The sequence below is a fragment of the Mycobacterium sp. SM3041 genome (assembly GCF_039668335.1).
Taxonomy (GTDB): domain Bacteria; phylum Actinomycetota; class Actinomycetes; order Mycobacteriales; family Mycobacteriaceae; genus Mycobacterium.
Map to the genome: position 1 here is coordinate 1 of NZ_JAYXBQ010000038.1, position 57,671 is coordinate 57,671.

The following is a 57,671-nucleotide window of genomic DNA, read 5'->3' on the forward strand; positions in this document are numbered from 1 at the left end:
CGATTTCTCGCCATCGTCTTCACGCTCGGCGCTCACGTTTGGCGCGCGACCGCCTCGGCGACGTGCCGGTGCCCGATGATCTCGAACCCAGCCACGCTCACCGCCGGCGCCAGGCTGGCCACCAGGAGGCAGAGCGCCATCGGCACCCCGACGGCCGCGAGGACCACCGTTGCGATCAGGACCACCGCGGTCAGCACCACCAGCAGCAGGTGCAGGGCATCCACCGAGCGCAGCATCAGCGCGTACAGCACGTAGACCAACGCGATGTAGACGCCGACCGGGATCACCACGCTGAGCACCGTGGCCACCGATCCCAGCGCCGAGTGGTGCTGGATGTAGTACGCGGCGGTGTGCAGGCCGGCACCGGTCGCGACGATGGCGCCGTACACCGGCATGTGCAAATACCCGAACCAGAAGCCCCGCTCGCGGTGCGCGTGCAGGGCGTCGGCCGACGGCACCATGAAGTACACCCACCACATGCCGAAGGTCAGGGCCGTGCCCGCGATCGCCAGCAGCACCGCGTCCCACGACCAGCCGTGCTCGCCGACGACAGCCGACAGCGAGGCGACCGTCCCGACGACACCCTCGCCGAGGGCGATGATCGCCAGCAGTCCGTAGCGCTCGGCGATGTGGTGCGCGTGCCACGGGGTGCCGCCGCACTTGGTCTCGGCGATCATCGGACCGCCCAGCTCGATGAGCGCCAGCAGCACCCAGCAACCCAGTGTCACCGGCACACTCGTCGGCAGGAACACGGTGCCGACCCAGCCCACCTGGACCACCGCCACGATCCAGACGTACGTCATCGCCGCCGCACGCCGCGACGGGTCCTGCTTCGCGGCCCGTAACCACTGGCCCACCAACGCAATTCGCATCACGACGTAACCGGCGACCAGCACCGCGTTGTCGACGTGGTGGCCGTGCTCGATCGAGGCGTAGAACGCGGGCAGGCCGAGTGCCAGGACCAGTACGCCGACCATCTCGATCATGGTCATCAACCGGAACACCCAGTCGTCGGTGTCGTACGCCGAGGCGAACCAGGTGAAGTTGATCCACGCCAGGCAGATCGCGAAGGTGGAGAACACGAAGCCCGTGATGCCGGCGCCGACGTGGCCCGCGGCCAGCATGTGCGACAGTTCCGACGCCGCGACCCCGAACGCGACGACGAAGGTCAGGTCGAACAGCAGCTCCAGCGGAGTGGCGACGCGGTGCCTTTCGTGCGGATCGCGGCCCCGCATCGGGGTCAGTCGATGCGCGCGCACCTTGTTGTGTGGGTCGGGCGCGTCCTGGTGCGTCCCATCCATGCCGTGTCCCTTCAACGATCCTGGCCCCGTCCGGGCCGCATCACGGTAAGCCTGCCGCAGATCCCCGCCGGCGTCCCACTACCGTGAAGACGTGTCCGCTCCCCCGATCGCCGTCGGCGTCGTCCTTGCCGCCGGCATCGGATCGCGCGTCGGGGCCGACGGCAACAAGGCCTACCTGCAACTGTCGGGCCGCAGCATGGTGGCGTGGTCGGTGGCCGCCGTGGCTGCCAGCCCCGAGGTCGCCCGCACCATCCTGGTGTTCCGGCGGGGTGAACGCGACCAGGTGGTGCGGCTCATGGCCGACGAACTCCCCGACACCCCAGTCGAATTCGTCGAGGGCGGCGACACCCGGCACGGCTCCGAACACAACGTGCTGAGCTACCTCGCGGCGGACATCGATGCCGGCGCCGTCGACGTGGTGCTGATCCACGACGCCGCCCGCCCGCTGGCCGGTGCCGCGCTGATGGACACCGCCGTCACCACGGCACGGGAGCGGGGCGGGGCCATTCCGGTGCTGCCGGCGGGTGACGTGTTGCGCCTGACCGAGGATGGCCTCGGCGCCATCGAGCAGTCGCTGGTCCGGGTGCAGACGCCGCAGGCCTTCCGCGCCGCGCCGCTGTGGCAGGCGTATCAGGACGCGGCCGCCGCCGGTTTCGAGGGCACCGACACCTCGTCGTGTGTGGAGCGCTTCACCGACCTCGAGGTCCACGCGATCGCCGGATCGGCCCAGAACTTCAAGGTGACCTTCGCGCACGATGTGCAGGTCGCCGAGCGCCTGCTCAGCCGGCGCTGACGATCGCATCAAGCAGTTCCCGATCGTGCGTGAGGTCGGCGACGAAGGCGTTGGGATCGCCGTCGACCGTGCCGACCTTCAGGCCGGCGCCCGTCAGCGCCGCGAGGTCCTCGGGATCTGCGCCCAGAGCCAGGGCCGCCGCCGAGAACGCCCGCGGGTACTGCGCGGTGACGAGCTCCGACCGGTCCACATTGCCCAGCACGATGCCCTCTGCGGCAACGCTTTTCACACTGTCGGTCATCGGCAGGACTGGTAGGACGACGTCGTGTTCGGTCAGCCCCGCCGCCACACGTGCGGCCAGATCGGCGGGAGCGAGCGGGTAACGGACGTCGTGCAGCAGCACCGCATGCGCCTCGGCGAAGGGCTCGGGTCCGGTACGCACGGACACATCGCCGAGGCCATGAGCCGCAAGGCATTCCGTTGCGGCGGCGGCCAATCCATCGGCGGCCACCACCGTTACCGGCGCCACGTCACGCACTGCCCGCACGGCCCGCACCAGTGCCGGTGCACCGGCGATCGGCGCGGTGAAGTCGGCCGGTGCCAGGGCCGCGGGCACCGTCACGATCGCCGAGAGAGTCACCGCGCCACCTTAGCGCCGTCAGCGCGCGCCCCCTGGCCGCTCCGGGGAAGTCAGCCGCCGGGCGACGACATCCAGCAGGAAACCCAGCGCACCGATCACCACGATCACTGCCACGACCTGGTCGTAGGCCAGCTGGTCGCGGGCGTTGAGCACCTGGTAGCCCAGACCCGAACGCACGCCGAGCATTTCCGCCGGGACCAGCACCACCCAGGCGATGCCCAGCGCCACCCGCACGCCGGTCTGCAGCTGCCCCCGGATCGCCGGCAGCACCACAGCGGTGATCAGTTCCCACCGGGTGGCGTGGAACGACCGCGCCACGTCCAGGAAGCCCGGGTCGACAGCGCGCACGCCGGCCACGGTGTTGATCAGCACGGGCCACACGGCCGCCACCGCGATCAGGAAGATCACCGGCTCGTTGCCGATGCCGAACACCGCGACGGCGATCGGAGCCCACGACAGCGGCGAGATCATCCGGACGAACTGGACGAGCGGCGCCGCCGCTCGCTCGGCCGTGCCGCTGAGTCCGAGCAGCAGGCCGGCGGGAATGCCGATGACGACCGCCACCGCCAGGCCGATCACCAAGCGCCACAGGCTGATCCCGATGTCGGGCAGCAGCACGCCGCGGGAGAACAGGTCGACGACGGCGGGCGCGACGCGCTGCGGTGCGGCCTGCCGCAGCAGGGAATGCGGAGCGGACAGAACGGTGGTCGTCAGCCACCAGAGGCCGACCGCGACGACGACGGCGCCGACCGGCGGGGCCCAACGGCGCACTGCCGCCGGCGGATCGATCACCGAGCGGGCGGGTGTGGTGGTGGTCATGACAGCTCCAATTGCTCGGTTCGGGTGTAATCGCCGCTGAGGCCGAAGGCGGCCGGACCGCCATGGGCCTGAATGGCATTACGGACGAAGGTGTCGTCGACCAGGTCGCTGTGCACGGTGGCGGGGTCCAGCCGCTCCAGGAATCGCCGGTCGCCGTCGATGACGGTGTCGCGCATGGCCGTCACGAGTTCATCGGTGAAGCTCGGGAACGGGAACGGCTGGAAGCCGAGCCGCTGGGGCTGCCACTCCGGGTGCCGCAGCGGGTAGGGCGCTGTGGGATACGTCATCGCGAGCGTGATCGCCGGTACCGGCTGAGGCAGGTACCGCCCGCCGCCGAGTTTCGCCGCGGCCGCCTTCCGATCGTTCGACAGCGCGAGTTGCGCCGTCACCACCGCGTCCGTGAGCTGTTGCACGGCGGCAGGTCGACTGGCGATGACGTCGTCGCGGGTCACCAGGGCGCAGCAGGCATGGTCGCGCCACACGTCGCCGAGGAAGGTGTGGATGCGCCCGATCTTCTTGGTCTGGGCCATCGCGTTGAACGGGTCGGCCACCACGTAGCCGGCGATGGTGCCGGTGGCCAGTGCCGGCACCATGTCCGACGGGCTCATCACGACGAGTTCGACGGTGCGGTCGGCCCGTGACGCCGAGCGGCGGATCACCGGTTGCAATCCGTTGGCCCGCAACAGCTTCTGCAGCACGATGTTGTGGATCGACCACCAGAACGGGATTGCCAGCTGCGAACCCGCAAGGTCCGGCAGCTCCCGGATGTGCGGTGCGACCGTCAGTGCCGAGCCGTTGGTGTGGTTCCACCCGAGTACCCGAACACCGCCGCCGAGCGCGTAGCGCAGCTGCACCGCCATCGGCATCAGCAGGTGCACGACGTCGAGTTGACGGTTCAGGAATGCCTCGCCCAGCGCCGCCCAACTCCGGAACAGCACCGGCTTGCCGACACCGGCCGGATACAGACCCGCGGAGTGCGCCATCAACAGCGGTGCGGCGTCCGTGATCGGCAGATAGCCCACGCGCAGCGGCCCGCCGGCGGCCGAATCGGTCGTGGCACTGTGCGCCAGGTCGGCCAGGCCGAAGGCGCCACCGGCAGCCGCTGCCGCGGCGATCAGTGCGTGCCGCCGGGAGATCAGCAGCCGGCTCATGCCACCCACAGTTCGGAAACCCGGTAATGGCTGAGGATCTCGTCACGCAGACCCGACTGGTCCGCCTCCCCCAGGCGCCATTGACGCTGAATCCGTCCGCCGTCGGCCAGCAGCACGACGCGCTGCGCCAGGCTCAGCGCTTCTTCGACGTCATGCGTTACCAGCAGCACCGTCACACCCAATTCGGTGGTGAGCGTGGTCAGCCACTGCTGCAGGTCGGCACGTGTCGCGGGGTCCAGCGCGCTGAACGGTTCGTCGAGCAGGAGCAACTGCGGCCTGGTCGCCACGGCGCGCAGGATGGCCACCCGCTGGGCCTGACCGCCGGACAGCTGGTCGGGATAGCGCTCGGCCAGCCCGTCGACGCCGAAACGCCGCATCAGCTCTGCCGCATAGTCCGCGTCGAATCCCTTGCGCCGGTGTGCGAATCGCCGCGCGTAGGACACGTTGCCCTGCACCGTGAGCCACGGCAACAGCAGCGCGTCCTGGAAAACGACTCCGATGTGCGGACGCTCGCCGCCGGCGGGCCAGCTGACGGTTCCCGAGCTCAGCGATTCCAGCCCGGCCAGCACCCGCAGCAGGGTCGATTTCCCGCTGCCGCTACGCCCGAGCACCGCGACGAACTCCCCTGACTCGATGGCGAGATCGATGCCGTCGAGGACGACGCTGTCGCCAAATGTCTTGGTGCCCGCGGTTATCCGAACTGCTTCAGTTCCCACCTGAGTTGTCCTTCCGATGGTGATTGCACGGGCAGAAAGGCTGCTTCGCGGAACCGGCGGTTGGCGGCCGTCCCCGCGCGATAGCCCTGGCCACCGGCCAGCGCCGATTCCAGGCGGGTCGCCCCCACCGCGACTTTGGCGGCGTCCAGTCGTAGCCGGATCACGTCGGCCAGGTTGGCTTCCCCTGGCGCCGAGGCGAATTCGTAGAGCCGCCGGCGGTTGTCCTCGGCGTGCGCCACCAGGTCGGCGAGGTCGCCGTCGAATTGGGCGGCCAGTGCATCGGTCGCCCGGCCGGCCGCGGTCAGCGCCGCCCCGGTGACGCCGACGCAGAACGCGGTCTGCAGCAGCAGGAACGTCGGCTTGATCTCGCGGACGAACGCGGTGAGGTCGGCGCTGATGATGCGGTCCGCGTTCACCTCGACCTCTTCCAGGCGCAGCGACGTCGACCGGGTGCTACCCAGGGCCATCAGCGGGGGCGCCGGATCGACCACCACGCCGACCGCGCGCACGTCGACCGCCACGACGTACAGGCGGCCCGTGACGGTCCGTGCCGGCAGGACGATCAACGCATCGTCAAAGACGTTGGACGCCCAGCGGATTGGTCCGTTGAGCCGTAGGCCGCGGCGTGTCTCGCCGGCGAAGATCGGGAGCTGTCCGAGGCCAGCGACGTGCTTGAGACCGGCCGCCATCGCCGTCACACCCGGGCGGTGTGCGGTGAGCAACGCCTCCGACAGACCCGGCCGGTCGGCGAGGTAGTGAATCGCCATCTGGTGCGCCCAGGCGGAGAACCCGGCGGCGAGGCTCACCGCCGACACCTGCTCGATCACCCGCACGGTGTCGGGCAGGTCCGGCAGCCCGAACAATCCGGCAGCGCCGAGGGCGCGCAGATCGTCACGGACGTCGGTGCGCCCGGCGTCCAGGTCACCGGCCCGGGCGTCCACCCCGGCCGTGACTTCCGCCAGTCTGGTCGCGACGTCGTCGGACACCAGAGTCGTCATTGCCCACCACTTTCCAGTCCGTACAACCGATCAATCGGGGTCTGCACCGCCACGCGCGCCCGCCGTACCGCGTCCTCGTCCGGCGCGTCGTAGAAACACAGGCACTTGTCCATGTCGACGCGCACATAGGTGCGCAGGAAGCTGACCTCGGGCACCTCCGCGTATTTCGGCGCGTTGGCCTTCTTGCGGCTCAGGTAGCTCTCCATGTCCAGGTCGGCGGGCAGGTCCCACTCGACCAGGTACCCGGCCGTCGGACGGACGGCTTTCAGCTGGTCCAGTTCCGCACCGACCAGTCGCACTTCGTGCGGACCGGTCAGTTCGGTGGCCCCGACCGACGACGCGGCGATCTGCAGCGGACCGCCGGCGAGCTCCGCCACCACGAACAGCCGGTGCTGAGCGGTGACCTGTGCCTCGATGAGTTCGCCGCCGGCCCGGTGCACTTCGGCGTCGAGCGTCTTGATGGCCTGGTCGACCTCGGCCCGGCCGGGCAGTCCTGCGATTTCGTAGAGGTACAGCGTCACGGTGTGTTCCTGTTCGTCGGGCGTCGATGACATCACGACGCTCGCATGAACAGACCGGTCTGTCTATCGACGGATCTCCGCTATGGTGCAGACATGAGCGCGACCCGCACCCGCCGCCCGGACCGGCCGGCGCCCCGCACCGACACCGCCGGGCCGGCCCAGCGGCTGCTCGACACCGCGTCGAATCTCTTTGCCGCACAAGGAATTCGCGCCGTCGGCATCGACATGATCCTGCGTGAGGCGGGGGTCGCCAAGGCCAGCCTCTACAGCTCGTACGGGTCGAAGGACGCGTTGGTGATCGCGTACCTGAACCGATTGGATCAGGCTGATCGCAACCGCTGGGAATCGAAGACTTCCGGCATCGCCGACCCGGTGGACAAGCTGCTGGCGTTCTTCGACCTCGCGGCCGCCGCGGCACGCAAGCGCCAGTTCCGGGGCTGTCTCTACGCCAACGCGGCCACCGAATTCCCCGGCGACACCTTGGAACCGGTACGGGCACACCGGTTGTGGATGCACGGGCTGCTGATCGAGCTGCTACGGGACGCCGAGGTGACCGACGCCGCGGCGGTCGCCCAGCGCATCCAGCTGATCTACGACGGCGCCCTCACCGCGTCGAAACTCGAGCGGTCGGCGGCGCCCATCGTGCTGGCCCGTCAGATGGCCGCGGAGCTCATCACGAGCTACTTACCTGCAGCCGCCGGCTGAATCCCGATGGCCGCCAGTCGCCGCTCGGAGGCCTCGTGGCGGACGCGCTTGGGCCACCAGAACCACTTGCCCAGCAGCGCCGCGATGGCCGGTGTCATGAACGACCGGACGATCAGGGTGTCGAACAGCAGACCCAGCGCGATGGTGGTACCGACCTGTGCCATGACCTTCAGGTCGCTGAAGGCGAAGGACGCCATGGTGGCCGCGAAGACCAGACCCGCCGAGGTGACGACCGATCCGGTGCCCGCCATCGAACGGATGATGCCTGTCTTCAGGCCGCCCGGCAGCTCTTCCTTGAACCGGGACACCAGCAGCAGGTTGTAGTCGGAGCCCACGGCGAGCAGCAGGATCACCGACATCGGCAGCACCATCCAGTGCAGCTCAAGGCCGACGAGGTGCTGCCACAAGAGAACTGACATGCCGAACGACGCGCCCAGCGACAGCAGCACGGTGCCGACGATCACGCCCGCCGCCACCATGCTCCGGGTGATGAGCAGCATGATGACGAAAATCAGTGACACCGCGGCGATTCCGGCGATCATCAGGTCGTACTGCGCGCCGTCGTGCATGTCCTTGTACGTGGCGGCGGTACCGGCCAGGTAGATCTTGGAGCCCTCCAGCGGCGTGCCTTTGATGGCTTCCTTGGCGGCCTGCTTGATCGGGTCGACATGGGCGATGCCCTCCGGCGTCGCCGGGTCACCCTCGTGCTGGATGATGAAGCGCACCGACTTGCCGTCCGGCGAGATGAAGTTCTTCATGCCGCGCTTGAAGTCCTTGTTGTCGAAGGCTTCCGGCGGCAGATAGAAGGAATCGTCGTTGAGCGAGTTGTCGAATGCCTCGCCCATCGCCGCCGCGTTGTCCGACGACGCCGCACGCTGATCCACCTGACCCTTCTGGGTCTGATACATGGACAGCATGTACTGCTTCATGTCCTTCATGACCTCGATCTGAGGCGGCATCACCGTGACCATCTCGGCCGTCAGCTTGTCCATCTTCATCAGATCCGGGACGAGCGTCTGGATGTCGTCGGTCATGACGTCGATGCCGTCGAGGGTGTCGAACAGCGCCCGCGTGGACCAGCACATCGGGATGTCGTAGCAGTGCGGTTCCCAGTACAGGTAGTTCCGGATGGGCCGCAGGAAGTCGTCGAAATCGGAGATGTGGTCACGCAGGTCAGCGACGTCGAGCGCCATGTTGGCGGTCTTCATCGACATGTCGTGCGTCGTGGCGGCCATCTGCGTGGTGATGGCCTGCATCTTGGTCATCGTGTCGATGCTGACCTGCATGTCGTTGGCCTGCTGCAGCATGTTGGCCATCGAGTCCAGCTGGTACTTCTCCGTCATCTTCGAGGTGACGGCCTGCATGCCCATGATGAACGGAATCGTGGTGTGCTTGATGGGTTTTCCGTCGGGGCGGGTGATCGTCTGCACCCGCGCGACACCCGGGGTGTGCACGATGGCCCGGGCGATCTTGTTGATCACCAGGAAGTCGGCCGAGTTCCGCAGATCGTGGTCGCTCTGCACCATCAGCAGCTCGGGGTTCATCCGCGAGGCGCTGAAATGCCTTTCCGCGGCGGCGTATCCGACGTTGGCGGTCAGATCGGCCGGGACGTAGCGGCGCGCGTCGTAGTTGGTCTTGTAGCCGGGCAGCGTCACCAGTCCGACGAGCGCGAGCGCCAGCGTCGCGACGAGCACGGGTCCCGGCCAGCGCACCACCAGAACACCGACACGACGCCAGCCGCGGGAGTGGATGGCGCGCTTGGGTTCGAAGCGCCCGAAGCGGCTACCGATCTTGATGACGGCGGGCCCGAGCGTCAGTGCCGCGAGGACGGCGACGAGGGTGCCGATCGCGCAGGGCACGCCCATGGTCTGGAAGTACGGCAGCCGCGTGAAGCTCAGACACAGCATGGCGCCGGCGATGGTCAGGCCGGAGCCCAGCACCACATGCGCGGTCCCGCGGAACATGGTGTCGTAGGCCTGCACCCGGTCTTCTCCGTCGCCGCGCGCTTCCTGGTAGCGGCCGATGGCGAAGATGGCGTAGTCGGTGCCGGCGGCGATCACCATCAGCGTCAGCAGGTTCACCGCGAACGTCGAGAGGCCGATGACATTGGTATCGGCCAGGAACGCGACGACGCCGCGGGCGGCGCCGAGCTCGAGGAACACCATCAGCAGGGTCAGGATCATCGTCATGATCGACCGGTAGACGAACAGCAGCATCACGGCGATCACCACCAGGGTGATGAGCGTGACCTTGGTGACGCTCTTGTCGCCGGCGTGGTGCTGGTCCGACACCAGCGGCGCGCCGCCGGTGACGTAGACATGGAGCCCGGCCGGCGGTTTCGAGTCGGCGACGATCTGCCGGACCGAGGCGACGGAGTCGTTGGCTTTCGTCTCGCCCTGATTGCCACGCAGGTAGACCTGAACGTACGCGGCCTTGCCGTCGGCGCTCTGCGAGCCGACGGCCGTCAGGGGGTCACTCCAGAAGTCCGCGACGTGCTCGACGTGCGCGGTGTTGGCCGTCAGCTTCGCGACGAGACCGTCGTAGTAGTGGTGTGCCTCGGCGCCGAGCGGCTGGTCGCCTTCGAGGACGATCATGGCGTTGCTGTCGGAGTCGAACTCCTGGAAGTTCGCGCCGATCTGCTTCATCGCGATCATCGCCGGGCCGTCCTGGGCGCTCAGCCCGACGGTATGCTCCTCACCGACCTTCTCCAGCGGCGGGACCAGCGTGTTGGTGGCGACGTTGATCAGGAACCAGCCGATCACGATCGGCACCGCGAGCACCCAGATCAGGTGGCCGATCTTGGATCGCTCGGTGTTGGTGGCACTCACTCGGGGCACCCTTCCGTCAGGCCCGCCAGGTCCACGGAAATGGAGCTCGTCGGCGTTACAAAATCACTGTCGCGCGAAATATACCTAGCTAACCAAACTTTTATCCATAGCGGCGGCCAAAAAAGGCCTCCGACCTCCCACGAAATGGGACGAATCGGGCACTTTCCGCCCGATTTCGGCCGTAGCGTTGACGGTGTGGAAAATTCTTCGGCCGACACCTTCGGCAAGCGCTACGGCGAGGTGCTGCTGGTCTCCCAGACGCCGACGGGGCCGCAGGTCGCGGTGTTCAACACCTTCCCGCTGAACGACTGCCCGCACGACGCGTGGTCCGCGCTCGATCCGCGGGCCCTCGCCGAGGAGAGCGGCGTCGCCGCCGCTTTGCTCAACGGCCCGCGCTACTGGCTGATGAGCGAGATCGTCAAAACCCGCGAAGACGTCGGCGAGAAGAGGACGTTCGGCGGCATCGAGATGCTGCAGCAGGCGACGGTCGAACTGTCGTCGATGAATCCGGCGCCCTTCAGCGTGAACAAGGTCAGCCGCCGCACGGTGTTCGTGTTCGGCGCCGGGCGGCCGGTCTTCGAGCTCGTCGACCCGCACGGGCAGCGCTGGGTCATGCAGTCATGGAGCCAGACGGTCGACCCGGCGCTGTCGCTGGCGGACCTGCCCGGACTGGGCACGCGGCTGCAGCTGCCCGACGGCTGGAGCTACCGGACCTCGACGCTGACCAGCCCGCTGCGCATCGACACCACGACTGAGGCCGCGCACGTCACACAGGACAACCTCGCCAACACCTATTCGTTGGCGAGCGCATAATCCTCGCGGCCGTTCCCAAACCCGTCCCTGTGCGTTAAACAGAGACGGGTGCGTTTCTGCCGCGTGGCTGAACTGAAGGAGGCCGGATGGCTTGGGATTTCGAAACCGATCCGGAGTTCCAGGAACTCCTCGACTGGGCCGACGCCTTCGTGTGCGACGAAGTCGAGCCGCTCGACCTCATCTGGCCGCACCTGCAGTACACCGCGCTCGACGAGACCCGGCGCCGGGTCGTCGACCCACTCAAAGAGCAGGTGCGCCGAAAAGGCTTGTGGGCCACACACCTTGGCCCTGAACTCGGCGGGCAGGGCTACGGGCAGCTGAAGCTGGCGCTGCTCAACGAGATTCTGGGCCGGTCGCAGTGGGCGCCCATCATCTTCGGCTGTCAGGCGCCCGACACCGGCAACGCCGAGATCATCGCGCACTACGGCACCCCGGAGCAGAAGGAGCAGTACCTACGGCCGTTGCTGAACGGCGAGGTCTTCTCCTGCTACTCGATGACGGAGCCGCAAGGCGGCGCCGACCCCACCCAGTTCACGACCTCCGCGGTCCGCGACGGCGACGACTGGGTCATCAACGGGTACAAGTTCTTCTCGTCCAACGCCTCGACGTCCACGTTCCTGATCGTCATGGTGGTGACCAACCCCGACGTCAGTCCCTACCAGGGCATGTCGATGTTCCTCGTGCCGACCGACACGCCAGGCGTCCACATCATCCGCAACTCGGCCATCTACGGGGAATCCGACGGCCACGGCTCGCACGCCCTGATCCACTACGACAATGTGCGCGTACCGAATTCGGCCGTCCTCGGCGGCGAGGGCCAGGCCTTCGTCATCGCGCAGACCCGCCTGGGTGGCGGACGGATCCACCACGCGATGCGCACCATCGGGCTGGCGCAAAAGGCCCTCGACATGATGTGTGAGCGCGCGCTGTCGCGGCACACCGCCGGCAGCCTGCTGGCCGACAAGCAGGCCGTGCAGGGCTACATCGCCGACTCGTGGGCGCAGCTGCAACAGTTCCGGCTGTTCGTGCTGCACACGGCGTGGAAGATCGACAAGTACAACGACTACAAGAAGGTGCGCAAGGACATCGCCGCCGTCAAGGTCGTGATGCCGACGGTGCTGCACGACATCGCCTGGCGCGCAATGCAAATCCACGGCGCGCTCGGGGTCACCAACGAGGTGCCGTTCCTCGGTATGGTCGCCGGCGCCGCCGTTATGGGGCTCGCCGACGGACCGACCGAGGTCCACAAGGTCACCGTCGCGAAGCAGGTGCTGCGGGACTACACCGGCACCGACGAGCTGTGGCCGACGGAATGGCTGCCGGGCAAACGCGAAGCGGCACAGGCGAAGTACGCGCAGTACCTGGAGCTGGAAGTCGGAAATCTCTAGCCGGCCGGCCGCCGCGGTCGTGCTCGCCGAGCTGTTCACCGACACACTGACTGCTGCCTGACCGCATCGCTTCGGCGTGTCGAGCTCTCCTGCAGCACTTGCGATCCAGAGCCGTCATCTTCGGCTGACATTGTCATCATGCGTAGACGATGTCAGCACATGATGACGACCCCAGCCCGAAGTACATGCACAGCCAGGTCCGCTGGCGCGAGGCGACGACCTACCGCGCCAATAGCCGAGTGACGCCCCGCATCACCACGCGGCTCGCGGCGTGCTGTGCCTGCGCAACCAACGACGGAGCCGCCGGCGCCGGGGCACTGCCCAGCCGCGGGAACAGTGCCAGCGCGTTGGTGCGGCCGATCGCGCGCCGCCCGGCGTCGTCCAATCCCCCGTACGACTCCAACCCCGCCGCGTACAGCTGGCTGACCTCGACCGGCGCGAACGGGAAGTCCGATCCGAACGTCACGTGACCAGGCTTGGCGAACGCCAGCAGCGACGGCAGCGCGGCCGCCGTGGACGACAGCGCGGTATCGAAGTAGAAGCTCGCGAAGTCGTCGAGGTGATCGGCCGGGCTGCCGCCGACATCACTCGTGATGCCCATGGCCAAGCGGTAGGACGCATACGGGACAAAGCCGCCGGCATGGCTCAGGATGAACCGGATGTTCGGGTAGCGGCGGCGAATGCCGTTGCGCACGAGCAGGTACGCCGCTCGACTGGTGTCGAGCAGGAAGTCGGCGGCGAACGGCAGCACGCCGTCGATCGTGGGGCCGGGCAGCTCGGCGGGGTGGATGAAGACGACGGCCGAACGCTTGTCGAGCTCCGCGAACAACGCGTCCTGGCCCTGCGCGCCGACGTAGGTCCCCACACTGTTGGCGAGCAGGAACACTCCGTCGGCATGCAATTCGTCGAGTGCGCGCACGGCTTCGGCGACGGAGGCATCCAGGTGTGGCATCGGCAAGGTGGCGAAGAACCCGAACCGATCCGGCTGGGCGGCAACGAGTTCGGCGCTGTAGTCGTTCACATCGCGGGCCAATGCGGCCGCGTCCGCCGCGGCCGGCAGCATCGTGGTGCCCGGTGCGGACACGGACAGGATGGCGGTCGCGACACCGAGCTTGGCCATCGTGTCCAAGGACGCTTCCGGGGACCAGTCCGGCATCGCCCGGCCGCCGGCGTCGGCGATGCCCGCCTGGTCCAACGCCTTTCGGTAGTCGGGCGGCACCATGTGGTGGTGGGTATCAATACGGTTCATGATGTTTCCTCCTCCGGCGATTCGTGCACGATATTCCGCGCTCACCGCGGAAAATCGTGCACAAATCCCGGGACTAGTCGGGGATCCCCACCCCGGCGAGCGCCGGGACGGTGTCTTCGCGGTGCAGCAATGACCTGACTGCGGTCGAGAACTGCCCGAGCTTGTCGACGCTGGCCTGCATCTCGTGGCCCCAGATGCTGATGCCCTGGTGCGTCATCGGCTTCCACGTCGATTCGTCGACGATCAGCGGGTTCCAACCGACCTCCCATTCGAAACCCGATGGCGTGACGGCATAGAACGACAGCTCGCGGTCGTTGGTGTGCTGACCGATGCCCAGGGCCATGTCGAATCCCAGGGCCCGCACGCGCTGGTAGCTGTCCGTCAGATCGTCGAGCTCGCCGACCTGAATGTTGAGGTGTTGCACACGGGTCCGAATCGGGTTGACCGGCAGCCGATTCACCGCCGCGATGGCCACGGAGTGGTGACGCCGGTTGACCCGGAGGAACCGGATCTTCACCTTCACCCCGCTCATCGTCTCGTCGATGAAGTCACTGAGCCGCGCGTCGAGCAGCGCGTTGTAGTAGCCGCGCACCTGATGCGGCCTGGTGCTGGTGACGGCCACGTGGCCCAGTCCGAATTCATCGGTGACGAAACCTTTTCCGGCGACGGACAGGTGGCCGCCGATGTGCGCCCGCGTGTACAGCTCCTGCGCCAGCCCGTTGGGTCCGGGTATCCGCACCAGCCTTTCGACGCCACGCAGCGCGGCTTCCTCGTCGCTCCCGACAGTGACCGGCACACCGCAGCGGTGCACGCGGCGAAGGATCTCGTCGAAGGTCTCGTGATCGTCGACCTGCCAGCCCAATGTGGTGACGTCCTCGGCCGGTCCGCGTCGCAGCAGGAACCGGCATTGTTGTTCGTCGAGCCGGAAGCGGGTGGCGTCCGAGTCGAGGTCATCGAGATGCATGCCGATCGCGTCGCGGCCGAACCGCCGCCAGTCGGCGAACCGCTCCGTCTCGACCACCAGGTAGCCGAGCGAGACATGACCGAACACACTCATGGCCGGAACACCGTGTTGTCCGAGAGGAATTCGTCGACGATCTGATTGAACAGGTCCGCACGCTCCCACTGCATCCAGTGCCCGGTGCGGCTGGTCATCACCAGTTCGGCGTTGGGCATGATGTTCTGCAGCAGCGGTCCGCCCGAGGGCTTGTTCACCTTGTCGTCGCGGCCCCACAGGATCAGCGTCGGTGTCTGCAGCGATGCCAGCCGCGAGTCGCGGGTCAGGTCCATGCGCCACAGCGTCCGTAGGGCGAACGGTCCGGACGGCCGGCTCAGCGGCGGGTCGGCCACCACCTCCGGGTCGATCGATGCGGCGTAGCGCAGATCGATCAGTTCGGCGGGTACCGAATCACCTTCGTAAACCAGGTAATTACGGATGAACTCGGCCAGCTTCTCGCGGCTGGGACCGGTGCCGCCGTAATACGCCAGCAGGCTGTTCAAGCCGGCGGTCGGCAGGCCGCGGGTGGTGCCGATGCCACCGGGACCCATCAGCACCAGCTTGCCGACGCGGCCCGGGGTGTCCAGCGCCAAGCGCAGTGCCGCGGCGCCGCCGTAGGAGTTGCCGATCAGATGTGCTGTGCTGATGCTCAATTCGTCGAGCAGCCCCCGCATCGCGTCGGCCAGCGAGCCGAAGGGATCAGACTTGTCGATGCGCTTCGATGAGCGCCCGTAGCCGGGCATGTCAGGGACGAGGACGCGGTAGCGCTCGGCGAGCGCGTCGATGTTGCGAGAGTAGTTGCTGACGCCGGAGGCGCCGGGGCCGCCGCCGTGCAGCAGCATCACCGCGGGGCCGGAACCGGCTTCGGCGACAAAGATCTTCCGGTTGCCGACGGTGACGGTGTGTTCGGTGCGGGTGGTGGTCATGCGGGCGCTCCTGTCAGGGTGGTGAGGTTCAGTCCGGCCGGCGGCCCCGGGAGCCACCCGCCGGATGAGGTTGCGGCGTAGACGAATCCGTCGGGTCGCAGCACGACGGATTCGGCTTTGTGGTCGGCCAGCCACCGCACGAGGCTCGGTTCGGTTGTCTGCAGAGTCGCGGCCCCTGCCGCGGCCCAGGCGGTCGCCCCGGCCGGCACGGCCCCGGTGTGCAGCAGCGTCCAGCGGCCGCTCAGCAGATCGTCGAGCGGCACACCGTCAACGGTCGGCTGCGGAATCTGCCGGCCCACCGCCGGGTGCCCGGCCACGAAGAAGCCGTCGTCGTAGTGAGCGTCGGGAATCCACCAGAATTTCTGCCCCACGGCGTTGGCGCCGGGAATCCCGGTCAGCGCCCGCACGACGTGGTTGCGGATGGCGGCCAGCCAGGGCCTCCGCTCGGTGATGATGCGGCCGACCAGAACCGCGCGTCGGGTGACCTCGGTGACGTGCGGCTTGCGTTCTGCGGCATAGGAATCCAGCAGTGCATCGGGTGCCTGGCCCCGTAGGACCGCAGCGAGCTTCCAGCACAGGTTGGCGGCGTCGCGCACGCCCGCGGACATCCCCTGGCCGATCCACGGCGGCATGGCGTGCGCGGCGTCGCCGGCCAGGAACACGCGGCCCACGCGCCAACGGTCCGCTACCCGCACGTGGTGGCTGTAGACGACCGCACGCAGGATCTCGACGTTGTCGGGCGTGATGCCCTGCTCGCCCAGCACCTTCCATACGGCCTCGTCGCTGGTGAGGTACTTCTCGTCCTCCCCCGCCCTGGCGGGGTACTCCCACCGGTGATGCCCCAGCGGGGTCGGACAGTCGACGGTCGGCCGCGCGGGATTGCAGTGAAACCGCAAGCGGTCGTGGGCATCCCATTCCTTGATCACCTTGGTGTCGATGACGACCCAGCGCTCGCCGTAGGTGCGTCCGCTGTACCCGATGCCGAGCACGCCGCGCGTCGCCGACGAGCCACCGTCCGAGGCGATGACGTAGCGGGCGGTCACCCGCTTGAACGTGTCGGTACGCAGGTCGGCCAGCAGCAGTTCGACATCGTCGGTCCGGTTGGCCACCCGCAGGCATTCGTGTTCCAGGAGGACCTCGACGTTGGCGAACCGCGCCACGCCTTCGCGGAGGACCGAGTCGACTGCCGGCTGGTACAGGAACTGCTGCGACGGATGGCCGCACCCGCGGCCGTAGATGACTGTTTCGATGAACGGGCGGCCGTCGGCGTCGACAAAGGCAACGGGGCGGCCCGGCAGCATGTCGCGCTGAAGTCGTTCCGCCAGCCCGACCGACTGCCAGACCCGCAGCACCTCTTCGTCGGTGGAGATCGCCCGCGCCCGGCTGTAGATGTCCGGGTCACGCTCGATCACCAGGACCTTCAAGCCGAGCTGCCCCAGCAGGTTGGCGGCGGTGGCGCCGGTGGGGCCATACCCGATGACGGCGACGTCGTAGGTGTCTTCACTGCTCATTGGGGCCTCCGGGACTTGTTCTGTAGTGATCGCTACGGTAATGTAGTGATCGCTACAGAGTCAAGAGTCGGGAGCGAAGATGACCGAAGCACCCAAGGCCCGTCGCAAACGGGCCGACGGCGAGCAGTCCCGTGAGCGAATCCTGGACGCCGCCAACGAGATTGCCTCTGAACGCGGTTACGAGGGCACCAGCATCGGGCTCGTCAGCAAGAAGTGCGGACTCCCCGCCAGTTCCATCTACTGGCACTTCAAAGACAAGGACGACCTGCTGGCGGCGGTCATCGACCGCAGCTTCGAGACCTGGCTGCGCGTCTGGGAACTCCCCGCCGACGGCGAGCCGCGCGAACGCGTCATCGGCCTCGCCAGGCAGCTCGCGAAAGGCCTGCTCGACCATCCGGACTTCCTGCGCCTCGGGCTGATGCTCGCACTGGAGCGCCGGCCGGTGGAACCGCGCGCCCGTGCACAATTCCTTCAGGCACGAATGCACGCCGCCACATCGCTCACGGAAGCACTCAGCGAGCTGGCTCCCGGCCTCACCGACGCTCAGGTCCGGCTGTTGGTGAACTACTCCATCGCGGGTGCCGACGGTCTGTTCATCGTCCGGGAACTGGGCGGCGACTCGGTGGACCTGCTCGAGTTGTTCGAGATGCATGCCAACGCCATCTACGACACGGCGATCCGGATGCTCGCGGAGAACGCGCAATGACCGCGAGCGCCGGGGTTACCGCGCCGATCGTCGCTGCCGTCGCAAGATCGGCAAACGTGGCCTACGCCGAGGTCGTGTCATCGATTCCGGCAGGCTCCGCCGGCCCCGATATCCGGGCCGGCGTCGACGATCTCATCGAAACCACCTGTGCCGCAGTCCAGATCGCGGGCGCCCGGCATGCGAAGGCCATTTCACTGCTCAGCCCCGCCGCGTCGGCGCGGAACACCGTCTACTGCCTGGTCGACGGCGGCGCCGACCACGGCGCCATCGAACGGGACATCCACAGCGCGGTGGCCCGGATCAGCGCTGAGGTAGCCGGCTTCCGGCTCAAACAGGCCGTGCAATTCGAGAGCATCGGCCCGATCCACATCCCGGAAATCGGCAGCTTCACGGGCACCAAGGTGACCGCGCTGGTCGAGGTCGCCAATGAGAATGCCGGAGCACCAACATGATCTACGTCAGCGACGTCACCCTGCGCGACGGCATGCACGCCGTCCGTCACCAATACACCATCGCGCAGGCAGTAGCGATCGCGACTGCCCTCGACGCCGCGGGTGTCGCCTCCATCGAGGTCGCGCACGGCGACGGGCTGGGTGGATCCAGTTGTGTGTACGGCTTCGGCGCGCACACCGACCTGGAGTGGATATCCGCCGTCGCGGCCGCGGTGTCCCGCGCGCGCATCGCGACGTTGATCCTGCCCGGGATCGGTACCGTGCGCCGGCTGCGCGAGGCGTACCGCGCCGGCGTCACCGTCGTCCGTGTCGGTACCCATTGCACCGAGGCCGAGCTCTCCGCACGCCATCTCGCCGCCGCACGCGAGCTGGGAATGGACCCCGTCGGCTTTCTGATGATGAGCCACATGACCGACCCGCAGTCGCTCGCGGATCAAGCCAAACTCATGGAAGGCTACGGAGCCACCTGCGTCTACGTCGTCGACTCCGGTGGCGCGATGACCATGCGCGACATCGCCGACCGGGTTGACGCACTGCGCCACACCCTCGACGTCGCAACAGAGATCGGCATCCACGCCCACCACAATCTGTCACTGGGAGTGGCCAATTCGATCGCCGCTGTAGAACACGGCGCCAACCGCGTCGACGCGTCGTTGACCGGGATGGGGGCCGGCGCCGGCAACGCACCGCTGGAAGTCTTCATCGCCGCGGCCACCAAGCTGGGCTGGCAGCACGGGTGCGATCTGCATGCGCTGCAGGACGCCGCTGACGACCTGGTGCGACCGCTGCAGGAGCGGCCGGTCCGCGTCGATCGCGAAACCCTGACGCTCGGCTACGCGGGCGTGTACTCGAGTTTCCTGAGGCACGCCGAGATCACTGCTGCACGTTTCGATCTCGACGCCCGAACACTGTTGGAGGAAGCGGGCCGACGCGGACTCGTCGGTGGGCAAGAGGACATGCTGGTCGACATTGCGCTGGACCTCACGCGCGCCGAAAGCGCCTAGGCGACCAGCTCCACCAGCGTCGCGTTGGCGGTGCCGCCACCCTCGCACATGGTCTGCAGTCCGTACCGAATTCCGTTGTCGCGCATGTGATTGATCATCCGGGTCATCAGCACCGCGCCGGACGCCCCGAGCGGATGGCCCAGCGCGATCGCGCCGCCCAGTGGGTTGAGCGCCGCCTCGTCGGCGCCGGTATCGGCGAGCCAGGCCAGCGGCACCGGGGCGAACGCCTCGTTCACCTCGAAGACGCCGATGTCGCCGATCCGCACGCCGGTCTTGCGCAGCACCTTCTCGGTGGCCGGGATCGGACCCGTCAGCATCAGCACCGGGTCGGCACCGGTGACCGCGCCGCCGACATACCGCACCAGCGGGGTGAGGCCGAGCTGCAGCGCGTTCTCGAGCGTCATCACCAAAAGTGCTGCCGCGCCGTCGGAAATCTGGGAGGAGTTGCCGGCGTGGATGACGCCGTCCTCCTGGAACGCCGGCTTGAGGCCGCCCAGCTTCTCGACCGTCGTCCCGCGGCGGATGCCCTCGTCCTCGTGCACCACCCCACCGTCCTCGGTGAACACCGGCACGATCTGGGTGACGAACGCGCCCGAATCCTGTGCGGCCGCGGCGAGTTCGTGCGACCGTGCCGAGTACTCGTCCAGCCGAGCTCGCGACAGGCCCCACTTGCTCGCGATCATCTCGGCCGAGATGCCCTGATTGAATCCGAAACCGTCATACCGGGCAAGCGCTTTCGGCCCGTACGGCTGCCCGGTCTGACGGGCCGCACCGAGCGGCACCCGGCTCATCACCTCGACGCCGCCGGCCACCACGATGTCCTGCTGGCCCGACATCACGGCCTGCACGGCGAAATCCAATGCCTGCTGCGATGATCCGCAGGCCCGGTTGACTGTGGTGCCCGGGATCGACTCGGGCCAGCCGGCGGCGAGCACCGACCAGCGGGCGATATTGCTGGACTGGTCGCCGACCTGCGAGACGCAGCCCCACACCACATCGTCGACCAACTCGGGAGCGACCCCGGACCGTTCCATCAGTTCGTTCAGGACCACGGCGGACAGGTCGGCGGCATGCTGGCCGGCCAGTCCCCCGTTGCGCTTGCCGACGGCGGTTCGCACGGCCTCGACAATGACGACTTCACGCATGGTCGCTCCCTGATCCGTAGACCTCGCCGATGGCACCGGCGGCCCGCAGGCCGGCGATATCTTCAGCGCGGTAACCCAATTCGCCGAGTATCACATCTGTGTGCTCGCCCAGTCCCGGGATTGCCCCCATGTTCAGTTCGAGGCCGCTGATCACCGGCGGCGGCAACAGCGCCTCGATCGGGCCGTTCGGGGTGCCGACCTGACGCCACCGGTCGCGCGACTTGAGGTGCGGATGCGCGATCACTTCGCTCGGCAGGTTGTACCGAGAATTGCCGATACCGGCGGCGTCCGCGATCCGCTGGATATCCGCGAGATCGCGCTCGGCGCACCAGGACCCGATCGCCGCATGCAGCTCGTCGCGATGCGCGCAGCGGTCCGAATTGCTCGCGAATCGGGGGTCCTCGGCGAGGTCGGGCCGGTCGATGATCTCCCTGGCCAGGCGCTGCCATTCCCGGTCGTTGGTCGTGCCCAGTACCACCGTCTGGCCATCGCGGGTGGCGAAGGCGCCGTACGGCGCGACGGCCGGTGATGCCATCCCGAGCGGCTGCTGGTTCACGCCGGAATGCTGGGTATACGTCAGCGGGTAGCCCATGATGTCGGTCATCGTGTCGAACAGGCTGACCGCGACCGCCGGCGCCGCACCGACCGACACCCCGCGGGCCCGGCCCAACAGCAGCGCCATGATGGACAGCGCCGAGTACAGACCGGTGGAGATATCGGCGACGGGCGGGCCCGGCTTGGCCGGCATCCCCGGAAAGCCGGTGGCCGCGCACGACCCCGATTCCGCCTGCACCAGCAGGTCGTAGGCGCGCTTCTGGGACAGCGGGCCGCCCGGCCCGTAGCCGTCGATCTCGACGGGAATCACCTGCGGGTGCCGCTTGCCGAGCTCCTCCGGTGACAATCCCAGTCGCGCGGTGGCTCCCGGCGCCAGATTGGAGACGAAGGCGTCCGCCCGGTCCAGTAACTGGTGCAGCACCGCAATGCCCTTGTCGGACTTGAGGTTCAGGGTGATGGACTGCTTGCCTCGGTTGGCCCAGACGAAATGCGCCGCCTGGCCGAGCACCACGTCGTCGTAGTCGCGGGCGAAGTCACCGCCTCGGGGATTCTCGACTTTGATCACCCGGGCGCCGAAGTCGGCCAGCACACGCGTGCACATCGGCGCGGACACCGCCTGCTCCATCGCGACGACGGTGATCCCGGCCAGCGGCAGCGACTGCGCTTCGGTCACGTCCTCACATAACCATGTCGCCGCCGGCGGTCGGCCTGCGGGCCCATTCAGAGGCTGCAGCGGCTACCTCGGGTTCGGCGGATAGCCCGGATCGGGATAGCCGGACGGCGGGTAGCCCGGGTACCCCTGCGGCGGGTAGCCGGGATAACCCTGTTGCGGCGGCGCGGGATACGACGGTCCGCCGCTCTGCCCGCCCCGGCGGCGCAGCATCACGACAATGAACACCACGAGGCACGCCACCCCGAGCGCGACGAAGACGACGATGGGCCACGACCAGCCGCTGGGCGGCGCGCTCACCCAGATCCGGCTCGCTCCGGGACACCGCACGGTCACCGGCCCGCGGTCGAGCGGCAACTCGCCGACGGCCCGGTAGTACTTGCCCCTGGGGATCAGGAAAATCCGCTTGCCACCGAATCGCTTCTCGTCGTGCGCCCCGGTGAACGGCTCCAACGGCTCGGTCTGGCCGCGAGATGTCGTTGCCGTGCAACGAATGTTCGACTGCGATCGGTCGAGATACACGACGTGGACACGCTCGGTGGGCGTCACCACGTCGCCCGATCGGATCAGTTCGGCCGGGTCGTCCTTGGCACCAAGGAAGATCACGACCGCCAGCGCCAACATCCCGAACCCGAACAGCGTCCCGATCACTCTGCCGATCGGGCTCTTTCCCCCGCTACGCCCCATGGCCCGATTCTCACACGGACTCGCCCACCGATCGCACCGCATCGTCGCTCGTTGTGGTTCGGCGTTCGGCGATGGCGGCGAGCCGCAGCGTGCACTCCCGGTTGCGCGGCATGACCGCCGCCAGGGCCACCTTGTCCGGTATCCAACGCATCGGTAGTCCAACCGGCACCTCGGCCATCTCGATGAGGCAGCCGCCGGTCGGCGTATCGGACAACCGAAGGAAGATGCGCGCCCGGCCGAAGACGCCGGCACTGGCGAGCAACACCAGCTCCTCCAGTGGGCGGCAGTCCTCCACTTCAGTGACGTCGTTGACGAGGAACGGCCACACCCCGATCGAGTGCTGGATGCGGCTGCCGACGGCGGGCCAGTCGGCGTCGACGGCGCGCATCCGACTGTTGCCCACCACCCACTGGGAGTACGTCCAGCCGTCGGCGATGACGTTCCAGACCTCCTGGCGGGTCGCGGTGCTGTGCCGCCGCACGGCCAGGCCGCTGTCAAGCACGTTGTCAGCCATGCGATTTCCTTTCAGAGCCTGAAGACCCGTTTCGCTGTGCCGCCGACGAAGCCACTGTCGTTATGGCCCTACGAACGGACGGCGAAGTACGCGAGGAAGACGATCAGTGCCGTTGCCAGTAGAAGCCAGACGACCACGCCGACCTTGATGGTGTGCTCCGTCTCGTCGTCGGGTTGAGGCGATCCTTGGGGCGCGACACCCCATTCACCCGCCGCAGACGGGTTCGACGGGACGACGGCATTCGGGGTCCGGGCGTCGTCGGGTGCGGAAAATGGATCGTGGCTCATGGGGCGGATTTACCCGTGGGACCCCGTTGACAAACAGGAGTGCACGACCGGGCGCCGGACAGCGGCGTAGTCGCCCATGTCCGGCGCCCGGAACCAGTGTCGGGATTCCGCGTCAGACCCGACCCGCCCGCCGGTTCTGCTTCTCGGCGTCGGCAAGCACCTCGACCTGCTCAGCCTGCTCGCGCTTGGCTGCCGCGGCGGCGCGCTTGTCGCGGGCATCCTCAAGTGCGGCTTCGGCCGCAGCCGCCGCCTTCTCTTCGGCTTTGTTGATCCGTTGCAGCCGTTGCCGTTCAGCGGCTTCGACGGCTTCCTTCTTCCGATCGGCCTCGGCCCGGCTAGCCTTGGCGGCCTCGGCAATGCGCTTGTCGGCCGCTTCCGCCGCCTGCCGCTTACGCTGCTGCGCGCGCTCCCGGGCATCGGACACCGCGTCCTGCTTGGCGGCCACGGCTTCGTCGCGGTCGTCCGCGACCTCTGCCAGCGAGTCCTCCAGCTGAGCGCCCGCCTCTTTACGCCGTTGGGCAGCATCCATGCTCCGCACCACCGCTTCGGCACGGACCTCGCTTCGCCGGGCCAGGGCCGCACCCCGCCTGCGCAACGTGGAATCGCCGAGCACTCCGCCGACGGCAGCATCGAGCCCGCCAAGTGATCGCTCATAGATCAGCCGAGCGGGTGCTTCGGCGTCCAAGCGGGCGATCCATCGATCCTCGATGAACTGCAGCGGAAACCGGGCCAGGCGGTATTGCATTCGCAAAACCTGTAACGGCAATTCGGTGATGCTCACGATATCTCCTTGGTTGTCAAAGTCTTTCAGGGCAGGTTGGTTCGGTCGGTGAGGGTCTCGGCGCGTTCGCGAAGGCGACGGGCCTCGGCTTGCTCTTCGTCCGCTTCTTTCTGCGCGGCGCGATGTTCGGCGAGCGCGTCACCCGCCTCCCGGCCGGCTGCCGCGGTGTCGACCGTTTCCCGGATCTCCGCCTGCCGTTCCTCGCGCTGCTCCTCGACGCTCGCGCGAACCTGCTCTTCGGCAGCGCGATGACGCGCCGTCTGCGCTGTCTGCTGGACCTGGGACACCTGCTGCTCCCGTGCTGCCTGCTCTGCGGCCTCGGTACCGGACCGCACCACGCCTCGGGCACCGGCTGCCTGATGGTGCGCCGAAGACAACAGACCGGTGGCGGAGTCGGCCTCGGCGTCCGCGACGGCCTCGATGGCGTTGGCCTCTTTGCGGGCCCGCGCCTGGGCCTGCTCCAGTTGCCCTTCCGCGGTCAATGAATCGTTGCCGGTCACTGCGCCGGCGATCTCTTTTGTTTTGCCTTTGATCGAATCGATCAGGCCTTTACGTGCCTCATCAGCTTTCTCATGTTCGCCCATGACCTGTGCCATGCTCGTTTTGCGCGTTCTTCAAACACCGTTCCGGCGAGTCAGGGTCGCCCCTGGCGCGCGAACAGCGCGCTGAACAGGCACGGACCATCGATCGAGGCTCGCGATCGGGCACGTGTGATTTGAATCAACCCGGGCATTCCGGCGAGCGGCGGCGACGGCATCACCGGAGAGCGTTACTCGTGTCCCGGTCCCATGCCCGGTGCAGCCCGAGTGCCGCCGTCAGGCGCGCGATGAAGTCCTTGTCGACATCCTCGCCGAGCTCGACGCCCGGAGCCTTCAGCGGGAGCTTCGCCGCTTTGAGTACCGCGTCGCCATCACTCCACGCCGCGAGAACTTTGAAGTGCCGGAAGGTTTCCTGCAACAGAACGACCAGCCTGGCGTCGCGCAGCGGTTCTGTCCCCGCGGCGACGACGAGGGCGTCGACTTCGATCGAACGGACCGTGGCCAGAGTTCGGTCCACGGTCACCTGGCGACGGCCGGCCTTCAACACCCCACCGGTCGGGGCGATGACCAAGGCGGCCGCGCCTGCGGCGGTCGCGGCCTTCACGAGTTTGGCCACGCCCGCGAGGTCTGAACCCGCATCGGCGAGAACGCCGATCTTCCGGCCGACGATCGGTCCTGGTTCCGTTGTCACCTGCGCCAACGCCGGTGACAACGGAACATCTTCGGCGGGCCGGCCTTTCGGTGCCGGCAGCCCGAGCGCAGCCGCGACCTTTTCGCAGAGCGCGGAATCGACGTTGGCGAGCACCTGCAGTTCGCGTTCTTTGATGCCTTGTTCGTAGACCTTGCCCAATTCGAAAATGAAGGCGTCGGCGAGGTGTGACTGTTCCACCGCACTCAAACTGCGATAGAAGAGGGTCGCCTGGCTGAAGTGGTCGTCGAACGAGGCCGGCTGTGCGCGGACCGCTTCTCCCTCGATCCGTCGCGGAAAGTGGACGTAGGCACCATCTTTCGCTTCCGCTGGGCGAGGCTCGTCACCGTCGATGCTGTTCGGGCGATACGGCGCCAGGCCGGTGTGGATCGCCGTCTGATGCATCCCGTCGCGCAACATGTCGTTGACCGGGCAATGGGGCCGGTTGATGGGCAGCTGGGTGAAGTTCGGGCCACCCAGGCGCGTGAGCTGGGTGTCGACGTAGGAGAACAGGCGGGCCTGCAGCAGTGGGTCATTGGTGGGCTCGATGCCGGGCACCAGATTACCGACGTGAAAAGCGACCTGTTCGGTCTCAGCGAAGTAGTTCGTGGGGTTGCGGTTGAGCGTGAGCTTGCCGACCAGTTGGACCGGCGCCAGTTCTTCCGGCACGAGTTTGGTCGGATCCAGCAGGTCGATGCCCTCGAATGTGTCGGTGCCGTCATCGGGCAGAATCTGCAGTCCCAGTTCGTATTCGAAGAAGGCGCCCGCTTCGATCCCGTCGGCCAGATCGCGGCGGTGGAAGTCCGGGTCCACACCGGCGGCGATCTGCGCTTCCTCCCACACCAGGGAATGCACGCCGGCGGCCGGCTTCCAGTGAAACTTGGCCAGGCTGGTCTTGCCGGCCGCGTTCGTCAGCCGGAAGGTATGTACACCAAAACCTTCCATGGTTCGGAACGAGCGCGGAATGCCGCGATCGCTCATGTTCCAGAAGACGTGGTGGGTGGCCTCGGTGTGCAGGGAGACGAAGTCCCAGAACGTATCGTGTGCCGACTGTGCTTGGGGGATTTCGCGATCCGGGTGCGGTTTGGCCGCGTGCACGACATCGGGAAACTTGATGCCGTCCTGGATGAAGAAGACCGGGATGTTGTTGCCCACCAGATCGAATGTGCCTTCGTCGGTGTAGAACTTGACCGCAAAGCCGCGGGTATCACGCACCGTGTCGGCAGAACCGCGCGATCCCAGCACAGTGGAGAAGCGCACGAAGACGTCGGTGGTCGTCCCCTTGCGTCCCAGGAACGCTGCTCTCGTGAACGACGAAGCGGTGCCGTACGACTCGAAGACCCCGTGCGCCGCAGCGCCGCGGGCATGCACCACGCGCTCGGGTATGCGCTCGTGGTCGAAGTGGGTGATCTTCTCGCGAAGATGGAAGTCCTCCAACAGCGACGGGCCGCGGGGACCTGCCTTCAAGGAATGGTCGGTGTCGGTCAGGCGCAGTCCCTGACTCGTCGTCAGGAACTGCCCCGACTGGGCGCGCGCCGGTTCGTCGCCCTGCGTTCCCGCAGGGCCGACACCGGCGGGGGCGGACTGGTCACGCTTGCGGCGAGGGGGCATGGGTGTCTCCTGACGGAACGAGAAACGCTACAACCAAGCGCACGGGACTGCCCCGAGCCTCAGAACCCCATACCCAAACCCGCTGCGATGCAAACTTCTTCGTTGCGCGTCGCCCTTACACCGGATTCTCGTGCGCCACAGCGCGGTAGCTGCGTGCCCCTGCTCGATCCACGGCCGCTCTGACAAGGCCGAAGACCAGGCCCTGCACACCCGCGGCCAACAACGCCTGGCTGCCCGAGCGGTTCAGATCCTTGGGGTCTGGAGGTCCCTCGCCCGAGTCGTCGATCCGCTCCCACAGCACACTGAAGACCTTGCCGGCCACCAGGCCGCCCACCACGCTGAACGCAGCCGACAGCGGCAGATACAGCGACTTCGATAACTTGCTCATCGTTCTCCTTGGCATATCTGACGGCCCCCGACTGATCCGAGCCGTGGCTGAGAGTTACCCCGAGTGCGGCCACGTCAATCGCCACACGTCTCGGCGGCAGCCCAACGCCAAAGGCGTGGAGGCGTCAGGACACTCGCCGAGATCGCACGATGGGCCGGAACGAATCGGCATCGGCGGCCGCCCAGTCGAAGGCCCAGCTTTCCGGCGCCTGCTCGATGAGTTCACCGGGCGCCAACCATTCGTAGAGTTCCGCGTACGAGACCTGCTGGGTGGCCGAGACTTTCTTGCGCAGCAGATGCGGCGACAGCATTGCCGGATCGGCGATCCCCATCGAGCCCATGATTTTCATTGCCTGCTCGACAGTGGCCTTCTGGTAGCGATACACGCGGGCGCTCTTGTCGTCGACGTCCAGAGCTCGCGCCCGTCGCGGGTCCTGAGTGGCGACCCCGACCGGGCAGTGATTGGTGTGACAACGCTGCGATTGGATACATCCGATCGCCATCATCATGGCGCGCGCAGCGTTGGTGTAGTCGGCGCCCTGAATGAGCCGTTTGATGATGTCATTGCCCGCGGCTACCTTGCCGCTGGCGCCGATGCGGATGACGTCGCGCAGACCGGTACCGACCAGTGCGTTGTGCACCGTCATCAATCCATCGGTGAGCGGAAGCCCGACGTGGTCCTCGTATTCCAGTGGCGCAGCGGCCGTTCCGCCCTCGGCACCGTCGACGATGATGAAGTCGGGAGTCACCCCCTCGGCGCGCATCGCTTTGCAGATGGCCAAGAAGTCCACTCGGGAGCCCACGCACAGTTTGAATCCCACCGGCTTGCCGCCGCACAGTTCGCGGAGCCGACCCACGAACTGCACCAGCTCGCGTGGCGTCGAAAACGCCGAGTGCGCAGCGGGACTCACACACTTCTCCCCCGCGGGCACCCCACGATATTCGGCGATCTCCTTGCTCACCTTCGACGCGGGCAGCACACCGCCCACGCCCGGTTTGGCACCCTGGCTCAGCTTGAGCGAAACGCATTTGACGGCATCGTGTGCGGCCTTGTCGGCGAACTGGTCAGGGTCGAAGTGTCCGTCGGCGGTGCGCGCGCCGAAATAGCCGGACCCGATCTCCCACACCACATCCGCGCCTCCGAGGTGGTAGGGCGTCAAGCCGCCTTCGCCCGTATCGTGGGCGAAGCCGCCCCGTCGCGCCCCGGCATTCAGGGCTTTCAACGCGTTGGCCGAGAGCGCCCCGAAACTCATCGACGACACGTTCAGCAGTGCCATGTCATAGGGCCGGGTGCAGTCCGGGCCTCCGATACGAACCCGGTAGGGCTCCGGCGGGGGCTCCACCGGCGCGGTCGAGTGCACCAGGTACTCGTACCCGGCCTCGTCGACATCGCGTTCGGTGCCGTACGACAATTCGGCCGCCGTCCCCTTGGCCCGCTCGTAGATCAGCGAACGGATGTCGCGGTCGAACGGCCGGCCGTCAAAGTTGCGTTCGATGAAGTACTGCTGCAGTTCCGGACGCACCGCCTCCAGCAGGTACCGGATGTGCCCGATCACCGGGTAGTTGCGCAGCACCGAATGACGTCGCTGGGTCACGTCGAAGACGCCGACGGCGGCCAGCCCACCTACTGCCACCGCGGCAATCCACCACACCCAACCACCGAACAGCGCAGTCACGGCAAGGCCTGCCGCAACGGCGACCAACGCCGCGACGATTCCGAACCGAATCACACCAACCCTCTTATCCGACGAACCACTGTCGGCCTCATACCCCAGAATCAGCCGTTTCAGGCGCCGCTTGCCTGTGGATCCGGTGCGACAAGCCGCGCGGTGTGCCGACGGCATCGCCGGCAGAGGCGTTCGTCCGGGTGGACGGGACATTCCTGACCGCGTCGGCCGTCGAGGTGCAAGACAGTCGGCCGACCCCTATGCGGCCGCCATGACCTGGCAATGTCGGAAATGGTTGTGAATCAAATATGAATTTGACAAGGCGCTCTTTATGCGTCACGTATGAGCATCTCGACACGCATTCGATCCTGGCTAGAATCGAATTCTAAGATAAAAGCAGATAATCCGTCGTGAATTCTGGAAGGGAATTGAATTGTGGGCGTCGGTATGACCAAGAGCCTCGTGGTTGCATCTGTGGCGATCGCATTGAGTTTGGGCTCGTCGGCGTCGGCGCTGGCCGCGCCCGAGGTACGGGCATCGGCCCAGGCCACGATCGCCGATCTGGAAGCGCGAGGACTTCGACCGATACTCAACAAGATCGGCAACGCACCTATCGAGCAATGCACCGTTATCGCGGTGCGCAAGGGCACCGCTGTCAAGCACTCCTGGATACAGCGAGGCCCAACCGGGAACGTCGGCAATCTCGTTCGGTACAAGACTGCGTACGTGGATCTCGACTGCAAACAATGAAAGATGGCGGCAGAGTATTTGAACCGCAATTTGCAGGTTGATAGTTGAATCAACGGTCAATTATTCGGCGTGAGGCCCGGGTGCGATCTCCTGTCCGCCAACACTGGATGTTTTCAGAGCCGTGGCCGATGCCCCAGAGACCGGTGGACAAACAGCTATTGCGCCATTCCGACGACCAGGTGACACAACCAACGAGAGTTTTCGGATCGCTCAGTCGTCGGCGAGTATGAGCGAGACCATGGTGTCGAGTCGGGCGAGCAGCGACTGGCAGGTCAACCGCGTCGTTTGGACTTGAAGCAGCGCTCCCCAGAACATCGTTTGGAGGGCCGCAACGACTTCCGGCCAGGCCCCACTGCCCGCCGTGGCGGCTATCCGCCGGTGCAACTCTTCACCGATCCGGATCCGAATATCGAGTACCGTACCGTCGTCGCTCAGTAGGGACCTGTTGCACGCCAACGCAAGGTCAGGCTGGTCCGCGCAGAGCAGAGTGATCATCCGCAACTGTTCACCAACACGGCGGCGTGGGGGCATCGTCGGATCAACCGTCAGCGGCAGGCGCCTCATTCGATCGAGGTAGAGCCCCGCGAACACTGCATCGACCGATGGGAAGTGGGCACACAGCGTTGACTGAGTTATCCCGGCCCGGCGGGCAAGTTCGGGCGCTGTGGGCAACTTCCTCGCGTGGGGCACCTCATCGAGCAATGCTGTGGCCGCACCGAACACCCGTCGCTGCATCATCGCATGTCGGCGATCCGGATCATGCCAGTATCCGTCATGCAGCATCGATGTGCTGGACATATGTCCAGTTTATCCGAGAGACGCATGCGGCGCAATCCTGCGGTTAATTTCGCTGATAGACAGGCAATACCCCCACGTCTCGATAGACAACGCACGGCGCCCACGGCCAAAAGCCGCCCACCTAGTCTGGCGATACTGGACACTTGTCCAGTATATTTCCACGGGTCAATGACAGGTCGGCGGAAGGTGCAACCGTGGCGTACGTGATCACGCAGAACTGCTGCAAGGATGCGAGCTGCGTCGCCGCGTGCCCGGTGGACTGCATCCGCCCGGTCCACCGATCGGGCGGCGCCGACACGGCAGAGATGCTCTACATCGACCCAGAAAGCTGCATCGACTGCGGCGCCTGCTTCGACGAATGTCCCGTCGATGCCATCTATTACGAGGAGGACCTGCCGCCACACTTGGCCCGGTTCAAAGAGCTGAACGCCGAATACTTCGAACGCAATCCGTTGCGGGCCGAGAACAGTCCCGAGGTTGCGCGTCGGATGCCGGTGCCGGCCGGCTCGTTGCGTGTGGCGGTGGTTGGTTCTGGCCCGGCGGCTTGCTACGCGGCCGCAGAGCTGATCGCCACCGACGGCGTGGAAGTTGATCTGTTCGAGCGGCTTCCGACGCCGTTCGGGTTGATTCGCGCCGGGGTGGCACCGGATCACCAGCGAACCAAATCGGTGGTTCGGATGTTCAACGCGACCTTCGGCCGCCAGCAATTGCGCTGTCATTTCAATGTCGAAGTCGGCCGCGATATTTCACACGATGAGCTGGTGGCCGCTCACCACGCCGTCATCTATGCGGTGGGAGCGTCCGACAGCCGTGCACTCGGGCTGCCCCAGGAGGCACTACCAGGTAGCTACCCGGCTGCAGATTTCGTCGGCTGGTACAACGGCCATCCCGATCACACGGCTCATGACTTCGATCTGACCGGTGGTCGCGCAGTAATCGTCGGCAACGGGAATGTCGCGCTGGATGTCGCGCGGGTGCTCCTGATGGATCAGACCGCACTGACCAACACCGACATTGCCGAGCATGCTTTGAAAGCCCTGCGAGACAGCGGTATTGAAGAAGTCGTGATCCTGGGTCGGCGTGGGCTCGCCAATGCCGCCTTCTCAGTCAGCGAGTTTCTGGCGCTCGGGCATCTGCCGGGTGTGGACGTGGTCATCGAAGGTGACGCCATGGAGGACAGTGCGGCGAGCGACTTTGAGTCGTCGTACAAGATTGCGGTCGCACGCGAGTACGCAGGACGTGCCCGTACTCCAGGACATAAGCGCATCATATTCCGGTTCGGCGCAACTCCACTGGAAGTAACTGGCTCCGAACGCGTTACCGCACTGCGACTCGAAGACGGAGACGTTCTGGAGACGTCACTGTTGTTGAGGTCCATCGGGTATCGGGGTAAGCCCATCGCAGGCTTGCCGTTCGATGCGGAACGCGGCATCGTGCCCAACAAAGCGGGCAGAGTACACGACGACGCGCAGTCACCGGTTCCGGGAGTGTATGTCGCGGGGTGGATCAAGCGCGGCCCGCGTGGCGTCATCGGCAGCAACCGGACGTGCGCTGCGGAGACAGTAGCGGCGCTTTGGGAGGATTTCAACGCGGGCAAGCTGAAACAGGAAGTGCCCCAGCGGGATGCGTTGCTGGACCTGCTGATGGAACGTGGTGTCGACCGGCTGAGTTGGGCCGGCTGGCAGTCCATTGACGCCACCGAACTCGAGCGGGGACAGGCCGCAGGACGACCTCGATCGAAACTCGTCTCGCTGCATGAGATGGTCGCCGCAGCACAGTCCTGCGAGTGACCGCCGACTGATGCCGACGATGCGGTACGACGCGGGTGAAGTCCAGAACACACAGTCGAGCTTCGGTTGCCGTCGTTGCAGAATCTAGACGATCAAACTATAGTCTGGACAGGTGTCCAGATTCTGTCGCCCGACGGCGCGGATCAAATCGATGGTGGACTGATATGCGCATCGCCCTGCTGTCCTACCGCAGCAAGACCCACTGTGGTGGCCAAGGCGTCTACGTCCGCCACCTCAGCCGCGGCTTGGTCGAAGCCGGCCACGAAGTCGAGGTGTTTTCAGGCCAGCCTTACCCCGAAGGACTGGACCCGCGAGTACGGCTCACCAAGGTCCCGAGCCTTGACCTGTATCGCGAGCCTGATCCTTTCCGCGTGCCACACATCCGAGAAATCCGTGACCTCGTCGACGTGCTCGAGGTGCTGACCATGTGGACTGCGGGGTTCCCGGAGCCACGCACGTTTTGTATGCGCGTTGCGCGCCTGCTTCGCGCTCGCCGTGACGAGTTCGACGTGGTGCACGACAACCAGAGCCTGGGTTCGGCGCTGCTCGCTGTGCAGGCAGTCGGTTTACCAGTGGTCGCGACAGTCCACCATCCGATCACCCGGGATCGGATGGTCGACGTAGCTGCTGCCCAATGGTGGCGAAAGCCACTGGTGCGCAGGTGGTATGGCTTCGTCCAGATGCAGAAGCGGGTGGCCTGCAAGATTCCTGAACTGCTGACGGTGTCGACGGCGTCCGCAGCTGACATCGCGGCCGATTTCGGGGTGCAGCCCAGCCGGATACACGTCGTGCCGCTCGGTGTGGACACAGAACTGTTCCGCCCGCGGACGACCAGGCTGCGCGGGCGGATCATCGCCATTGCCAGTGCAGACGTGCCGCTCAAGGGAGTCAGCCATTTGTTGCACGCCGTGGCTCGGTTGCGCGCGGATCACGAACTCGACGTGCAGTTGGTGTCCAAGCTCGACCCCAACGGGCCCACCGAGAAACTGATCGCCGAACTCGGCATCTCGGACATCGTGACGATCTCCAGCGGGCTCGCCGATGAGGAACTCGCCACGTTGCTGGCATCTGCGGAAATCGCCTGCATTCCTTCGCTTTACGAAGGTTTCTCCCTGCCTGCGGTGGAGGCCATGGCCAGCGGAACGCCCATCGTGGCAAGCCGCGCCGGAGCGCTGCCCGAGGTGTTGGGCGCCGATGATGACTGCGCCCGGTTGGTGACGCCCGGCGACGTCGGCGAGCTGACCGCAGTGCTCGGCGAACTGCTCGGTTCGCCCGCGGAACTGGCCCGGCTCGGTACGAACGGACGACGTCGGGCCGAGGCTGTCTTCAGTTGGGAATCGGTTGCCGAGCAGACTGTTTCGGTATACGAGAGGGCAATATGCTGACCGTAGATTTTGACCGCCTGAAGATCGGCGCTGGGACAACCGTCATCGATGTCGGTTGCGGCGCAGGCCGGCACTCATTCGAGGCGTACCGTCGAGGCGCCGACGTGGTGGCGTTCGACCAGGACGGCGAGGAGCTCAACAACGTCGACGCCATCCTGCAGGCGATGGCCGACCAAGGAGAGGCCCCGCCCGGAGCAAAAGCCGAAGTCGTAAAGGGTGACGCCCTCGAATTGCCCTACCGAGACGGCGAATTCGACTGCGTTATCGCCTCGGAGATCCTCGAGCACGTACCCGAGGACGATCGAGCCATCGGTGAGTTGGTTCGAGTGCTCAAACCCGGCGGCCTGCTCGCCATCACAGTGCCGCGCTGGATGCCCGAAAAGATCTGCTGGCTGCTGTCCGACGCGTATCACGCCAATGAAGGTGGACACATCCGGATCTACCGGGCCGACGAGCTGTTGAAAAAAGTCGAGGTCCATGGCATGCGGTTTCAGCATCAGCACCATGCACACGCCCTACACTCACCATTCTGGTGGCTCAAATGTGCTGTGGGAGTCGATAAACCGGATCATCCGGCTGTAGCGGCGTATCACAAGTTGCTGGTATGGGACATGATGTCCAAGCCGTGGCTGACTCGCGTGGCGGAGGATGCGCTGAACCCGCTGATCGGCAAGAGCATCGCACTGTATTTTCAGAAGCCGGCGGCCTAGATCCGTGCGGTGTCATGAAGTTCCCGGTGTTCCAGGGGTTTTGACGCCGGACCAATGTCTGTTGACCGCGAAATCCATCGCCGAGACCCAGGAACCGGACGGGGCTCTCCCCTGGTTCGTCGGAGGGCACACCGACCCGTGGGACCACGTCGAAAACGCCATGGCGCTGTCCGCCGCGGGCCTGATCGAGCCCGCACGGGCCGCGTTCGAATGGTGCCGGACCACACAGCGAGCCGACGGATCCTGGCCGATCCAAATCCGCCGGGGCGTCGTCGAAGACCCCAACACTGACAGTAATTTCTGTGCCTACGTAGCTACCGGTGTCTGGCATCATGTGATGGTCACCCGCGATCGGCATTTCGCGGTCGAGATGTGGCCGGTAGTCAGTCGAGCGATCGACCTCGTGCTGTCGATGCAGTTCGGCGACGGCGAAATCGCCTGGGCGGCCAGTAGCTCGGGCGTAATCGAGGAGGCCTTGCTGACCGGGTGCGCGAGCATCTATCACAGCATCCGGTGCGCGCTGGCGCTCGCGAGGTACCTCGACGAATCACAGCCCGAGTGGGAAGTTGCGCTCGGTCGGCTGGGACACGTGATCGCCGAACATCCAGAGGCTTTCAACGCCAAGGACACCCACGCGATGGAGTGGTACTACCCCGTGCTCGGCGGCGCGGTCCGAGGGCCCGCGGCCCACGCACGTATCGCCGCCCGCTGGGACGAATTTGTGGTACCCGGATTGGGCATCCGGTGTGTCGATCACAGGCCCTGGGTCACCGGTGCGGAGACCTGTGAGTTGGTGATGGCACTCGACGCAATCGGCGAATCAGCCAGGGCCCGCATACAGTTCGCCAACATGCAGCATCTCCGGGAAGAGGACGGGTCCTACTGGACCGGCCTGGTGTACGCCGACGGCAAACGCTGGCCGGTCGAGCGCAGCACCTGGACGGGTGCCGCGATGGTGCTGGCTGCGGACGCACTGTCACGCACAACGCCGGCCAGCGGCATCTTCCGCGGAGACGACTTGCCTCGCGGACTGCACGGCGCGTTCGACTGCGCCTGCGCGGCCCGCTGACGGCGGATCGTCTAGAGCGCCGACCCCGGTACTCCGGAGCGTCGCTCCAGGATTCGCATCGATCCATGCACCGCGATCTCCGCGAAATCGCCCGTGGCGAGCGCCCTTTCGTAGATATGAAACGGCGCTTGGCCGCCATCCTGCGGGTCGGGGAACACGTCGTGGATGACAAGCGCACCGCCGACCTCAACCCAGCGCGCCCAGCCATCGAAGTCCCGCTGGGCGGCCTCTTCGGTGTGTCCACCGTCTATGAACAGGAACCGCAATGGTGTTCGCCACGACCGCGATACCACCGCCGACTTCCCTACTACCGCGACCACATGCTCGTCCAGCCCTGCGGCATCCAGCGTGTGGCGTAGTCGGGGCAGCGTATCGAACAGGCCCGTGACGGCATCGACCATCGAGCTGTCGTGATACTCCCAGCCGGCCTGGTGCTCCTCAGAGCCATGATGGTGGTCGATCGTGTAGATCACGCCGCCGGTCTGCAGCGCCGCTGCGCCGAGCATGACGGTCGACTTGCCACAGTAGGTGCCGATCTCGACACCGGTACCGGCACCGAGGTAGCGCACCGCCGCGTCGTACAAGGCCCGACCTTCGTCGGCCGGCATGAAGCCGGTGACGCTGTCGGCCAGGTCGAACAGGTGGGCCACGTCCGGCGGCAAAACAGCTTCGGCCCTAGTCATATCGGGCAACTTACCGGACGGGCGCCAGGCGATGTAACGGCGTCCGAGGACGGCGCCAGAGCCTGGCGAAGCTCATGCCGGTGCCTCAGATTTTCAGCGCGCAGCGCATCCGTCCGCGGCACCCTGGTTGGCAAGCTCGCCGCTTGCGATCTGGCCGGCGGCGGCGCCGTAGGCAACGTTCAGGGTTTTGATTCCATTGATCCATCCCGACCGAAGCCGTTGGGGCTCAGCCAACTTGGAGATATCGGGCAGCTGGTCGGCGATCTCGTTGAAGATGAGTTTGATTTCCATCCGCGCCAGGTTCGCGCCAATGCAGTAGTGGGCCCCGTTGCCCCCGAAACTGAGGTGCGGGTTGGGATTGCGCAGGATGTCGAACTCGAAGGGCTTGTCGAACACCGCCTCATCGAAGTTCGCCGAACTATAGAAGAGTCCGACGCGCTGGCCTTGGCGAACGCTGACCCCACCAACTTCAGTATCGACGAGCGCGGTGCGCTGAAAACAATGCACGGGACTCGCCCATCGGATGATCTCATCAACGGCGGTGTCAGGACGTTCTCGCTTGAACAGCTCCCACTGATCGGGGCGGTCGAAGAACGCGTTCATCCCATGAGTGATGGCGTTGCGCGTAGTTTCGTTGCCGGCGACGGCCAGCAAGATTACGAAGAACGCGAACTCGACGTCGCCGAGCGCGTCTCCCTCGACGTCCGCTTCGATCAGACGCGTCACGATGTCGTCGGCCGGACAGCGCCGCCGCTCCTCGGCCATTGCGTAGGCGTAGGCCATCAGCTCGGCGTTGGCCACCGCTGGATCACCCTCGAAATCGGGATCGTCGGTGTTCATGATGGAATTGGTCAACGCGAACAACTTTTCGCGGTCGGCTTCTGGCACACCGATGAGGTCCGCGATCGCCTGCAGCGGCAAGCTCATCGCGACATCGTCGACGAAGTTGCCGCTGTCCTTCGACGCGGCGGTGCGCACGATTTCATGTGCCGCTACGGCGAGCTTGCCTTCCAAGTGAGCAACGGCTCGCGGTGTGAACAACTTTGAGACGAGTTTGCGCAGCCTGGTGTGAGCCGGTGCGTCGTGGTTGATCAGCAGCGCTTTGGTCAGGTCCAGTTCGTCGGCGGTGACGCCGTCGGGCAGCCGCATGACTGCGCCCTTGCGGTTGGTTGACCACAGCTCACCATTGCGGGAAATGGCTTTCACGTCCTCGTGGCGGCTGACAACCCAGTACCCACCGTCGTCGAAGATCGATTCCCGCTGGGCGTTCCACCACACCGGCGCGGTTCGACGGAGCTCGGCGAACTGGGTGACCGGCAGCCCTGCCAGCAATACGTCGGGGTCGGTGAAGTCAAAGCCGGGGCCAAATGGGCACGTCGTCGTAGTCATCCAGGTTGCCTCCGCTCGCCAATTACCGCGATCATACAGATGGTTGTGGATTGTATGACCTAGTGCCTCGGGTTGTCGATGCAGGGGATCAGCGCTGGTGGCCTGGCGTTATCCTCTGGGGACAGAGAGCAGTCCGATCGCAAGGGAGGCCCGGGTGCGAACCCGTGGATGGGGTGGCGACGTTCCCGCCAGCGACGACGAAGCGATCGCGCGCATCATCGCCGCCACTCGCTCGAGCATCGATCAACGCGGTGAACGGGTCAGCTTGGCCGATGTCGCCCGCACGCTCAACGTGACGCGACAAACGATCTACCACTATTTCGGCTCGACGGACGAGCTGTTGCACGCGACGGCGGCCGATGCCACAGGCGAATTCATGACTCAGCTGTCGGTGGCGCTGTCGGGCATCACCGACCCTGCTGTGGCCATCATCGACGGCATCGCCTTGACCATGGAGCGCTTGCCCAAAGACCCGTATATCGGGCTGATGCTACGAGCGCCGCGCAATGCGGCCGTCGCAGAGAAAGTCTCGATGGCGAATGATACTGCAGCCATGTTCGGCCGTTTTATCCTCGATCGCCTCGACGTCGATTGGTCGTCATGTGTGCCCTCAGCCCAAGACGACGTCTTGGAGATCGTATTGCGAACCTTGCAGACGTTCATCATGTCCCCGCCCACCGGCGGCGGCACCGAATTGCGCCGGCTGTTGAACGTCTGGATCGCCCCCGCCGTCAGAGCCTTGCAGTACGACGAGCGCTGATCAACAGTCGTCTCGCTAGAACGCTCCCGACGAGGGTCTCGGCAGGTCGACCCGCGACGAACGTGGGCTTGTCTTAACGGGGGACGGTTCCGTCGACGCCCCGAATCGAAGGCTGCGATGGGCCTGGAAGTAGCGGGATCGGTTACGTGCGTGCGCGCAGGCCAGGGCCGCGCAGCAAATTTCAGAATTTTCGCGACATCGCGACAATCTAGAACATACACTCCCGTACGTAGTGTATGACCATGGCTAGATGTCGTACCGAGCCGGCGGTATTTCACGACAGGAATGCCGCCATTGGCAACGGTCGCCGGTGCGAGCACGTGCGGAGGACTGCATTGCTGTACAACGTGATTCAGCTGGGATGGCACCGTTACGCCTCCGCCCAACAGCCATCCGCGGGGTGTGTCCGTGGCTATCCGTGAACTCAATCGCACCCGCGCCCGCATCGCGGCAGCGGTGCTGATCAGCATCATCGTGGCCGCGGTGGTCTTCACGTACCTGTCGTACACCGCGGCATTCACCCCCACTGACACCGTCTCGGTGATGGCGCCCCGCGCCGGTCTGGTGATGGACCCTGATGCCAAGGTGAAATACCGCGGCATCCAGGTCGGCAAGGTCGAGCGGATCGACTACGCCGGCGACCAGGCGAAGCTCAAACTCGCCGTGCTGAGCGACCAGATGCGGTACATCCCGTCGAACGCCCGGGTCCGGCTGGGCAGCACGACGGTGTTCGGCGCCAAGTCCGTCGAATTCCTGCCGCCGGAGCATCCGTCGAAGGAATCGATGCGTCCCGGCGCGCAGGTGCAGGCCAAGGACGTGCAGCTGGAGATGAACACCGTCTTCCAGACGCTGACCGACCTGCTCGACAAGATCGACCCGGTCAACCTCAACGCCACGGTGACCGCGCTCGGCGAAGGCCTGCGGGGCCACGGCGACGACGCCGGCGCCGCCGCGGCCGGGCTGAGCAAATACCTGCAGTACTTCAACCCCAAGCTGCCGACCCTGCAGCAGGACTTCAAGGACACCGCCACGGTCGCCGGCATCTACGGCGACGCCGCGCCCGACCTGGCGAAGATCTTCGACAATGCGCCGACGGTCAGCACGACACTGACCGAACAGCAGCAAGACCTCAACGCCGCGCTGCTCGCGTCCACCGGGTTCGCCAACAACGCCTACGCGACCATCTCCCCGGCCGCCGACGACTACATCGCCGCCATCCAGCGGCTGCGCGCGCCGCTGAAAGTCCTCGGCGACTACTCACCCGAACTGCCCTGCCTGCTACAAGGTGTGTCAAAAGCAGTGAGCCGCTTCGGCCCGGTGTTCGGCGGCATCAAGCCCGGCCTGTTCGTCGCTGCGAACTTCTTCCCCGGCGCACCCAACTACACCTACCCGGAGAGCCTGCCGATGGTGAACGCCTCCGGCGGCCCGAACTGCCGTGGCCTTCCGGACATGCCGTCCAAGCAGTTCGGCGGCTCCTGGTACCACTCACCGTTCCTGGTGACCGACAACGCCTACATCCCGTTCCAGCCCAACACCGAGTTGCAGTTCGACGCTCCCTCGACGCTGCAGTTCCTCTTCAACGGTGCCTACGCAGAGAGGGACCGTTACTGACCAGTCACGACCCGCGGACTGTATGCAGCGCACTCACTGACGGAGAAGTTTGCGGGGAAGCTATTGGCTGCGGGCTGGCCTGTAACTATCGCGCCCCGCAGCTGGCCCGCCATTCGACAAGAGGCTGGAATGCGCACGCGCACAACGAAAATCATGCCGTGCCGAAATGCCGGCCATCCTCGCCGCATCTCGATCGCGTATTGCCACATGGGCGCTAAGCGTGCCGCGACGTCACGCCCCCGTCGACCACGATCTGGGTGCCGGTGATGAACGACGCCTTCGGCGACAAGAGGAACGCGACGGCCGCGCCGATCTCCTCGGGCTGCCCCAACCGGCCCAGCGGCGCCGCCGACAGGAACGCGTTCTTCACCTCAGGAACAGCCAACGCGTCGGCGAGCATCGGGGTTTCGATGAAGCCCGGGCACACCGCGTTGACGCGAATTCCCAACGGCCCCAACTGACCTGCCATCGACCGGGTCAGCCCGAGCAGCCCGGCCTTCGACGCGCAGTACGCCGGGATGAACGGATTGCCAACCAGCCCTTCGATACTCGAGATCCCCACGATCGCCGGAGCGGCTCCGGCAGCCAGCGCGTTCTCGAAATGTGGCAGCAGCAGTTGGGACAGCAGCGCTTGCGCACGCAGGTTCACATCGACGACGGCATCCCACGATTCAACAGTGAACATCCCGACCGGCTCTGGCAGCACCCGGCCCGCGGCATGCACCAGCCCGTCGATGCCGTCCACGGCTACGGCGGCCTGCTCGACGGCGGCGGCCATCGAGTCGGTGTCACTCACGTCGACGACGACGCCGTGCGCCCCGAGTGACTCCGCGACGGCGACCACTTGCGGCGAGATGTCGAACAGCGACACCGCGCGACCGTCGGCGATCAACGCCTTGGCCGACGCCAGGCCGATACCGGATGCACCACCGGTCACCACCACACCACTCATGCCAGACCTTTCAATACGCTCCGCTACGTAGCGGAATACCGAACGGCTCGGACACTACGCGATACCGGCCCGCCCCAGCGTTTCAACGCCGGAATTCATAGCCACTCATGGTTGGCTCGAAGGGTCATGACGAAACGTACTGCGCTGCTGCTGACCTGCACGCTGCTCCTCGGCTCCACGGGATGCTCGATCTTCGGCGGCCCGGAACCCGAGGATGCCTTCAACGCGTTTGCTGATGCGTTGCACCGCAAGGACTCCGGCGCGGCCGCCAAGGACACCACCGATGCCGGCGCATCAGAGCCGGCCATCAAGTCCATGTTCGACGGCATGGGCAAAAACGCCACCGTCGATGTCAAGGCCACACCGGGCGACGGCGACAACAAGTCGACCGCCAAGCTCGCCTACACCTGGTCGTTCGGACCCGGCCGCGAATTCCGTTACGACACAACGGCTATAGCCACCAAGGTCGGTGACGACTGGAAAATCCGCTGGGCCCCGGCGCTTTTGCATCCCAAGCTCCGGCAGGGCGGTACGTTCCAGTTCAGCGAAGACAAAGCGCTGCTGACGCCCGTCGTCGACCGAAACGGCCAACCGCTGCTCAGCTGGCAGACCGTCGGCGTCATCACCCTCAGTCGCGACCACCTCGACTCCGCCGCGGCACTGGCCCCGGTGGTTGCCCGGTTCGACGACACCATCACCGCCGACTCGATCGCAGGCGAGTTCAACGGAAATCAGGACGACCGCGTCACCGTCGTCAAGCTCCGCGAGGCAGACCTCGGCCAGGTCGCCGACGAACTCACCCAGATCCCCGGTGTCACCGTCACCAAGCAGGGCGCGCTGCTGACCACCGACCCCAACCTGCACTCGCCGGCCATCAGCGGCCTGCCCGAGGTGTGGCAGAAGGCCATCGACGCGACCGCCGGCTGGTCGGTCGACCTGGTCGACGATCAAGGGCAGCCCACCGACGAACTCGCGAACAACGCCCCCGCGGACACCAAACCCGTCCGCACCACTCTGGACCCGCACCTGCAGCTCCTCGCGCAGCACGCCGTGGCCAGCGACCCCCGTCCGACCGTCCTCGTCGCCATCGCCCCCAGCACCGGCGCCATCCTCGCCGCGGCCCAGAACGACGCGGCCAACGCGCAGGGACCCATCGCCTTCACCGGCCTGTACCCGCCGGGGTCGACGTTCAAGACCGTCACCACCGCGGCCGCCCTCGAGAAAGGGTTGGCGAAGGCCGACTCCCCCGAGCCCTGCCCGGGCACGGTGACGATCGAGAACCGCACCATCCCCAACGAGGACAAGTTCGACCTCGGCACGGTCCCGCTGGAGCAGGCCTTCGCGCATTCCTGCAACACCACCATGGGCGCGCTGGCCGACAAGCTGCCCGCCGACGCGCTGCCCAACACCGCCAAGAACCTCGGAATCGGCGTCGACTTCGTCATCCCCGGCATCACGACCGTGACGGGCAAGGTGCCCAACGCCGACACCCCGGCGCAGCGCGTCGAGAACGGCATCGGCCAGGGCACCGTCACCGTGAGCCCGTTCGGGTTGGCCGTCGCCGAGGCCAGCCTCGCGCACGGATCGACCATCACGCCCACGCTGCTGCCGGGCCAGCAGACCACCGCCAGCACGCCGTCGACCCCGATCGACAAGCCGACCGCCGACGCCCTGCGCGCGATGATGCGACTGACCGTCACCGACGGCACCGCGTCCGCTCTCAAGGACATCGACGGGCTCGGCGGGAAGACCGGGACCGCGGAATTCGGCGACAACACGCACTCGCACGGCTGGTTCGCGGGCATCGTCGGGGACCTCGCGTTCGCGACGCTGGTCGTCGGCGGGGATTCGTCGGCGCCCGCGGTGGCCGTCAGCGGGGACTTCCTGCGTGCCGCGCTGGCCGGGTAACGGCGTGCCAATTTCGCCAACGGGCCCCGCACTTGGGATTCTTGGCTGATGCGGGTTGACGGACGCGAGGTCGCGGTCTCGGGCAGCCTGCTGCAACCGATCACCCGCCGGACCAACGACATCCTGCGGCTGGTGGCCGCGACGGCGTTCCTGGTCACCGTCGTCACCAGCTCGCTGATCACCCGCAACGACTGGGTCCGGCTGGAACGGTCGGTGTCGCGGATCGTCGGCGTGCTCACGCCGACCCAGTCGAACCTTGTCTACATCGCGTACGCCATCGCGATCCTGGCGCTGCCGTTCGTCATCCTGCTGAGCCTGCTCGTGACAAAGCAATGGAAACTGCTCGGTCCGTACGCCGCCGCCGGCCTGATCGCCGTGCTGTCGCTGTCCATCAACTCCAACGGCATCGCAGCACCCAACTGGCACTTCGACCTCTCCGACCGCCTCAACACCGTCTTCTCCCAGTTCCTCGACGACCCGCGCTGGATCGCGCTGCTGGCCGCGGTGCTGACGGTGTCCGGCCCCTGGCAGCCCGCCCGGCTGCGCCGCTGGTGGTGGACGCTGCTGCTGGCGTTCGTGCCGATCCACCTCGTGGTCAGCGCCATCGTGCCGGCCCGGTCGCTGCTCGGCCTCGCCGTGGGCTGGTTCGTCGGCGCGCTGGTGGTGCTGGTCAGCGGCACCCCGGCGCTGGAGGTTCCGCTGGCGGGCGGGGTCCAGGCGCTGGCCCGCCGCCAGTTCGACGTATCGGCGCTGACGGTCATCCGCCCGGCCGGCGCCGGACCACTGGTGCTCAGTGCCGATTCAGCCGACGGGACGCGCGCCGTCGTCGAGCTCTACGGGCCGAACCAGCGGGTGGGCGGCGCCATGAGCCAGCTCTGGCGCAAGATCACGCTGCGCAACGACGAGACCGCTCCCCTGCAGACCTCGATGCGCCGCGCCGTCGAACACCGCGCACTCATGACCATCGCCGTCGGCGACCTCGACCTCGCCAACACCCGGACCATCGCGCTCGCGGCCCTCGACCGCGGCTGGACCATGTTCGCGCACACGCCGGCGAGCGGCGCCCCGCTGACCAACGAGACTTCGGTCGCCGATGTGTGGCGTGCGCTGGGCGCGCTGCACCACCACCAGATCTCGCACGGCGACCTGCGGGCGTCGGAGCTGACGGTCGACGACCGGACGGTGCTGTTCGGCGGGTTGGGCAACTCCGAGTACGGCGCCTCCGACGTGCAGTTGCAATCCGACGTCGCGCAACTGTTGGTGACGACGACGGCCGTGTACGACGCCGAGGAAGCGGTCGCCGCAGCCATCGAGCAGTTCGGCGAGGACACCGTGCTGACCGCGTCGCGCCGCCTGACCAAGTCGGCGATGCCGCTGCGGCTGCGGGAGTCGATCCCCGACTCGCGCGCCGTCATCACCGCGGCCCGCGACGAGGTGAAGCACCAGACCGGCGCCGACCGCATCCAGACCGAGACCATCACCCGCTTCACCCGCAACCAGGTCATCCAGCTGGTCCTGCTCATCGCGCTGGTGTACGTCGCCTATCCGTTCATCAGCACGGTGCCGACGTTCTTCTCCGAGCTGCGGTCCGCCAACTGGTGGTGGGCGCTGCTCGGCCTCGCGGTGTCGGCGCTGACGTACGTGGGCGCCGCGGCGGCGTTGTGGGCCAGCGCCTCGGAGGCGGTGAGCTTCAAGAACCTGACCATCATGCAGGTGGCCAACACCTTCGCCGCGACGACGACGCCGGCCGGCGTCGGTGGCCTGGCGCTCAGCACGCGGTTCCTGCAGAAGGCCGGGCTCGGCGCCTTGCGCGCGACAGCCGCGGTGGCGCTGCAACAGTCGGTTCAGGTGCTCACCCACGTGGCACTGCTGATCTTCTTCAGTGCGGCGGCCGGCGCGTCGGCCGATCTGTCGCACTTCGTGCCGTCGTCGACGGTTCTGTATCTGATCGCCGGTGCGGCGCTGGGTGTGGTCGGCACGTTCATGTTGGTGCCGCGGGCCCGGCATTGGCTCGGCACCTCGGTGCGGCCGCGGCTGACGGAGGTGTGGGCCGACCTGGTCAACCTCGCCCGCGAACCGCGCCGCCTCGGGCTGATCGTGTTGGGTTGCGCGGCAACGACTCTCGGGGCGGCGCTGGCCCTGTGGGCGAGTGTCGAGGCCTTCGGCGGGTCAACGTCGTTCGTGACGGTGTGCGTCGTGACGATGATCGGTGGCACGCTCGCCTCGGCCGCTCCGACCCCCGGCGGCGTGGGCGCCGTGGAGGCGGCGCTGATCGGTGGTCTGGCCGCGTTCGGCCTGCCCGCCGCGGTCGCGGTGCCGTCGGTATTGCTCTACCGGGTGCTGACGTGCTGGCTGCCGGTGTTCATCGGCTGGCCCGTCATGCGCTGGCTGACCGAGAAGGACATGATCTAGGCCCTTGCGGCGTGTCGCGGCCGGCGTGTCAGGCCGCCTTGTGACACATGCGATCTGCAGGCGTCAACTTTCCCTGACTGGGTCAGAGAAAGTTGACGCTTCCCAGCGAAAGGTGCCGAGACAGACCGGGGCCGAAGACCCCGGTATGGCCGCTACATCTTGGCGAGCATGCCGTTCATCGTGGTGATCTCGGCCTGCTGCGTGGTAACGATCGATTCCGCCATCTTCTTGGCGTCGGCGTTGGTGCCGTTCTTCAGCTCGTCGTTGGCCATGGTGATGGCGCCCTGGTGATGCTCGACCATCATCTGCAGCCACATCTTGTCGAACGCCGCGCCGGACAGGCCCGTCAGTTCGGTCATCTGCTGCGGGGTCATCAGGCCCGGCATCGAGTGGCTCATGGTGGCCGACGGCGCGGGCTTGCCGAAGCCGGCGAGCAGCGTCGTCATTTGCTGCATCTCGGGCGCCTGCGCCTTCTCGATGGCAGCGGCGAGGTCCTTGACCTGCTGGTTCTGCGAGCGGGTCGGGACAAGCTTGGCCATCTCGACGGCCTGCGCGTGGTGCGGGTACATCATCTGCAGGAACATCACGTCGGCGTCGTTGAAGTTGGCGGACGGCGCAGCGCTGGTGCTGGAACCCGACATCCCCGGCATCGAGTGCCCGGGCATGTCGTGGCCTGACATCGGCATGGACGAGGTGGTGGCGGAGACCGTCGAGGCCTGCTCGTTCGGCGGGCTACAGGCCGCGAGTGCGATGGCGGCAGCGGTTCCGGCGATGGCGATAGATGCGATTTTGAACATGGTTGAACTCCTTGAAGATTGGATGGGTTGACGCGGGGCACGGCCCATCAGATTCGAAGGAGCGACAGTTCCGCGAGAGTGAGCACCGTCCACGGCGGCGCTCTTTGCCTGCGCCGCAACGCCTGTCGGATACGGGCCTGCACGCTGCGCTCGGGCGCGACGCCGAGCCAGTACAGCAAAGCCAGAACCAGGATGGTCAGCAGTTCGGTCATGACGAAGACACAGGCGTGAAAACCGTTGTGTCCGTTGCAGTCGCAGGCATCCGACATGGACGTTTGCGCCGCCGGGGCGCTCGCGTGCTGATGCACAGCCGCCTGCGGATGATGCGACGGAGCGTGCGCCGACGTGACGACCAGCGAATGCATGCCGATGATGCCCGCGATCAGAACGAGCATGCCGACGACGTGTAATCGCGTGCTGCGATGCGTCACGTCGGCCTCCGGTTCGGGTGTCGGTATGCAAATCATAGTACCCGGTGGGGGTATATCTGCGGGAATAAATGTTGCGGTCGCCGCCGACCGGAACGCAATCGGGCGCCGTGACCGGTGGGCCGCGTCACATCACCGTTCCCGCAGTGGCGACTTTCACCGTTATTGGACTCGTCGGTTAGTTAGCCCCGCTACTAGTGTCGACATATGGGTCGGGAAGCCTTGAGTCACAGCATTATTGGGGCGGCGGAATCGCTGAACCAATACGTTCAGCCGGACGGCAGGATCGTCATACCTGACGGCATCACGCTGACGTCGTTCCTGGAACGTAACCGCGCGGCGATGGGCGACAGTCCGTCGTACCGGTTCATCGACTACGCGCACAATCCCGACGGCGAGATCGTCGAACTCAGCTGGAACGGCCTGTGGGCTCAGGTCAACGCCGTCGCGGCCCGGCTCCAGCAGGTCACCGCGCCCCGCGACCGGGTGGCGATCCTCGCGCCGCAGGGCGTCGACTACGTCGCGGCGTTCTTCGCGGCCGTGCACGCCGGAAACATCGCCGTCCCGCTGTTCGCGCCGGCGCTGTCCGGGCACGCCGAGCGCCTCGCCGCGGTGCTGGCCGACGCCAAGCCATCGGTGGTGCTGACCACCACCGCGGCCGCCGAAGCGGTCCGCACGTTCATCAAGACGCTGCCCGCCGCGCAGCGCCCGCGGGTGATCGCCGTCGACGCCGTGCCGGACACCCTCGCCGAGATGTACCTCGCCCCGGACTCCCGCACCGACGACGTCGCGTACCTGCAGTACACCTCGGGCTCGACGCGCACCCCCGCCGGCGTGGAGATCACGCATCGGAACGTGTGCACCAACGTCATTCAGATGATCCTGGCCGGCGGCCTGGACACCGACATCCGCAGCGTCAGCTGGCTGCCGCTGTATCACGACATGGGCCTGATCATGATCATGTTCCCCGCGCTGTGCGGCGGCCAGATCAGCCTGATGGACCCCATGGCGTTCGTCCGCCGGCCCTACCGGTGGATCCGGCGCCTGGCCGACGAGGCCGCCCACGGCCGGACGTTCGCGGCCGCACCCAATTTCGCCTTCGAACTGTGCGCGCAGCGCGGCCTGCCGCCGGCCGGCGAGGCGCTCGACCTCAGCAATGTGGTCACGCTGCTCAACGGTTCGGAGCCGGTGACGCTGCCGTCCATCGAGCAGTTCATGGCGGCGTTCACGCCCTACGGGCTGCCCGAGACGGTGGTCAAGCCCTCGTACGGCATGGCCGAGGCCACGCTGTCGGTCGCCAGCATCGGCGCGGACGAAAAGCCGTGCGCCACATATCTGGACCGCGAGGAGCTCGCGGCGGGCCGGGCCGTCGTCGTGGGCCGGCACGCCGACGGCGCGGTCCCCCACGTCTCGTGCGGGCAGGCCATCCCCGACCAGTGGGTGGTAATCGTGACGCCCGACGGGGACGAGGCCGCCGACGGCGTCGTAGGCGAAATCTGGTTGCACGGCAACAACATCGGCCGGGGTTACTTCGGGCGGCCCGAGGAGTCCGAGCGGGTGTTCGGCAACAAGCTGCAGACCCGTCAGACCGTCAGCCACGCCGATGGCGCCGAGGACAACGCATTGTGGTTGGCCACAGGCGATCTGGGCGTTTACGTCGGCGGCGAGCTGTTCGTCACCGGCCGCATCAAGGATCTCGTCATCGTCGACGGGCGCAACCACTACCCGCAGGACATCGAGGCCACGGTCAGCCGCGCCTCCTCGGCCGTGCGCTCCGGCTACGTGACAGCCTTTGCTGTTCCTGGTGATTCGGGTGAACAACTGGTCGTGATCGCCGAGCGCGCGGTGGGTGCCGGACGTGCCGAATTGGAGCCGGTGGCCGAGGCGGTGCGGGCCGCGGTGGCGCGTCATCACCAGGTGCGCGTCGCCGAGGTGCGGCTGGTCGCGGCTGGCCGCATCCCGCGTACGACGTCGGGAAAGCTGGCCCGCAGCGCCGCGCGCGCGGAGTTTCTCGCCGGTCAATTCGACTAGCGAGCGGCACGCCGGGCACTGTTGCGGCACTTTCGATTTGGGGCCACGGCAGCCCACTGGGACACGAGTCATCAGAGTTAACAGAACGTTATTTGTCGATCGCGCCAATTTGCGGCGCCGTGGTCGCCGCTCGTGTTGGATGACGGGGTAGCCCTCGAGTAGGGCCCATTCCGCCGATGGGAGCACCGAGATGACGGAGCAGCGCCCCGACATCGTCATCCTCATGACCGACGAAGAACGCGCCATCCCGCCGTACGAAACCGACGACGTCCTGGACTGGCGTCACCGGACCCTCACGGGCCGGCGGTGGTTCGACGAAAACGGCGTGCGTTTCACGCGGCACTACACCGGCTCCCTGGCCTGTGCGCCCAGCCGGCCGACGCTCTTCACGGGCCAGTACCCCGACCTCCACGGCGTCACGCAGACCGACGGTCTCGGCAAGCGGTACGACGACTCGCGGCTGCGGTGGCTCCGCCAGGGCGAGGTGCCGACGCTGGGCAACTGGCTGCGCGCCGCCGGGTACGACACGCACTACGACGGCAAGTGGCACATCTCGCACGCCGACCTCGAGGACCCCAAGACCGGCAAGCCGCTCGCCACCAACGACGCCGACGGTGTCGTCGACCCCGTAGCGGTGCAGGCCTACCTCGATGCCGACCCACTGGGGCCCTACGGCTTCTCCGGCTGGGTCGGGCCAGAACCGCACGGAGCGGCCATGTCCAACAGCGGTTTTCGGCGGGACCCGTTGGTGGCCGAGCGCGTCGTCGCCTGGCTCGACGACCGTTACGCGCGGCGGCGCGCCGGCGACCCGGAGGCGCTGCGGCCGTTCCTGCTGGTGGCCAGCTTCGTCAATCCCCATGACATCGTGCTGTTCCCGGCCTGGGTCCGCCGCAGCCCGCTGCTCGACTACCCCGTCCTCGAGCCGCCGCACGTGCCCGCGGCGCCGACCGCCACGGAAGATCTGACCGACAAGCCGGCCGCGCAGGCCGCCTTCCGTGAGGCCTACTACTCCGGCTACGGCCCGGCCGCGGTCATCGAACGCACCTACCGCCGCAACGCGCAGCAGTACCGCGACCTCTACTACCGCCTGCACGCCGAGGTCGACGGTCCGCTGGACCGGGTGCGGCGTGCCGTCACCGAGAACGGGTCCGAAAACGCCGTGCTGGTGCGGACTTCCGATCACGGCGACCTGCTGGGCGCGCACGGCGGGCTGCACCAGAAGTGGTTCAACCTGTACGACGAGGCGACGCGTGTTCCGTTCGTCATCGCCCGCATCGGCGCCGACGCGACCACCGCCCGCGAGGTCACCGCGCCGACGTCACACGTCGACCTGGTGCCGACGCTGCTCGGCGCCGCCGGCGTCGACATCGCCGCGACCGCCGAAACCCTCGCCGCGTCGTTCACCGAGGTCCACCCGCTACCCGGCCGCGACCTCATGCCGGTGGTGAATGGTGCTGCGGCCGAACAGGATCGGACCATCTACCTGATGACGCGCGACAACATCCTCGAGGGCGACACCGGAGCGTCGGGCGCGGCACAGGCCATCGGCGCCAACACCAATCCGCCTGCGCTGCTGCGCATCAAGGTGCCCGCGAACGTCGCGGCCAACTTCGAAGGGCTGGTCTCGCGCGTCACCAACGCCGAGGCGGCCGGCGGCGCCGGGCACCTGTGGAAGCTGGTCCGCACCTTCGACGATCCGGCGACGTGGACTGAACCGGGCGTGCGGCATCTCGCGGCCAACAGCCGCGGCGGCGACACGTACCGCACCGACCCGCTCGACGACCAGTGGGAGCTCTACGACCTGACGGCCGACCCGATCGAGGCGTCCAACCGCTGGGGCGATCCCAGCCTGCACGAGCTGCGGCGGCACCTGCGGACGCAGCTCAAGCTGGTCCGCACGGCGTCGGTACCGGAGCGCAACGATCCGTGGCCGTACGTGACCCGGCGACCGCCGGAGCCGGGCAGCGCCGTCCGCCGGTTGCTGTGCCGGTTCCGCCCGTAGGCAAAACCCGCAGGTCACGCCGTCGCGATTACAGGTTTTGCCTGGTCGGCCAATAGCATGTCTGGTGCCATGACCGACACCGCCCCCGCCACCGATACCCGCTCCGCCGGCCGGGTGGCCGCCGAAGCCGCCCGTCGCCGCACATTCGCCGTCATCAGCCACCCTGACGCCGGTAAATCGACGCTGACCGAGGCGCTGGCCCTGCACGCCCGGGTGATCAGCGAGGCGGGTGCGATCCATGGCAAGGCGGGCCGCAAGTCCACGGTGTCGGACTGGATGGAGATGGAGAAGGCCCGCGGCATCTCGATCACCTCGACGGCGCTGCAGTTCCCGTACCGCGACTGCGTCATCAACCTGCTCGACACCCCCGGCCACGCCGACTTCTCCGAGGACACCTACCGGGTGCTGACGGCCGTCGACTGCGCCGTCATGCTCATCGACGCCGCGAAAGGCCTTGAGCCGCAAACCCTGAAGCTGTTCCAGGTGTGTAAGCACCGCGGCATCCCGATCATCACGGTGATCAACAAGTGGGACCGCCCGGGCCGGCACGCGCTGGAGCTGATGGACGAGATCCACGAGCGCATCGGGCTGCGGACGACGCCGCTGACCTGGCCGGTGGGCATCGCCGGCGATTTCAAGGGTGTGATGGACCGCCGCAAGGGCCACTACATCCGCTTCACCCGCACCGCCGGTGGCGCCACCGCCGCGCCGGAGGAGCACATCCCCGCCGACAAGGCGCACGACGCCGCCGAGGGTGACTGGGACACCGCCGTCGAAGAGTCCGAACTGCTGTCGATGGACGGCTCGGACTACGACCGCGAGACCTTCCTGTCCGGCGAGTCCTCCCCCGTGCTGTTCACCTCCGCCGCTCTGAACTTCGGCGTCAACCAGCTGCTCGACGTGCTGGTCGACCTGGCACCCTCCCCCGGCGCGATCCGCGATGTCGCAGGCGAGCCGCGCCCGGTGGATTCGCCGTTCAGCGCGTTCGTGTTCAAGGTGCAGGCCGGTATGGACACCTCGCACCGCGACCGCATCGCCTACGCGCGGGTGTGCTCGGGCACGTTCGAGCGCGGGGATGTGCTGACGCACGCCGGCACCGGCAAGCCCTTCGTGACCAAGTACGCGCAGTCGGTGTTCGGCCAGCAGCGCTCCACACTGGACGACGCCTGGCCCGGCGATGTGATCGGCCTGGCCAACGCGGCGGCGCTGCGCCCCGGCGACACGCTGTATCGCGATGTGCCCGTGGAGTTTCCGCCGATTCCCAGCTTCTCCCCCGAGTACTTCTCGGTGGTCCGCGGCAAGGATCCGAGCAAGCACAAGCAGTTCCGCAAGGGCATCGAGCAGCTCGACCAAGAAGGTGTCGTCCAGGTGCTGCGCTCGGACAAGCGCGGTGAGCAGGCGCCCGTCTTCGCGGCCGTCGGCCCCATGCAGTTCGAGGTCGCCGCGCACCGCATGGCAACCGAGATCGGCGCGGCCATCTCGCTCGAGTCGCTGCCGTACCAGGTGGCGCGGGTCGTCGAACCCGAGGATGCCGAGTTCATGAGCAAGCAGGTCTCCTGCGAGGTGCTGACCCGCACCGACGGCGTCATGCTCGTGCTCTTCTCGACGCCGTGGCGCCTCGAAGGGTTCCAGCGGGACAACCCGTCCATCAAGCTGCGGTCGTTGGTGGCGGCGGCCGAAAGCTGACGCGCCCCTCTCGATAGCGGGCACACCTCGGCGCTCAGCGCTTACGGTGTAGAGCACCCAAGAGAGAGGACGAGAGTTGGCCACCGCCACTCCAGCGACCCCCGCCACCCCGACGCTGCGTGAACTGACCGTCCGCGGCATCCTGCTCGGCGGTGTCATCACGCTCGTGTTCACCGCCGCCAACGTCTATCTCGGACTCAAGGTCGGCCTGACGTTCGCCACCGCCATTCCCGCCGCAGTGATCTCGATGGCGGTGCTGCGTAGCTTCGCCAACCACTCGATCGTCGAGAACAACATCGTGCAGACGGTGGCGTCGGCGGCCGGCACGCTGTCGGCGATCATCTTCGTGCTGCCCGGGCTGATCATGATCGGCTGGTGGACCGGTTTCCCCTACTGGACCACGGTCGCCGTGTGCGCCGTCGGCGGCACCCTTGGCGTCATGTACTCCATACCTCTCCGGCGCGCACTCGTGACGGGAACCGACCTGCCCTATCCCGAAGGCGTCGCCGCCGCCGAGGTACTCAAGGTCGGTGACGGCACCGAAGGCGTCGAGGCCAACCGCACCGGGCTCAAGGTCATCACGTTCGGTTCGGTCGTGTCGGCCGTTTTCGGGCTGCTCGCCAATATGAAGGTGCTCGCCAATTCCGTTACCGCATATACCCGTATCGGCGCAGGCGGCACGATGTTCACCGCCGGGCTGTCGATGGCGATGATCGGCGTCGGGCACCTGATCGGCATGACCGTCGGCATCGCGATGCTCGTCGGGCTCGTGATCTCGTACGGGGTGCTGCTGCCCATCCGCACCAACGGCGCGCTCACGGGTAGCGAACCGATCGGCGACATCATCGACGGCATCTTCGTGCACGAGGTGCGGTTCGTCGGCGCCGGAGCCATTGCCGTCGCGGCGATCTGGACGCTGCTGAAGATCCTGCGCCCCATCGTCAAAGGCGTCACCGCTGCGCTGGGGTCGGCACGTGACCGGCGGCAGGGCCAGGTTGTCGAGCTCACCGAGCGCGACATCCCCTTCCCCATGGTCGTCGGCACCGTCGTGGTGATGCTGCTGCCGATCGCCGTCCTGCTGTGGGATTTCAGTCGCGGCACTGTGCTGCAGGGGCATTCGGCCGGGATCATCGCGGCCAGCCTGGTGTTCATCTTCGTCATCGGGCTCGTCATCGCGTCGGTGTGCGGGTACATGGCCGGGCTGATCGGTTCGTCGAACAGCCCGATCTCCGGCGTCGGCATCCTGACGGTGCTCATCGCCGCGGTGCTGATCAAGGTGGTGTTCGGGCGCGCCGATAGTGGCCAGTCCACCGCGCTGGTGGCGTTCACGCTGTTCGCCGCCGCCATCACGTTCGGTGTTGCGACCATCTCCAACGACAATCTGCAGGACCTCAAGACCGGCCAGCTGGTCGGGGCGACGCCCTGGAAACAGCAGGTGGCGTTGGTGATTGGCGTGGCGTTCGGGTCGGCGATCATTCCGCCGGTGCTCAACCTGATGCAGCGCGCCTTCGGGTTCCTCGGCGCTCCCGGGGCCGGCGATCACGCCCTGGCCGCGCCGCAGGCCGCGCTGATCTCGTCGTTGGCCAAGGGAGTGTTCGGCGGCTCCTTGAACTGGGGGCTGATCGGGCTGGGCGCCGTGATCGGTGTCGTCGCCATTCTCATCGACGAGACCCTCACCCGCACATCACGTTTCGCGCTGCCGCCGCTGGCGGTCGGGATGGGCATGTACCTGCCGATGAGCCTGACGCTGATCATTCCGTTGGGTGCTGTTCTCGGCTACTTCTATAACCGCTGGGCGGACCGGACCGGCGGCGATGTCGAACGCAAGAAGCGGCTCGGCGTGCTGCTGGCGACGGGCATGATCGTCGGCGAGAGTCTGTACGGCGTGGTGTTCGCCGGTTTTGTGGCCGGGACTGGTTCCGATGAGCCGTTCGCGGTGTTCTCCGGTTTCGGCGGGTCTATGCCTGAAGTAATCGGCGTCGTGGCCTTTGCGGCGGTGCTCGGGTGGATGTACAAGCGGACGCGAGTTATTGCGGGGAGCGAGCCAGTGGCGGCTGACCGCTGAGTCGCCTGGCTGCCGCTGATTTCGTGGTGCCTGCGCGGGCCGCGAGGGCGGGCCGCCTCTCCCGACATGTTCGATTTGGAGCCGTCAAGTTTCCTTGTCGGATCCAAATCGCCTGTGCTGCAACACTGTCAACGCTGAGAGGATGCTTCTCCTAGCGCGGGACGACAGTGATGGCGCATCGTGGGCCATTCGCTCCTGACAGCCGAGCATCCGCGGTCACCAGAGCGCAGTCCAGGTTCTCAGCGAGGGCGACGTACATCGCGTCGTAGGCCGTCACAGCCTCACGAAGTTCCCAAATGCGTTCCAGGAGAGGTGGAGCGGCGTAGCGGATCAGCCCGAGCCCGCTCCAGACATTCAAAGCCTGCCGGCCCTCCGCAGAGGTAAGCCGACCGGACGCCACTTGCCGGCGCAAGACACTGGCCACCTCCGCATCCACCAAGTGCGGCGCGTGAATCGATTCGGCAGCGAGTAGTCGACGTGCTTGGCCATCGTGCAGAAGCCCAGAGACTGCCGCCGACGCATCGACGACAATCACCGGCGTTCGGACTCCAACTGCTTGACGATGGTCTCGGTCGGGATATCCAGATCGGGCAGCGTGGCCAGCAATGCGGCATTGTCGACTCGACGAGTCGCGGCATCGAGTTCACGGATCGCGACGGCTGTCACCGAGGTGCTCGCTGCACGCGCCATCCGTTCGAGTCGATCCATGACGTCATCAGGGACGTTACGGAGGTGCAGAGTCCGCATACGACCACTGTACCCAGATTGCATGCTTCTCGCTTGCAATCTGCTAGCAACCCGTCCGAGCTGACCTGAGGAGCCATCAGCCCACATCGTCGTACCCCCAGAACTCTCGCGCCTCGCTCATTAGTTCGTGCCGGTAGCTCGGCCTCAGCTCATCGATCACAGCAAGCGTCCGTGACGTCAGCTCGTCGCCAATCCCACTCTGCGCGTGCGCATATGGGATGAACGCACGTAGCAGGTCAGGAACGTCCAGCGCCACCTCCAATGGCGTGCCGTCGTCGTAATAGGACGGGTTGCGCAACACGTCTCGGACACGTGTTTCGCTCCACCGCAGCGGGTCTTCCGAGCCGGTCTCGAAAAGCTCCAGCAGCTGCTCCCGGTAGCCGGGGCCGTTGAACGGAGCAGACGAACTGCTGACGAAGAACGACTCGCACAGCTGCACGGCGGAAGCCCAATCCATGGACGGTGTGCGGCCCTCACCGCCTTCCGGGAGCCGACTGATCAGCCACCTGACCAGCGGTCGGTTTGGCATCCACGTATTGGCATCTCGCGCGAATACTGGCTTCTTGAAAGCACCTTCGATCCACGCCCTCGCGTCGGCGAGGTCCATTTCGACAACAGACTCGGAACCCGGTTCCGCAATCCGTGCAAGCACTTCGTCGATCAGCTCCGGCACAATGGCGATGTCGGTGACGCCCGAGAACCGATTGTGGTCGACCCGCACGACCACAGTCAGCCCATGACCACCGACTAGTCGAGCACCAATGGCAATCTCATCGACATCACCGAAGGCATCACTTCGGCGGACAGCCCGGTGCACGTTCACCTGCGACAGTGAGTGGATCCATCCCGGCAGGTGCTCGTGGCGCTGTGCGAGTTCCGCTCGACATTCGAATTGCAGAGCTGGGTCATCGACCAGAAGCTCCGCGATTACAGCGAGTAAGGCAGTGACCGGCCGGTTGCGTGTCGACATAAGGCCGGTCAACAGGCGATACAGCTTTTCGCCGTCCGGCCTGCTGGCATCGAGCGAAGTGAGGTTGAGGTTCCCTACGTTGATCGCGCGGCTGGCCATGCTGACGAGATAGACCGGATGCTGATCGACCCTGGGCCGCACTATTTCTGTCAGCTGTCCGGTTGCATCGTTCAGCTGCCCGATTACATCTTTCAGCTGTCCGGTTACATTTTTCAGCCGTCGGTCGAGAGCATTCCCGGCCTTGCGTTTCTTCGCTCGCCGCACATCGCGTCGAGCCTGTTTGAGGCTCCGTAAACGTCGTTTGTCGGTCATGTCGCGGACGCTACGCCCGGGCTACGACAAGTACGCCGCGGCCGCTTTCGCCCTCCGTCTGACCCACGGACGTACATCACGTGACATCATGGCAAACAAGCTCGCGTGCGTCCGCCACGACCGGCGACGCGGCGGATAGTGACAACCGTGGACGCTGTAATTCACCCGAACACCGCGTCAAGGGTTCCGCCCCCACACCCGGTGTCATCGAATGCCGCTGAACAGCACGGTGCGGTCATCGCAGACCGGCACCCGCGAGAAATGTCATCCACCAACACAATCGACGCCCGCGACGAGCTGATCCTCGAAGGTCAGGCCGTGCCGGGCGCCTGGGTCACCGTGTCGTTCAACGGGGACCCCGACGACACGGACATCTTCCAACTCGTCCTGCCCGCCGACGCCAAGCCGCTGGGCGACACCTGCTCCGTGGAGTGCCCGCTGGGCAAAGCACTCGTCGCCTCGCACGTCGGCGAAACCCGGAGATACGTGACAGAATCCGGGCGGAGCATGGCGATCACGGTTCTGGCCGTCGACAGCGTGAATCCGCAGGAGACGGCCGGACGCTGACCGCTCCCCGACCAATGTTGTTCGGGGAGCCCAGGGCCCTACTCCGCGGCCCGACCGCCCACCACCGCGTGAATCCGCCCCTGCGGGTACGGCAGAGCGATGTCGTGTTCGTCGTAGGCGCGCAGAATCGCGCGGCGGATCCGGCGCTGCACCGCGCCCTGCATGTTCGGCCGAGTTTTCACCGACATCCGCAAGGTGAGCAGATCAGGCGAGAGCTCCTGCACGCCAAGCATTTCCGGATCACCCAACACATCGGCAGCGATCGCCGGATCGATGATCGCGTCCTCCGCCGCTTCGATGGCCACCAGCTCGGCGCGGTCGAGGTCGGCGGTCAAGGCGACCGGAACCTCAACGTTCGCAACGGCGTAGTCCTGGCTCATGTTGCCGACGCGCTTGATCTCACCGTTGCGGACGTACCAGAGGGTGCCGTCGCCGCCACGCAGTGTGGTGATGCGCAGGCCGACGCTCTGCACCTCGCCCGTCACGTCACCGAGGTCGACATTGTCGCCGACACCGTACTGATCCTCTAGCAGCATGAAGATGCCGCTGACGAAGTCGCGGACCAGGTTCTGCGCGCCGAAGCCGATCGCGAGGCCGACCACGCCGGCCGAGGCGATGAACGGCGCGATGTTGACGCCCAGCACGCTGAGGATCGCGAGCACCAGCCACAGGAGCAGGAGGATCGACACCGTCGACTTCAGCACCGAGCCGATGGTCTGTGCGCGCTGGCGACGCCGCTCGGCAGCTTTGCGGGCGTTCGACGAGGCCGCCCGGTCTCGCAGGTAGCGCAACAGCGGCGGCCGGTTGGCCTGCGATTCCTCGTCGACGGCCATGGTCTTGCCGGCGCGCCCGGTCGTGGC

General features: G+C 66.6%; 53 protein-coding genes (1 of these 53 running past the window's edge). 21 read left to right on the forward strand and 32 right to left on the reverse strand.

All coding sequences use genetic code 11. The annotated features are described in order from the left end of the window. Window positions 1-32: 32 nt before the first annotated feature. Window positions 33-1,235, reverse strand: a complete 1,203-nt coding sequence (locus VXD91_RS10500) for a low temperature requirement protein A (protein WP_318985675.1) — start codon at window positions 1,233-1,235, stop codon at window positions 33-35. A gap of 157 nt (window positions 1,236-1,392) precedes the next feature. On the opposite strand from VXD91_RS10500, the gene VXD91_RS10505 reads away from it, so the two are divergent. Beyond that, window positions 1,393-2,094, forward strand: coding sequence for a 2-C-methyl-D-erythritol 4-phosphate cytidylyltransferase (locus VXD91_RS10505; protein ID WP_346415352.1), 702 nt, complete (start codon window positions 1,393-1,395; stop codon window positions 2,092-2,094). Here the strand turns inward: VXD91_RS10505 and VXD91_RS10510 are convergent. From VXD91_RS10510 to VXD91_RS10535, 6 genes are read right to left on the reverse strand one after another with little or no spacing between them, the layout of a single operon-like run. Next, the gene (locus VXD91_RS10510) at window positions 2,081-2,674 is read right to left on the reverse strand and encodes a 2-C-methyl-D-erythritol 4-phosphate cytidylyltransferase (protein ID WP_346415353.1); all 594 of its coding nucleotides are present in this window, start codon (window positions 2,672-2,674) and stop codon (window positions 2,081-2,083) included. The two genes, VXD91_RS10505 and VXD91_RS10510, sit on opposite strands and share 14 nt — an antisense overlap. Window positions 2,675-2,692: 18 nt before the next feature. Next, window positions 2,693-3,493, reverse strand: coding sequence for an ABC transporter permease (locus tag VXD91_RS10515; RefSeq protein WP_346415354.1), 801 nt, complete (start codon window positions 3,491-3,493; stop codon window positions 2,693-2,695). Further along, entirely contained in the window at window positions 3,490-4,644 is a 1,155-nt protein-coding gene (locus tag VXD91_RS10520; protein WP_346415355.1) for an ABC transporter substrate-binding protein, read from the reverse strand. Before VXD91_RS10520 ends, VXD91_RS10515 begins: the two co-directional genes overlap by 4 nt. Beyond that, window positions 4,641-5,360: an ABC transporter ATP-binding protein gene (locus VXD91_RS10525; RefSeq protein ID WP_346415356.1), complete on the reverse strand. Its 720-nt coding sequence runs from the start codon at window positions 5,358-5,360 to the stop codon at window positions 4,641-4,643. Before VXD91_RS10525 ends, VXD91_RS10520 begins: the two co-directional genes overlap by 4 nt. Next, complete coding sequence (locus tag VXD91_RS10530) at window positions 5,336-6,358, reverse strand: acyl-CoA dehydrogenase (protein WP_346415358.1); 1,023 nt, start codon at window positions 6,356-6,358, stop codon at window positions 5,336-5,338. Before VXD91_RS10530 ends, VXD91_RS10525 begins: the two co-directional genes overlap by 25 nt. Next, window positions 6,355-6,879 (reverse strand): DUF4242 domain-containing protein, encoded by a 525-nt coding sequence (locus VXD91_RS10535; RefSeq protein WP_346415412.1) that lies wholly within the window; start codon window positions 6,877-6,879, stop codon window positions 6,355-6,357. The genes VXD91_RS10530 and VXD91_RS10535 overlap by 4 nt, the downstream gene beginning before the upstream one ends. A 93-nt stretch (window positions 6,880-6,972) precedes the next feature. Here VXD91_RS10535 and VXD91_RS10540 point away from each other — a divergent pair, with 93 nt between their 5' ends. Next, on the forward strand, window positions 6,973-7,584 hold the full coding sequence (locus VXD91_RS10540) for a helix-turn-helix domain-containing protein (protein ID WP_346415359.1): 612 nt from the start codon (window positions 6,973-6,975) through the stop codon (window positions 7,582-7,584). Here the strand turns inward: VXD91_RS10540 and VXD91_RS10545 are convergent. After that, window positions 7,560-10,412, reverse strand: coding sequence for an MMPL family transporter (locus tag VXD91_RS10545; protein ID WP_346415360.1), 2,853 nt, complete (start codon window positions 10,410-10,412; stop codon window positions 7,560-7,562). The two genes, VXD91_RS10540 and VXD91_RS10545, sit on opposite strands and share 25 nt — an antisense overlap. A 195-nt stretch (window positions 10,413-10,607) precedes the next feature. Here VXD91_RS10545 and VXD91_RS10550 point away from each other — a divergent pair, with 195 nt between their 5' ends. Together VXD91_RS10550 and VXD91_RS10555 are read left to right on the forward strand one after the other, a co-directional pair. After that, window positions 10,608-11,225, forward strand: coding sequence for a hypothetical protein (locus tag VXD91_RS10550; RefSeq protein WP_346415362.1), 618 nt, complete (start codon window positions 10,608-10,610; stop codon window positions 11,223-11,225). Window positions 11,226-11,311: 86 nt separating this feature from the next. Next, window positions 11,312-12,613, forward strand: coding sequence for an acyl-CoA dehydrogenase family protein (locus VXD91_RS10555; RefSeq protein ID WP_346415363.1), 1,302 nt, complete (start codon window positions 11,312-11,314; stop codon window positions 12,611-12,613). Window positions 12,614-12,833: 220 nt separating this feature from the next. On the opposite strand, the gene VXD91_RS10560 is transcribed toward VXD91_RS10555, so the two are convergent. The 4 genes from VXD91_RS10560 to VXD91_RS10575 form a co-directional block, all read right to left on the reverse strand. After that, the gene (locus VXD91_RS10560) at window positions 12,834-13,862 is read right to left on the reverse strand and encodes an amidohydrolase family protein (protein ID WP_346415364.1); all 1,029 of its coding nucleotides are present in this window, start codon (window positions 13,860-13,862) and stop codon (window positions 12,834-12,836) included. Between the two features lie 73 nt (window positions 13,863-13,935). Beyond that, window positions 13,936-14,919 (reverse strand): VOC family protein, encoded by a 984-nt coding sequence (locus VXD91_RS10565; RefSeq protein WP_346415365.1) that lies wholly within the window; start codon window positions 14,917-14,919, stop codon window positions 13,936-13,938. After that, the gene (locus VXD91_RS10570) at window positions 14,916-15,785 is read right to left on the reverse strand and encodes an alpha/beta fold hydrolase (RefSeq protein ID WP_346415366.1); all 870 of its coding nucleotides are present in this window, start codon (window positions 15,783-15,785) and stop codon (window positions 14,916-14,918) included. The genes VXD91_RS10565 and VXD91_RS10570 overlap by 4 nt, the downstream gene beginning before the upstream one ends. Next, the gene (locus tag VXD91_RS10575; RefSeq protein WP_346415367.1) at window positions 15,782-17,296 is read right to left on the reverse strand and encodes a bifunctional 3-(3-hydroxy-phenyl)propionate/3-hydroxycinnamic acid hydroxylase; all 1,515 of its coding nucleotides are present in this window, start codon (window positions 17,294-17,296) and stop codon (window positions 15,782-15,784) included. The genes VXD91_RS10570 and VXD91_RS10575 overlap by 4 nt, the downstream gene beginning before the upstream one ends. A 79-nt stretch (window positions 17,297-17,375) precedes the next feature. Between VXD91_RS10575 and VXD91_RS10580 the strand changes: the two genes are divergently transcribed. Genes VXD91_RS10580 through dmpG form a run of 3 tightly spaced genes read left to right on the forward strand, consistent with a single transcriptional unit; the run spans window position 17,376 to window position 19,458 of the window. Then, window positions 17,376-18,002, forward strand: coding sequence for a TetR/AcrR family transcriptional regulator (locus VXD91_RS10580; protein ID WP_346415368.1), 627 nt, complete (start codon window positions 17,376-17,378; stop codon window positions 18,000-18,002). Further along, window positions 17,999-18,454: a hypothetical protein gene (locus VXD91_RS10585; RefSeq protein WP_346415369.1), complete on the forward strand. Its 456-nt coding sequence runs from the start codon at window positions 17,999-18,001 to the stop codon at window positions 18,452-18,454. Before VXD91_RS10580 ends, VXD91_RS10585 begins: the two co-directional genes overlap by 4 nt. Beyond that, window positions 18,451-19,458 (forward strand): 4-hydroxy-2-oxovalerate aldolase, encoded by a 1,008-nt coding sequence (dmpG, locus tag VXD91_RS10590; protein WP_346415370.1) that lies wholly within the window; start codon window positions 18,451-18,453, stop codon window positions 19,456-19,458. Before VXD91_RS10585 ends, dmpG begins: the two co-directional genes overlap by 4 nt. Here the strand turns inward: dmpG and VXD91_RS10595 are convergent. The 10 genes from VXD91_RS10595 to VXD91_RS10640 all read right to left on the reverse strand — a co-directional run bounded on the left by VXD91_RS10595 (window position 19,455) and on the right by VXD91_RS10640 (window position 28,989). Next, entirely contained in the window at window positions 19,455-20,603 is a 1,149-nt protein-coding gene (locus VXD91_RS10595; RefSeq protein ID WP_346415371.1) for a thiolase family protein, read from the reverse strand. The two genes, dmpG and VXD91_RS10595, sit on opposite strands and share 4 nt — an antisense overlap. Next, on the reverse strand, window positions 20,596-21,831 hold the full coding sequence (locus VXD91_RS10600; protein WP_346415372.1) for a CaiB/BaiF CoA-transferase family protein: 1,236 nt from the start codon (window positions 21,829-21,831) through the stop codon (window positions 20,596-20,598). Before VXD91_RS10600 ends, VXD91_RS10595 begins: the two co-directional genes overlap by 8 nt. A gap of 63 nt (window positions 21,832-21,894) precedes the next feature. Then, entirely contained in the window at window positions 21,895-22,515 is a 621-nt protein-coding gene (locus tag VXD91_RS10605; protein ID WP_346415373.1) for a hypothetical protein, read from the reverse strand. Window positions 22,516-22,525: 10 nt separating this feature from the next. Further along, window positions 22,526-23,029 carry an SRPBCC family protein gene (locus VXD91_RS10610; RefSeq protein ID WP_346415374.1) on the reverse strand — a complete coding sequence of 168 codons (504 nt, stop codon included), beginning with the start codon at window positions 23,027-23,029 and terminating at the stop codon, window positions 22,526-22,528. Between the two features lie 68 nt (window positions 23,030-23,097). Beyond that, window positions 23,098-23,316, reverse strand: a complete 219-nt coding sequence (locus tag VXD91_RS10615) for a hypothetical protein (RefSeq protein WP_346415375.1) — start codon at window positions 23,314-23,316, stop codon at window positions 23,098-23,100. A 112-nt stretch (window positions 23,317-23,428) separates the two neighbouring features. Further along, window positions 23,429-24,097, reverse strand: coding sequence for an IF2 family translation initiation factor (locus tag VXD91_RS10620; protein WP_346415376.1), 669 nt, complete (start codon window positions 24,095-24,097; stop codon window positions 23,429-23,431). 26 nt (window positions 24,098-24,123) lie between these two features. Then, a complete protein-coding gene (locus tag VXD91_RS10625; protein ID WP_346415377.1) occupies window positions 24,124-24,693 on the reverse strand; it encodes a CsbD family protein in 570 nt (189 codons plus the stop codon). A 160-nt stretch (window positions 24,694-24,853) separates the two neighbouring features. Next, window positions 24,854-26,935 carry a catalase gene (locus VXD91_RS10630; protein ID WP_346415378.1) on the reverse strand — a complete coding sequence of 694 codons (2,082 nt, stop codon included), beginning with the start codon at window positions 26,933-26,935 and terminating at the stop codon, window positions 24,854-24,856. 115 nt (window positions 26,936-27,050) lie between these two features. Next, window positions 27,051-27,323: a DUF4235 domain-containing protein gene (locus tag VXD91_RS10635; protein ID WP_318985614.1), complete on the reverse strand. Its 273-nt coding sequence runs from the start codon at window positions 27,321-27,323 to the stop codon at window positions 27,051-27,053. Window positions 27,324-27,447: 124 nt separating this feature from the next. After that, complete coding sequence (locus tag VXD91_RS10640) at window positions 27,448-28,989, reverse strand: FMN-binding glutamate synthase family protein (protein WP_346415414.1); 1,542 nt, start codon at window positions 28,987-28,989, stop codon at window positions 27,448-27,450. Window positions 28,990-29,436: 447 nt separating this feature from the next. Between VXD91_RS10640 and VXD91_RS10645 the strand changes: the two genes are divergently transcribed. After that, window positions 29,437-29,739 (forward strand): hypothetical protein, encoded by a 303-nt coding sequence (locus VXD91_RS10645; protein WP_346415380.1) that lies wholly within the window; start codon window positions 29,437-29,439, stop codon window positions 29,737-29,739. A gap of 210 nt (window positions 29,740-29,949) precedes the next feature. Here the strand turns inward: VXD91_RS10645 and VXD91_RS10650 are convergent, their stop codons facing one another. Continuing rightward, complete coding sequence (locus VXD91_RS10650; protein WP_318985616.1) at window positions 29,950-30,537, reverse strand: TetR/AcrR family transcriptional regulator; 588 nt, start codon at window positions 30,535-30,537, stop codon at window positions 29,950-29,952. 194 nt (window positions 30,538-30,731) lie between these two features. On the opposite strand from VXD91_RS10650, the gene VXD91_RS10655 reads away from it, so the two are divergent. From VXD91_RS10655 to VXD91_RS10670, 4 genes are all read left to right on the forward strand, one after another. Further along, window positions 30,732-32,327: an FAD-dependent oxidoreductase gene (locus tag VXD91_RS10655; RefSeq protein WP_318985617.1), complete on the forward strand. Its 1,596-nt coding sequence runs from the start codon at window positions 30,732-30,734 to the stop codon at window positions 32,325-32,327. 164 nt (window positions 32,328-32,491) lie between these two features. Next, entirely contained in the window at window positions 32,492-33,712 is a 1,221-nt protein-coding gene (locus VXD91_RS10660; RefSeq protein WP_318985678.1) for a glycosyltransferase family 4 protein, read from the forward strand. Then, window positions 33,706-34,422 carry a class I SAM-dependent methyltransferase gene (locus VXD91_RS10665; RefSeq protein WP_318985618.1) on the forward strand — a complete coding sequence of 239 codons (717 nt, stop codon included), beginning with the start codon at window positions 33,706-33,708 and terminating at the stop codon, window positions 34,420-34,422. Before VXD91_RS10660 ends, VXD91_RS10665 begins: the two co-directional genes overlap by 7 nt. 4 nt (window positions 34,423-34,426) lie before the next feature. Continuing rightward, a complete protein-coding gene (locus tag VXD91_RS10670) occupies window positions 34,427-35,491 on the forward strand; it encodes a prenyltransferase (protein ID WP_346415382.1) in 1,065 nt (354 codons plus the stop codon). Between the two features lie 11 nt (window positions 35,492-35,502). Here VXD91_RS10670 and VXD91_RS10675 read toward each other — a convergent pair whose 3' ends face one another. Together VXD91_RS10675 and VXD91_RS10680 are read right to left on the reverse strand one after the other, a co-directional pair. Further along, entirely contained in the window at window positions 35,503-36,174 is a 672-nt protein-coding gene (locus VXD91_RS10675; protein ID WP_346415383.1) for a class I SAM-dependent methyltransferase, read from the reverse strand. A gap of 93 nt (window positions 36,175-36,267) precedes the next feature. Further along, entirely contained in the window at window positions 36,268-37,563 is a 1,296-nt protein-coding gene (locus VXD91_RS10680) for a cytochrome P450 (protein ID WP_318985621.1), read from the reverse strand. 154 nt (window positions 37,564-37,717) lie between these two features. Here VXD91_RS10680 and VXD91_RS10685 point away from each other — a divergent pair, with 154 nt between their 5' ends. Both VXD91_RS10685 and VXD91_RS10690 read left to right on the forward strand, forming a co-directional pair. Continuing rightward, on the forward strand, window positions 37,718-38,323 hold the full coding sequence (locus VXD91_RS10685; RefSeq protein WP_318985622.1) for a helix-turn-helix domain-containing protein: 606 nt from the start codon (window positions 37,718-37,720) through the stop codon (window positions 38,321-38,323). Between the two features lie 408 nt (window positions 38,324-38,731). Next, window positions 38,732-39,934, forward strand: a complete 1,203-nt coding sequence (locus tag VXD91_RS10690) for an MCE family protein (RefSeq protein ID WP_318985623.1) — start codon at window positions 38,732-38,734, stop codon at window positions 39,932-39,934. A gap of 214 nt (window positions 39,935-40,148) precedes the next feature. Here the strand turns inward: VXD91_RS10690 and VXD91_RS10695 are convergent, their stop codons facing one another. Next, window positions 40,149-40,886, reverse strand: a complete 738-nt coding sequence (locus VXD91_RS10695) for an SDR family oxidoreductase (protein ID WP_346415384.1) — start codon at window positions 40,884-40,886, stop codon at window positions 40,149-40,151. Between the two features lie 126 nt (window positions 40,887-41,012). Here VXD91_RS10695 and VXD91_RS10700 point away from each other — a divergent pair, with 126 nt between their 5' ends. Continuing rightward, window positions 41,013-42,794: a penicillin-binding transpeptidase domain-containing protein gene (locus VXD91_RS10700; protein WP_346415385.1), complete on the forward strand. Its 1,782-nt coding sequence runs from the start codon at window positions 41,013-41,015 to the stop codon at window positions 42,792-42,794. A 48-nt stretch (window positions 42,795-42,842) separates the two neighbouring features. Beyond that, window positions 42,843-45,206 (forward strand): lysylphosphatidylglycerol synthase transmembrane domain-containing protein, encoded by a 2,364-nt coding sequence (locus VXD91_RS10705; protein WP_346415386.1) that lies wholly within the window; start codon window positions 42,843-42,845, stop codon window positions 45,204-45,206. 152 nt (window positions 45,207-45,358) lie between these two features. Here VXD91_RS10705 and VXD91_RS10710 read toward each other — a convergent pair whose 3' ends face one another. Beyond that, on the reverse strand, window positions 45,359-46,003 hold the full coding sequence (locus tag VXD91_RS10710; RefSeq protein ID WP_346415387.1) for a DUF305 domain-containing protein: 645 nt from the start codon (window positions 46,001-46,003) through the stop codon (window positions 45,359-45,361). Window positions 46,004-46,050: 47 nt separating this feature from the next. Then, window positions 46,051-46,434 (reverse strand): DUF6153 family protein, encoded by a 384-nt coding sequence (locus VXD91_RS10715; RefSeq protein WP_346415389.1) that lies wholly within the window; start codon window positions 46,432-46,434, stop codon window positions 46,051-46,053. A 204-nt stretch (window positions 46,435-46,638) separates the two neighbouring features. Here VXD91_RS10715 and VXD91_RS10720 point away from each other — a divergent pair, with 204 nt between their 5' ends. From VXD91_RS10720 to VXD91_RS10735, 4 genes are all read left to right on the forward strand, one after another. Continuing rightward, window positions 46,639-48,462 carry a fatty acyl-AMP ligase gene (locus VXD91_RS10720; RefSeq protein WP_346415390.1) on the forward strand — a complete coding sequence of 608 codons (1,824 nt, stop codon included), beginning with the start codon at window positions 46,639-46,641 and terminating at the stop codon, window positions 48,460-48,462. A gap of 190 nt (window positions 48,463-48,652) precedes the next feature. Further along, window positions 48,653-50,464 carry a sulfatase-like hydrolase/transferase gene (locus VXD91_RS10725; protein ID WP_346415392.1) on the forward strand — a complete coding sequence of 604 codons (1,812 nt, stop codon included), beginning with the start codon at window positions 48,653-48,655 and terminating at the stop codon, window positions 50,462-50,464. 69 nt (window positions 50,465-50,533) lie between these two features. Then, complete coding sequence (locus VXD91_RS10730; protein WP_212812424.1) at window positions 50,534-52,150, forward strand: peptide chain release factor 3; 1,617 nt, start codon at window positions 50,534-50,536, stop codon at window positions 52,148-52,150. Window positions 52,151-52,226: 76 nt separating this feature from the next. Continuing rightward, window positions 52,227-54,215, forward strand: a complete 1,989-nt coding sequence (locus VXD91_RS10735; RefSeq protein WP_346415393.1) for an oligopeptide transporter, OPT family — start codon at window positions 52,227-52,229, stop codon at window positions 54,213-54,215. Between the two features lie 151 nt (window positions 54,216-54,366). On the opposite strand, the gene VXD91_RS10740 is transcribed toward VXD91_RS10735, so the two are convergent. From VXD91_RS10740 to VXD91_RS10750, 3 genes are all read right to left on the reverse strand, one after another. Then, entirely contained in the window at window positions 54,367-54,750 is a 384-nt protein-coding gene (locus VXD91_RS10740; RefSeq protein ID WP_212812426.1) for a type II toxin-antitoxin system VapC family toxin, read from the reverse strand. Continuing rightward, a complete protein-coding gene (locus tag VXD91_RS10745) occupies window positions 54,747-54,962 on the reverse strand; it encodes a hypothetical protein (protein ID WP_053854134.1) in 216 nt (71 codons plus the stop codon). The genes VXD91_RS10740 and VXD91_RS10745 overlap by 4 nt, the downstream gene beginning before the upstream one ends. 76 nt (window positions 54,963-55,038) lie before the next feature. Next, a complete protein-coding gene (locus tag VXD91_RS10750; protein ID WP_346415394.1) occupies window positions 55,039-56,244 on the reverse strand; it encodes a hypothetical protein in 1,206 nt (401 codons plus the stop codon). Between the two features lie 261 nt (window positions 56,245-56,505). Here VXD91_RS10750 and VXD91_RS10755 point away from each other — a divergent pair, with 261 nt between their 5' ends. After that, entirely contained in the window at window positions 56,506-56,811 is a 306-nt protein-coding gene (locus VXD91_RS10755; protein ID WP_346415395.1) for a GreA/GreB family elongation factor, read from the forward strand. Window positions 56,812-56,849: 38 nt separating this feature from the next. Here the strand turns inward: VXD91_RS10755 and VXD91_RS10760 are convergent, their stop codons facing one another. After that, window positions 56,850-57,671: the 3' portion of a mechanosensitive ion channel domain-containing protein gene (locus VXD91_RS10760; protein ID WP_212812429.1), read on the reverse strand. Its footprint extends 135 nt past the window's final position; the window shows 822 of its 957 coding nt (coding positions 136-957); its start codon lies beyond the right edge, outside the window; it ends in the stop codon at window positions 56,850-56,852.

Coding starts and splice junctions, on each gene's coding strand:
- VXD91_RS10695 (WP_346415384.1), bottom strand. CDS start 40,886: ATGAGTGGTGTGGTGGTGACCGGTGGTGCATCCGGTATCGGCCTGGCG.
- VXD91_RS10750 (WP_346415394.1), bottom strand. CDS start 56,244: ATGACCGACAAACGACGTTTACGGAGCCTCAAACAGGCTCGACGCGAT.
- VXD91_RS10585 (WP_346415369.1), top strand. CDS start 17,999: ATGACCGCGAGCGCCGGGGTTACCGCGCCGATCGTCGCTGCCGTCGCA.
- VXD91_RS10520 (WP_346415355.1), bottom strand. CDS start 4,644: ATGAGCCGGCTGCTGATCTCCCGGCGGCACGCACTGATCGCCGCGGCA.
- VXD91_RS10615 (WP_346415375.1), bottom strand. CDS start 23,316: ATGAGCCACGATCCATTTTCCGCACCCGACGACGCCCGGACCCCGAAT.
- VXD91_RS10580 (WP_346415368.1), top strand. CDS start 17,376: ATGACCGAAGCACCCAAGGCCCGTCGCAAACGGGCCGACGGCGAGCAG.
- VXD91_RS10660 (WP_318985678.1), top strand. CDS start 32,492: ATGCGCATCGCCCTGCTGTCCTACCGCAGCAAGACCCACTGTGGTGGC.
- VXD91_RS10555 (WP_346415363.1), top strand. CDS start 11,312: ATGGCTTGGGATTTCGAAACCGATCCGGAGTTCCAGGAACTCCTCGAC.
- VXD91_RS10625 (WP_346415377.1), bottom strand. CDS start 24,693: ATGGCACAGGTCATGGGCGAACATGAGAAAGCTGATGAGGCACGTAAA.
- VXD91_RS10630 (WP_346415378.1), bottom strand. CDS start 26,935: ATGCCCCCTCGCCGCAAGCGTGACCAGTCCGCCCCCGCCGGTGTCGGC.
- VXD91_RS10675 (WP_346415383.1), bottom strand. CDS start 36,174: ATGACTAGGGCCGAAGCTGTTTTGCCGCCGGACGTGGCCCACCTGTTC.
- VXD91_RS10730 (WP_212812424.1), top strand. CDS start 50,534: ATGACCGACACCGCCCCCGCCACCGATACCCGCTCCGCCGGCCGGGTG.
- dmpG (WP_346415370.1), top strand. CDS start 18,451: ATGATCTACGTCAGCGACGTCACCCTGCGCGACGGCATGCACGCCGTC.
- VXD91_RS10530 (WP_346415358.1), bottom strand. CDS start 6,358: ATGACGACTCTGGTGTCCGACGACGTCGCGACCAGACTGGCGGAAGTC.
- VXD91_RS10575 (WP_346415367.1), bottom strand. CDS start 17,296: ATGAGCAGTGAAGACACCTACGACGTCGCCGTCATCGGGTATGGCCCC.
- VXD91_RS10725 (WP_346415392.1), top strand. CDS start 48,653: ATGACGGAGCAGCGCCCCGACATCGTCATCCTCATGACCGACGAAGAA.
- VXD91_RS10570 (WP_346415366.1), bottom strand. CDS start 15,785: ATGACCACCACCCGCACCGAACACACCGTCACCGTCGGCAACCGGAAG.
- VXD91_RS10720 (WP_346415390.1), top strand. CDS start 46,639: ATGGGTCGGGAAGCCTTGAGTCACAGCATTATTGGGGCGGCGGAATCG.
- VXD91_RS10665 (WP_318985618.1), top strand. CDS start 33,706: ATGCTGACCGTAGATTTTGACCGCCTGAAGATCGGCGCTGGGACAACC.
- VXD91_RS10595 (WP_346415371.1), bottom strand. CDS start 20,603: ATGCGTGAAGTCGTCATTGTCGAGGCCGTGCGAACCGCCGTCGGCAAG.
- VXD91_RS10755 (WP_346415395.1), top strand. CDS start 56,506: ATGTCATCCACCAACACAATCGACGCCCGCGACGAGCTGATCCTCGAA.
- VXD91_RS10635 (WP_318985614.1), bottom strand. CDS start 27,323: ATGAGCAAGTTATCGAAGTCGCTGTATCTGCCGCTGTCGGCTGCGTTC.
- VXD91_RS10650 (WP_318985616.1), bottom strand. CDS start 30,537: ATGTCCAGCACATCGATGCTGCATGACGGATACTGGCATGATCCGGAT.
- VXD91_RS10700 (WP_346415385.1), top strand. CDS start 41,013: ATGACGAAACGTACTGCGCTGCTGCTGACCTGCACGCTGCTCCTCGGC.
- VXD91_RS10710 (WP_346415387.1), bottom strand. CDS start 46,003: ATGTTCAAAATCGCATCTATCGCCATCGCCGGAACCGCTGCCGCCATC.
- VXD91_RS10605 (WP_346415373.1), bottom strand. CDS start 22,515: ATGGGGCGTAGCGGGGGAAAGAGCCCGATCGGCAGAGTGATCGGGACG.
- VXD91_RS10515 (WP_346415354.1), bottom strand. CDS start 3,493: ATGACCACCACCACACCCGCCCGCTCGGTGATCGATCCGCCGGCGGCA.
- VXD91_RS10745 (WP_053854134.1), bottom strand. CDS start 54,962: ATGCGGACTCTGCACCTCCGTAACGTCCCTGATGACGTCATGGATCGA.
- VXD91_RS10500 (WP_318985675.1), bottom strand. CDS start 1,235: ATGCGGGGCCGCGATCCGCACGAAAGGCACCGCGTCGCCACTCCGCTG.
- VXD91_RS10680 (WP_318985621.1), bottom strand. CDS start 37,563: ATGACTACGACGACGTGCCCATTTGGCCCCGGCTTTGACTTCACCGAC.
- VXD91_RS10705 (WP_346415386.1), top strand. CDS start 42,843: ATGCGGGTTGACGGACGCGAGGTCGCGGTCTCGGGCAGCCTGCTGCAA.
- VXD91_RS10645 (WP_346415380.1), top strand. CDS start 29,437: ATGACCAAGAGCCTCGTGGTTGCATCTGTGGCGATCGCATTGAGTTTG.
- VXD91_RS10565 (WP_346415365.1), bottom strand. CDS start 14,919: ATGAGTGTGTTCGGTCATGTCTCGCTCGGCTACCTGGTGGTCGAGACG.
- VXD91_RS10610 (WP_346415374.1), bottom strand. CDS start 23,029: ATGGCTGACAACGTGCTTGACAGCGGCCTGGCCGTGCGGCGGCACAGC.
- VXD91_RS10540 (WP_346415359.1), top strand. CDS start 6,973: ATGAGCGCGACCCGCACCCGCCGCCCGGACCGGCCGGCGCCCCGCACC.
- VXD91_RS10560 (WP_346415364.1), bottom strand. CDS start 13,862: ATGAACCGTATTGATACCCACCACCACATGGTGCCGCCCGACTACCGA.